A 49,370-nucleotide genomic window follows, 5' to 3' on the forward strand; every position below is an offset into this window, starting at 1 on the left:
TGTGGAAGGGGTGCATCAGAATGTTGTGCTCAGCCTGGAACACCAGCATGAAGTTGAAGGTGCCCGAGATGCCCAGAGGCATGCCGTCAGAGAAGGAGCCCTGACCCAGGGGATAGATCAAAAATACGGCGGTAGCCGCAGACAGAGGAGCGCTGTAGGCAACGCAGATCCAGGGGCGCATGCCCAGGCGGTAGCTCAGCTCCCACTGACGACCCATGTAGGCAAAAATGCCGATCAGGAAGTGGAAAATCACCAGCTGGTAAGGGCCACCGTTGTACAGCCACTCATCGAGGGAAGCGGCTTCCCAGATGGGGTAGAAGTGCAGGCCAATGGCGTTAGAGGAAGGCACAACCGCACCAGAGATAATGTTGTTGCCGTACATCAGGGAGCCAGCGACGGGCTCACGGATGCCGTCGATATCCACCGCCGGGGCGGCGATAAAGGCGATAATGAAGCAGATGGTGGCGGTTAGCAGAGTGGGAATCATCAGTACGCCAAACCAGCCCACATAGAGGCGATTTTCGGTGCTGGTAACCCACTGACAAAACCGCTCCCAAGCTCCCACGTTATCGCGGGCGCGAAGAGAAGTAGTCATAGTAAGAGTGCCAATGAATAACAACGAAAAATGAATAATGGATGAATAGAGTTCATTGCTCTATTCATCCATATGCAGTGTAAAGTTTCTCTTTTCTACAGAAAACTGTGAGAAAAGAAAGTTTATTTCGTTGTACAAAAGTAAATGGCTTAGCCCGGTGGCCAATCTAGACTGCGTCCCCCCAGCAGGTGCAGGTGCAGGTGAAAAACCGTCTGTCCGCCGTCGGTGCCAGTATTGATCACTACTCGATAACCGTTTTCAGTTAAGCCTGCCTGGTCGGCAACTTGCTTAACGGTTAGCAACAAATGGCCCAGCAGTTCTTTGTCGTCAGAGGTCGCATCCGACAGTTTGGGGATCGGCTGCTTGGGAATGACTAAAATGTGGGTCGGAGCCTGGGGGTTGACGTCGGTAAAGGCTAGGCAGAGATCATCCTCGTAAATAATGTTGGCCGGAATCTCTTTGCGGATGATTTTGCCAAAAATAGTGTCGCCACTCATGGAAAACGCTGGGCTAGAAGACGCCGCTATTGTCGCATGGGCCTGATCAATCACATACTTTTTGCTTTAACGGCTTCACCGCAGGCCCGTGAAGGATCTTGCCTTCACAGCTAAAGCGGGAACCGTGGCAGGGGCAATCCCAGCTTTTTTCGGCCTGGTTCCAGGCGACAATACAGCCCAGGTGAGGGCACATGGCAGACACGGTGTGGAGTTCACCGCTGTCGCTGCGGTAGGCTGCGACCTTGCTGCCCTTATGGGTGACGAGTTTACCTTCGCCTGGGGCAACGCTGTCGGTGGAGTCAAACAGACCTTTGAAGCGATCGCCCACCCAGTGGGTACCTACTTCCAGATTATTTTGAATTGAGGTGGGGGTGACAAAAGGCGTAGCTCGGGTTGATTCATACAGTTCGGCCCAAGGGTTCTCGATGCCGAGGATGCGATCGCACAGCACCATCGCTGAGATCACCGACTTGGTCATGCCCCACAGGCTAAAACCGGTGGCCACGTAGGTGTGCTGGTGGGCCGAGGTCAGGGGGCCGATGTAGGGCAGTTTGTCGAAGGAGACAAAGTCTTGGCTTGACCAGCGGTACTGAGGAGTGACCTTAAACGTATCTTGCAAATAGTTTTCTAAACGCTGGAAGCGCTCGTCGGTAGCGTCGTCGCTGCCAACTTTGTGGCCCTCGCCACCGACGATCAGCAGCGTACCGCCGTCGTCTGTAGGGGTGGTGCGAATCGAGCGGTAGCTGTCGCCTACGCCAATATACATACCCTGGGGAGCGCGATCGCGCTCAATCTGGCCTGCCACTAGGTATGACCGCTGGGGATAGGTCTTGGCAAAATAGAGGCCCAGATCGAGGATGGGCAGATTAGTAGTGACCACCACGTCCTGGGCGATGACGGTGGGGCCAGTCTCGGTGATGACGCGGCAGGGGCCTTCGCTCTCAACGGTTTTAACACGGGTTTGCTCGAAGACGTGGCTGCCGTTGCCGGGTAGGGTGGCGGCGATCGCCAGCACAAACTTGCGCGGGTGAAACTGCGCCTCGTTGGGAAACATCACTGCCCCGGTGACGCTAAGAGGCAAATCTATACTTTCTACAAAGCTACCGGGCAGGCCCAAGCGCTGGGTGGCTTCGACCTCATCCTTAACCTTGCTAAGGCCGTCTTCGTCGGTAGCAAAGGTGTAGTTGGCCTTGCGCTCAAAGTCGCAGTCGATGTTGTGGGTGGCGATGAGGTCGGCCAGACGGGCGATCGCCGCCAAATTTGACTCCCCATAGAGCCGGGCCTTAGTTTCACCATGATTGTCGATTAGCTCTGCGTAAATCAGCTGGTGTAGCGCCGAAACCTTGGCGGTGGTGTGGCCCGAGACACCGGCACCAACGCGATCGGCCTCGATCAGCGCCACGGTCTTGCCCGCATCCTTAAGCAACTTGGCGGTGACGACTCCGGCCAGTCCGGCTCCTACCACAGCCACATCTACGGTGACATCCTCAGTTAAGGGCGGATAGCTAGAGGGCAGCGTCGAGTCGATCCAGTAGGAGATGTGGCGTCCGGTGGGGAGCATAGCAAAACTTTGCGGTGAGAACAGCTTCATTCTCGTCAACTTGACGCTGCCCCTCCTCTTCCCCTGGCCAGAACTTGGCTAGTGCTGACCATCTGTCGATAGAAAGAAAGATGTGATAGGCCAGACGACCCAGCCCTCCCAGGGCACCAACACCAGCGCCACCGTCTGGTTCGGCCAGTAGATCAACACCCTCTCCTAGGGCAGATCCCAGATTCTAGGGGTCTAGCGGCGGCTGAGCTAGCATCCTGGGCCGCTACCCAAGCCTCCTAGGAACGCCTATTTGCTCTAGGCCTCAGGGCCAAAGTAGTGGGGCACAAAGCTACCGTGCAGGCCGTAGGGCACATGGTGGGGCAGCTTGAGTCGGGCGATCGCCCCTGCCTCAATATCCTTGCCATCCAAAATCACCAGGTCAGAGCACTGCCGCTCGGCGTTGTACATCAGCACCAGCACCCAGCCGTCGTCGGTGTCGGTGGCACCGGGGCAGGGCACAAACAGCGGCTCGCCCATAAACCCGCGCGGCGCGGCGCTCCACAGCTGGGTTGCACCCGTGGCGGTATCCAGCTTCAGCAGGGCTTGCAGGGGGGCGTTGCCCTCGGCGGCGTGGGTGGTGCCGATATATAGATGGCGGTAGGGCCGCCCCTGGCAGTCGGGGTGCAGGGTAGGAAACTCCACACAGCGGGCGATCAGTGTGCTCACTTCGGCCTGGCCAGCGGCTAGATCCACCTGGAACCGCCAGAGTTGCCCGGCGGGCACCGCATCAAAGTCCACCTCGCGGAAATCGCTGACGTCTTCCAGGGCGGGGAAGCTGTCGTAGCAGACCGAATCCACCACGATTTTTCCGTCCTGTTCAAAGGCATTGGCGTGGTGGAAGACAAAGCACGGGGCTGTCTCCACCATCTGCATGGGGTCGCCGTTGCGGGGAATCACCAGAATCTTCGTCGGCTGTTTGGGGTTGTAGCTAATGCATTCTGCTGCGCCCTTGAGGCCCAGCAAAAAGGGCAGCGGGCTAAAGCTCACCGGGTTCTGGAAAAAGATGGCGTAGTTGGGGGTCAGGGCAAAGTCGTGGATGAAGGCAAAGCCGGGGATGGTGTGGCTGTGCTGGCTGAGGGCGTTGCCCTGGGCGTCGAGTTCGTAGAGGGTGATGGTGCTAGAAAACCCAGCTTTGACCGAGAAGCCCATCAGTCGCTGGTCGCCGTGGTGACCGGGGTCAATACGGGGGTGAGCGGTGAACGCGCCGCCGGGGGCAATCAGCCCATTGAGGTAATCGAGCCCCAGGGTCTCAAGGGTTTCAGGATCCAGCCGATGGGGCTCGGCAGCTTCCCACAGGGCCAGCAGCTTGTCGGCCCAGTAGACGATGTGGGTGTTGGCAATATTCTTTAGCTTCAGGTCAAAGGCGTTGGCAAGGGGGCCACCGGGCTTTTGGGTGCCAAACACGCCGCGAAACAACGGCTTTTTAGCCTGCTGCTCGGCCACGTAGCCTGCCGTGCGTACGAAGCGGTTGCGAAAGTAGGCCCGCCCCTCGCGGATGGCGATGCTGCTAACCATGCCGTCGCCGTCGAAGGGGTGTTTGACCGGATGGCCGTGAATATCCGTCAGGCCGGGGCCGTTGCGATATAGAGTGCCCTCTAGCTCTGGGGGAATGGTGCCCTCGATATCCTCGATCCAGTAGGCATATTCGTTGGGTTGGGAGCGATAGCCACTGGCCCAGTCGTCGCGGGAGTAGGCGGTGGCGGCAGGGCGGGGTTGGGTAGCGGTCATGGTATGGAGTTGGGGTAGTGGATGGGTAAGGGAGATGGAGAGGGTGTGGGAGATAGGGAAGAACTGGAGGGTGCATCCGCGCAGCGATACACCATTCCTACTCCCGCTGGGCAAAGCGTTCTGGCCCGGCATCGCCCACGGCCACCGGGTGCTCGGTGGCGTGGGGTGAAAACAGGCTGGTAGAGGCTAGGGGTGTATCGGCGGGGGGTAGACTTTCGCCGTGGCTCTCACTGTGACTGTCACCGCTATTGCCTACGCCTTGGGAGGAAGAATTGGGCAGCAAAAACAGCAGCGGCAGCGGTAGCAGGGTGGTGAGGTTGGTGATCAGCACCAGCTCCCACAGGTTGTCGAAGTTTGTCTCGGTGACGCTCAGCCAGTGAGTGAGCACTGCCCCTAGCTCGTGGGAGAGCAGGCCCGCCAGATTTACGACCGACATCAGCAGGGCAAACAGAGTGGCCTCGACGCCGGGGGGGCAGAGGCGAGCCGAGAGCACCAGCACTGGCATAAAGGCGATCTCGCCCATGACGGTGAGCACCAGGCTGTCGCCCAGGCTAAACCATTCGTCGCCAATGCCCAGGCTGCGGTTGGCGTGGGTGACTAGCAGCAGCATGCTCATGCCCAGCAGGCTAGAGAGCACCGTAGACCAGGCAAATATGGTGCGAAAGGGCACGGTGCGCAAAAAACGCTGGAACACCCAAATGCCCAGCAGCGCTGCCAGGCTGGTGACCAGCCGCACTCGACCCAAAAACTCAGGCTGAAAGCCCAGATCGTTGGTGGTGAAGAAAAAGAAGGCAGCGTCGGCGGTAGGGGTGGCCTGCCACAGAAACAGAAACAGGGCGGGCATCCAGATGGCGCGCTGGCGCACAGCCTGCCACAGCTGCTTGACCTGGTTGGTGACAACCCCCCAGCTCGGGGCATCCACCGGGTCTTCGGCAATCATCCAGGCGACCAAAGAGACAACCAGCGGGAAGGTGGCGGTGATGCCGAAGACGGCGCGGGTGCCGATGTGCTGAAGCAGTGCCCCACCTAGGTAGGCGGTAAGAATGCCGCCCACGGCAGAGGTACCCCAGGCCAGAGATTGCAGGGTGCCCGCATGGCTCAGGGATTCGCCCCGGGCGCGCTCAACCACTAAAGAATCGACAATCACATCGCTGACGGCGACGGAGAGGGAGCTGAGAGTAATGGCCGCGATCGCTCCCCAGCCCGTCTGCACCACCGTGGCTAGCGCCAGCCAGGCCCCCGCCCCCAGTAGCCCAGAAAGAATTAGATAGGGCCGCCGCCGATAGCCAAAGATGGGCAGCCCGTCAGACAGCAGGCCAAACACAGGCTTGATCGTCCAGGGCAGGGTGGCAATGCCGGAAAGGGCGGCGACCTCGGCGGGGCTGAGGCCCAGATCATCTTTTAAGAAAAAGCTCACCGCCAGGCGGGCTAGGCCCAAAATGCCCTGCACAAAATACACCAGCAAAATCGCTGCGAGTTCTGAGGTCAGAGGCTGGCCGAGGAGAATGCGTTTTTCCACAAAGCCTTGAATGCCGCTGGAGGTGGAGGAAGAAGCCGTCATAAAGCAAAGAAGTCTTATGGGGCGGTGAATCTAGAATTTGTTAAGAAATGTCAATGACTTCACTCATCATAACTCGCTGGGCAAAGGTGGGTCGCCAGAGGAAGTTTTGGGAGGTTTTTGGATCCATGTTGAGGGTTATTTGCTGCCGAATAGCCATGCCTAGGGCTCGCTGGGCGATCTTGGCGGTGGAGTTGGGTGGTGAGCAAATTTACTTATTGAGGTTCCCAATGCCGTTCTGGGCTGGACTGGGTAAAAGTGCCAATTTTTGAGAAATCTGGGGATTTAAGGGTTGCTATTGTCTCTGCTTGTCGCTGGCATTTTCCCATTGACTCCCCTGGCGAATGCTGCAATAGTTGAGCGTAATTCTTGAGTACGCACCAAATCTGGGGCAATCGATGGGTTTTGCGCGATCGCATGCTCGTCCCTGGCCTGCTGACTTGGTATGGTTGCCTAGCCTGTAGTTCTTTGCCCCCTCGCCAAACGATGCAGTATTCAGTCAAGCTTCTTGTTGCCGCGCTGTTGGCCCTTGGTCCTGTGGCTCACCCTGACCTGAGGGAGTTGGCCCTAGCGCAGGTGACCCCCCAGATCTTTGAACTGCCAGCGACCGTGCCTGCAGGCACGACGCTGTCAATTCAGAGTTCCCCAAACTTGGGGGTGGCGGCCCAGGCTCTAAAGCAGGAGTTTGAGACGACCTATGCCGGTACTGAGGTGGGGGTTGAGATTACCAGCAGCGACGATGCGATCGCATCCCTAGTCAACAACACCATTGAGCTGGCGGCTATCGGTCGGCCGCTGACAGATGCTGAAAGAGCCGAGGGACTCGCCACCGTAGACCTAGAGCGGGCCAAGATTGCCATTATCATCGGCCCCAACAATCCTTTTGACGGTGACCTTACCTTTGCTCAGTTTGCCGCTATGTTTCGTGGCGAGATCACCGACTGGTCAGAGGTCGGTGGTGAGCCAGGCCCCATCCGTTTTGTCGATCGCCCCGAGATTAGCGACACCCGCCGCTCTCTCAGTCAGTACGAGGTCTTTCGTGACGCCCCCTTCGAGACTGGGGCTACCGCCGATCTGGTGGCCGAAGATGACACCGCCGCAGTAATTCAGGCGCTGGGGAATGATGGGATCAGCTATGCGATCGCTCCCCACGTGCTCGACCAGCCGGGGGTGAAGATTGTGCCCATGCACCAGACCTTGCCCGACGACCCCCGCTATCCCTATTCTCAGCCTCGCTACTTTGTCTACAAGGGTGAGCCGAGCCCGGCAGTGGCGGCGTTCTTGGGCTATGCGACGGCTCCGGTCGGCTTAGCGGCGATCGCCGCAGCCCAAGGTGCTGAAATTGAAGACATTGCTGAAGCGGTAGCGACCACCGCCCCCGCCGCTGAAGAAGCCCCTGCCGCCGCCCCCGCTGCTGAAGAAACTCCTGCTGCTGCGCCTGGTTCTGCCGAACCTGCCCTTACCGAACCTGACCCCGCCGAAACAGCTCCGGCTGCCCAGGGCGATCGCGGTGGCTTTGCCTGGTGGTGGCTACTGCCCCTGGCGGCGCTAGCGGCGCTATTGGGTGGTCTGGCCTGGCTGCTTGGTCGGGGTCGCGGTGCTGCCCCTGGGGCCGAGGCTCCCGCAGTTATCCCGCCCCCACCGGTAGAGCCGCCCCCGGTAGTTCCGCCGGTGCTAGGGGTGCCCCCGGTGGGAGATGAGCCTGTCGCCGCCGCTCTTTCTGAGCCGGTGCTGGCCCCTCCGGCCCCCGAGCCTGAAATTGTCACGGTCAATGAGGTGCCACCTGCTCCAAATCCAGTGGTTACGGTCCCAGCACCTACACCAGCGGCAATTCCGCCGGAGATTCCTGCCGCCCTTGGGGTGGCGGGTTTGGCTGCCGGGGCGGCGGCCTCTCTGGCCAGCACCGAAGACCAGTCGGCGATAGAAGCCAAAAAGTACGATGTGGTAGGCCACCCCACCGATGGCAGCCTAGATCTCTCCACCATTGACGACGGCCTGCCGCCTCTGCCCGACGGCTACGGCGAGAGCCGCATTGTGCTGATGCCCCGCGACCCCCAGTGGGCCTACGCCTACTGGGATACCCCCCACACCCACAAAGAACAACTGCGCCGCCAGGGCGGCGAGCACTTGGCCCTGCGGCTCTACGACGTGACCGGCATCAACCTTGATGATCAAGCTCCCCACAGCCTGCAGCAGTTTGGCTGCGACGAGATTGCTCGCGAGTGGTACATGCAGATTCCGGTGAGCGATCGCGACTACCAGGTCGAGATCGGCTACCTGGCGGGCGATGGCCGCTGGCTGGTGCTGGCCCGCTCCAACAGCATCCGTATTCCCCCCGTCTATCCCTCCGATTGGACAGAAGAGCACTTCCTCACCGTCACCTGGGACGAGAACCTGCGCGGCAGGACCATGATGACCCTGGTAGACCCCCGCACTGCCACAGCCGATGCCGGGCTGCACGAACAGCTCTATGCCCTGGCCCACCCTGGCGAGGCGCTGCGGGTCGATGGCTCACTCTTTGGCTCCATGCAGCATGTAGCTGGGTCGGTTCCCTCGCCGGTTAGCTCCTACGTTTTCCCCTCTGGCGCAGGACTGGGAGCTGCGGCGCTGACCATGTCTGGGTTGTCAGGCTTTACGGCGTCAGGCTTCCCAGGGCCAGCTGCGGCCGCCTTCCCCGGTGTGACAATGTCGGGCATCTCAGGCCTCACCCTCTCGGGCGCTGGAGTGGCGGGGCTCACAACCTCCGGCATTGGAGCCTTTACGATGTCGGGCTTTTCGGGCCTTACCATGTCTGGGGTCGGCATGGGCGCGCCGATTCGGCCACGGAAGTTTTGGCTGGTGGCCGATGCTGAGCTGATTGTGTACGGGGCCACCGAGCCCAATGCCTCTGTCACCGTGGCAGGCGTTCCTATCGAACTTTCTGAGGATGGCACCTTCCGGTTTCACCAGTCGTTCCAGGATGGCACCGTTGACTACCCGATCATGGCGGTGGCAGCGGATGGTGAGCAGAGCCGTAATGTGCATTTGACCTTTGAGCGGCGTACCCTCGATCGCAATACCAACACCCCAGACGAAGCTCAGGAAGAATGGCCGAACGCTTAGGCCATGGGCTTGCCTAACTGCCCTGGCTGAGGTTGTAGAGCTGGTAGCGCTCTTCGATCAGGCGATCGACATCGGCGGCGGCCAGGCGTTTGACGTAGTTGAGCTTGATTTCTTCGAGAAAATCAACCACTAGAGCCTCTATCTCTTCAACATTCTCATTTTCTTTCAGCTGAACCTTGAAGGTATCGCTGAATTTTTGGATCAAGTCCTGCGTCAGACCACTGCCGGCTTCGTTTTCGAGCGATCCTTTGAGCGCCTCATAGAGGTTGGCTGACAGCTGAGCTACCACCCGCTGGGCTACCTGGTCAGGCAAATCGCCGATGCCGGGCAGCTGCCGAAACCCCTGGTAGCCGGGGGTGCTGTCAAAGGCCTTGGTAACGGTGTGCTTGAGTAGGGCATCGATTTCCGGCTTTACATGGGGTAGCACGTCGTACACGGTCAGGTTAGCCAGCCGTTGGGCGATGACTTCTAGCTCATTGACACCGCCAACCTCGATATAGCGACGCCCAGCACTAGGGTCGAGCAGGGCTTGACTGACGCTACCGTCACGCACCAGCGACTGCATCTGATCGATGATACGCAGCACTACTATTTCGGTAATTTCAACCGCTACCTGGCTGATCACAAACCGGCTGATGCTGTTTTGAATGGGGTCGAGATTGATCAGATTAGATTGGTTGATGCGAATGGTGACCGGAATCAGGCGCAATAGAGCCAGCCAGGGCATGCGCAGGCCACTGAAGGGAAAAAGCAGCAGCAGGTCATACCAGCGCCAGAGCACGGCGTCGCGCATGGTGAAGTTTTTGTAGCGGCGATCGAGGTAGATGCTGCGGGCCAGTAGCTCTAGGCCAAAAATCAGGTTGAACCAAATGTCGATACGCCAAAACCTGTCGACAAAGCCGCCGTGAACAGCGGTGTTGCGAAAGAAGTTGGTGTTGATCAGGGGGCGAATGTCGTTGTTAAAAAAGGCAATCTCGCTGGGAAAGCCTGACTGACTGAGGTGGTCAAAGCTCCAAAATTCTTCAAAAGAATCGGTGGCAGACTCGTTGTCCATGCGATCGCGCAGGCTGTTCTTAATCCGCTCTAGGTTGCCTGAGCGATTGGCCAGCTGAAAGGGGTTCTCGTTGATCATCGCCCGGCTCTGCTGCTGGAGGTCGAGCAAAATTGTCTGGGCCTGGGGGGAAGTCAGCCCGGTCTGGGCCACCTGCTCCTCCAGGGCATCGACCGTTTCGAGGTAGCTGACGGTAAACCGGTGGGGCTCAATCCCTTTGAAGGTCTCGCCGTACCAGGTGGTGATCTGGGGCAAAACCCTCAGATACTGGTCGCGCAAAGGGATATAGCTCAAATCGCCAATGACCAAGGCCAGGTTGGTCAATGCCACCAGAGCCATCAGCTTTTCAAACCACAGTGACTTGGCCCGCCTGGCATCGTACTTAGAAAATTCGCGGCGGTTAGCTGATTTGCGGGGGCGAGATAGGGCGGCCATGGCAGCGAGCTGAAGTGCATTCCTCTGCAACAATGCCTGGTATTCGGTGTTTTGTCATCTCTACTGGGTAGGTTGCGCCGGATTCGCTACCATCGTAGTTAATATTCGTTTACAAAGCTGCTGCGCGATCGCCCTATGACTGTCTCCGTCCAAACTGCCCAACCCCACACCTACTGGCCCTGGCGCGGTCAGGCCATTCACTACGTGGTGGCGGGAGCAACACAGGGCGCTGGCGAAGCCTCTCCCGAGGAGAGTCGCCCGCCCCTGCTGCTGGTGCACGGCTTTGGTGCTTCTACAGACCACTGGCGCAAAAATATCGAGGGTTTGCAGCAAGATTTCCAAGTATGGGCGATCGACCTGCTGGGCTTTGGGCGATCGGCCAAACCCGACTGGCAGTACAGCGGCGACCTGTGGCAGGCCCAGCTCCACGAGTTCATCACCGAGGTGATCGGTCGCCCGGTGGTGCTGGCGGGCAACTCCCTAGGGGGCTATGCCTCGCTGTGCGTCGCCGCCAACCATCCTGAAGCCTCTGCTGGACTGGTGTTGCTCAACAGCGCCGGGCCGTTTTCGACCCCGGCCCAAACGCCCCCTCCCACGCCCAACCCGATCGCCAAGGCCATTCAATCGCTCATGCTTCAGCCGCTACCCAGCTGGCTGCTGTTCCAGTACGTGCGCCAGCCCGCTACCATTCGCCGCACCCTCCAGCAGGTGTATCTCGATAAAACCGCCATCACCGATCAACTGGTAGAAGACATTCGCCGCCCCGCCCTTGACCCCGGTGCTCCCAAGGTGTTTGCCTCAGTATTTAAATCGCGTCAGGGCGAAAAGGTAGATGAGCTGCTGCAAAAGCTCTCCTGTCCTTTACTGATGCTCTGGGGCGAAGGCGACCCCTGGATGAACTGCCGCCAGAAGGGGGCTCAGTTCCGCGCGCACTATCCCGCGCTGACGGAGCACTACCTACAGGCGGGTCACTGCCCCCACGATGAGGTGCCCGACCAGGTCAATAGGCTGCTGAAGGATTGGGTCTTAGGTCAGGTGAGCGGGTGAGTAGGCAGTGAATACCTTGGATGCCTTGTAGCCCATACTTTTGAATCGAAAAATTACGCGCCATCGGTTGGTTGTAATTCGATGCTTGTAAATGATGCAAAGTAGTTGTACGGTGGCGGTTCTGATTTGAACGGGGGGTGTCCTGTGAAAATCTAAGCTCTCCAGGTTTTTACAGCCCTGGTTCACTCGGCAACTGCCTGCTTAAATTGACCGAGAATAAGAGGGCAGGGAAATCCCTTTATATCTATCGCACCTGCATTGAGAATTGCCCTATGCCTATACGTCCGCGTTACATCGTTGCCGCCTTAGGAGTTTTTCTCCTAGGGCTGCTGACTTTGGTCATGTCTCAAGCTAGCTTTGCTCAGAGCCCCGGCCCTGGCCAAAATTCTCAAGGGTCGGCCATCCTTTTTCAAAATGTGCAAATCTTTGATGGCGTCTCTGACACCCTAACGGCACCGTCAAACGTACTGGTAATCGGCAATACCATTCAGGCGATCGATACCCGACCGTTGCCGGTGCCAGCCGATATCGGCGTCGTTCGGATCAACGGTGGGGGACGGGTGTTGATGCCGGGCCTGATTGACGCCCACACTCACCTGTTTATGGAAACCAGCACCCAGGAAGATCTGATCGCGGCTACCGCCGGGCCGGAGCGCCTTTTTCAGAAGGCTCAAGAGAATGCCACCGCCATGCTGATGCGCGGGTTTACCAGTGCGCGAGATCTGGCAGGGCCAGTGTTTGAGCTGAAACGATCGATCGATCGAGGGGCCGTTGTAGGGCCGCGCATTTGGCCGTCGGGGGCGATGATTTCCCAGACCAGCGGCCATGGCGATTTCCGTGAGTTGAGCGAACTGCCCCGCACGCCAACCTCAGAGCTGAGTCTGGCAGAACAGTTTGGGGTAGGGGCGATCGCCGATGGTGTAGATGAAGTGCTGCGCCGCACCCGTGAGCAACTGATGCTAGGGGCCAGCCAAATCAAGCTGGCGGCTGGGGGTGGGGTGGCCTCTGACCACGACCCCCTCGATGTTAGCCAGTACACCGAAGCTGAACTCAGGGCAGCGGTAGAAGCCGCCGCAGACTGGAACACCTATGTCGCGGTTCACGCCTACACCCCTCGCTCCATTCAAAAAGCAATTCGGGCGGGGGTGAAGAGCATTGAGCACGGCCAGTTGCTCGACGAAGAAACCGCGCGGCTAATCGCCGAGAACGATGTCTGGCTGAGTATGCAACCATTTCTTGACGATGAAGATGCTAACCCCTACCCAGAGGGGTCTGAGAACCGGGCTAACCAGCTGCTTGTGGCCGCAGGTACTGACAACGCCTACAACCTGGCAAAAAAGTACAACGTTAAAACCGCCTGGGGCACCGACACCCTCTTCAACCCCGAAGGTGCCACCCGGCGCGGGGCTAAGCTAGCCAAAATGGTTCGCTGGTATAGTCCGGCGGAGGTGCTGCGCATGGTGACGAGCACCAATGCGACTCTGCTTGCCCTGTCTGGGCCGCGCAACCCCTACCCTGGCAAACTGGGCGTAGTGGCAGAGGGGGCTCTGGCAGATTTGCTGCTGGTGACAGGCAACCCACTGGAGAATATTCGGCTGATTGAAGACCCTGAAACCAACTTTTTAGTAATCGTAAAAGATGGGGTGATTTATAAAAATCTGCTTGGATAATTCGCCCCCGCGCCCACGGTCGATTTCCTTCTAAACTGGGGGAAACCAAGCCTATGCGAAAGCCTATTTTCCTAAAACTATTTTCTAGAAGGGCGACTTCTAGAAAATAGTTTTCCCTGAAGTTGGGATCCGCATAGTTTAGGTTTCGCTTTGCTGAACGATCACCAGGTGCGATTTGCCACCCGTTTGACCAGGGGGGCAAAGATCTCTGTCCACTCTGGCTGGGCCACTAGCAGGGTTGGATAGGGTCGGCGGCTATAGTTTTGACCAACTGCCAAGGGAAATGGATCTCCGTCATCCAGAGAGACCCAGGTGGCTCCAGCCGCCTGGGTAATGGCCCACACTGCCGCAATATCCCAAATTTTGGGGGTAGCTTCTACCGCGCCGATCGCCCAACCGGCCCCCACCATCAGCAGGTTGTAGGCGGCAGACCCCAGCATACGAATCTTGCAGGGAAAGGGGTTGGCGAGCACCGCCGTGCTGCGGGCGCAGAGGCTAAAGAACTGGTTTTTGTTCGGTTCTGCCTCGCTGGTGTGGATGGGGCGACCGTTGCAAAAGGCACCCCTGGGCATCTCCAGCCCGCTCCCCCCCGGCCAGTAGCCGTATAACGACTGGTTTAGGGGCGGCATGGCCACATAGCCAAACACCGGAGTGCCTCGGTACAGCAGGCCCAGGGAGATACCCCAGACCGGAATACCCCTAGTAAAGTTGGTAGTGCCGTCAATGGGGTCGATGATCCAGCACCAATCGGCGGCGGGGAAAATGTGCTCGACCTCTTCGCTGAGTACGCCGTGGTTGGGGAATGTCTCGCGAATGGCGGCGCGCAGGGTGTTGTCAGCCCAGCGATCGCACCTTGTCACCAAACTCCCGTCGGCCTTGGTGTCAGCCTGTACCTGGCCAAAATCTGCCAGCAGCTGGTGTCCCACGGTTTTGGTTGTCGCTTCGGCAAAGGCCAGCACCTGATCCCAAAAAACATCCATCGCTAGTCCATATCACTTTCTAGGGCTGCGGTGATCGCCGCCTTAGCATTGGCCTGAAATTCTTGAATGTTGACCCGGCGCAGCAGCACCACCGCTACCACCATGCCCACCGCCTGCACCATAAACACCAGCCCGTAGGCCAAAAATACCGCAGTGGTGGGCACCTCCCCCGTGTAGAAAAGACCCAGAATACCTCGGCCCAGGTCAAGCACTCCGCCGCCCAGCACCGTCGCGCTACCTCGGGCGATCGCCTGAGCCAGCCCCCAGGCTCCAATAAACGTACCCGCCGTCTCCGCCACCGTCAGATCCAGCATCAGCACGATCGCCCCCAGGGTGAGCACCCCCGAGGCAATGCCAAAGCAAAACACCGCCCCCAGCAGCACCGGGGGGGCTCCGGTCAGCCCCGAGAGGGTAATGCCCAGCAGGCTCAGCGCCGCCCAGCCGCAGCCAATGACAACCGTGCGCTTTTTGCCAATCCGGGGCACTACCAGCAGCCCGGTGACAATGATCCCCAGCAACGTGCCCAAGCCAAAGGCGGCATTGAGCTGGGTGGTTTCGGCAATGGTCATGCCAAAGACTTCGCCGCCGTAGGGTTCGAGAATTGCATCTTGCATAAACAGGCTGAGGCTGAGCACCAGCAAAAAACCAAAGAACAGCCGGGTCTGGGGGCTGGCGGTGAGAATGCCAAGGGCCTGGGGTAGGGTGATACTGTCTTCGCGGCCAGCGATCATGGAGCGCTGCGATCGCCGCGAGTATTTGCGCTCGATGCCCACCGTGCTAAACACCGACAGGGCAATCACCACCGCCGGGGCAATCACAAACAGCCGATTCACCGAGCGCCGCAGCTGCTCAATGGGCGCATCGAGCTCAATGGGCTTAAGTACGATCGAGACAATAATCACCCCGGTGATGATGCCCACCATCAGCATGGCCCAGCCGATACCCACCAGGCGCGATCGCGAGTCTTCGTCCGACACATCCACCAGCAGGGCGGTAAACGGGGTCGAGGTGGCGCTCAGGGCCAGCCCATAGATCGCAAACAGCAGCGCCAGCAGCCCCACCCAGGGGTACACCGCTGGCCCCCAGCCCGAGGTCGCCATGGCCTCTCCCAGCCGCCACACCACCTGCACGGCAAAAAACGACGTCATCGCCACCACCGAGATGCCAATCCAGATATAGCCGCTGCGGTGGTAGCCCAGCAGGGGTTTAGAGTCAGACATCTGGCCAAACCACACCCGCGCCGGAGCCATAAACTGGTGCACCGCAATGGTGCCCGCCGCGATCAGCGCCGGCACCTGCAATTCTTCGATCATGACTCGGTTGAGCACACCGAGGGTGAGCAGCGACATGATGCCCAGGCCCATGTTAAACACCCCCAGGCGCAGCATGGTCACGGTGCTGAGGCTGGGCTTGACGGTGGCCGAAGCGCCCCCTGTCGAGGGCGAGACATCTGGACTAGCCATAGTTAGGTGAAAACGTAGGTAAAAATCTTTGAAGATAGTAATACCTTAGACCTTAATTGGCGGGCCGCAACTCTGGATGGCCCTAGAGCGTATGCCTAAAAAAAGAACCCAGGACTGGCCTGGGTTGTCGACTGTAAGACGTTTGCTTTTTTGAAATCGCCCAGGCATTGATCGAGGCCCAGTTCTGCCCACAAAAATGCCGAAGATTTTTGTGGGCAGAACTGGGCGCAGTCTCTACAAATCTCCTTAGGCAATGTTTCCGATAACGTTCTCAAGTCTTGGGCCTAGCCGAAGCGACCCGACACATAGTCGCGGGTAAACTGCTCCTGAGGGTTATTGAAAATGTTCTCTGTTCTGTCGAACTCCACCAGATAGCCTACCTTGCCACCTTTGGGGGTGGGCTCTGCATTGTAGAAAGCAGTGCGATCAGACACCCGCGAGGCCTGCTGCATGTTGTGGGTCACAATGATGATGGTGTAGTCTTCCTTGAGCTGCTTCATGGTTTCCTCGATCTTAATAGTCGAGATTGGGTCCAGCGCAGAGCAGGGCTCATCCATCAGTACTACATCGGGCTGAATGGCGATCGCCCGAGCGATGCAGAGACGCTGCTGCTGACCACCGGAGAGAGAGAGGCCGCTCTGCTTGAGCTTGTCTTTAACCTCGTCCCAAACAGCGGCCTTGCGGAGAGAGGTTTCTACCAGCTCGTCCATATCGCCCTTGTAGCCATTGATGCGCGCCCCCCAGGCAACATTTTCATAGATTGACTTGGGAAAGGGGTTTGGCTTTTGGAACACCATGCCGACCTTGCGCCGCAGCTCTACGGCATCGACCTTGTCGGCGTAGATGTTGTCACCATGAAACGTAATCTTGCCCTCGACTCGACAGGATGAAATGAGGTCGTTCATACGGTTGAAGCAGCGGAGAACGGTGCTCTTACCGCAGCCAGAGGGGCCGATAAACGCCACAATCTCATTCCTGGGCACATCTAGGTTGACGTCGCGCACGGCCAAACTTGACCCATAGTAGACGCTGAGCTTTTCGGCCCTGAGGGCAACATCTGTCGAGGGAGGCGCATAGGTGTTAGGCATTGTGGCACCGGGGTGGGCTACGGCTCTAAAAGGCTTACATAATTAATACTTGCAGGCTATGGCAGTTTTCGGGTTAAGGATAGGCTAAGGGACAGCTCTGGGTAGTGCTTCCAGGATTAGACCTCAAAATCAAGGGGGAATTGTTTCAGATCACCGCGATCGCTCGACCTCGGTCAATAAATCACTGCTACAGATCACGGGCAAGCCCGCCTGTACTGCCTAGTATGGGCTTGTAGCGATCGCCCTGAGCTGTTCTGGTTGAGGACGGTAAACACTTTATCCAAGGCAGTTCTGGGCACCTTATTTTGAGAAGGTAGGTAGGGTGTTTTGCTTCACTTAATTTTGCCGATCGAGCCAGTGCCAAAACTCCCTTTTTACCGCTTTTACCGTCTCCTGAGTCAGCTACTCAGGCCGTTTTCGCTGAGAGTGGTGTTGAGGGCTGTCTTTGCCTTACAGATGGTCTGTATCGTTGGGTTGCTGGGAACGTTGACCCTCTATTTGGGCACTTGGCCAGTAGCGCTGCTGAGTCTCGGGGTCATTGGCACCTCCCTAGTGGTGGGTCTGGCTGTTATCAATCGTATCTTGCAGCCCATTGCCCAGTTACATCGGGCCATTCAAGCGACAGCTGAGGGCGATTGGCAAACCCCTTTGCCCATCGAAAATCGGGACGAACTAGGGCAGCTGGCATGGGCGTTTAACGCGATGGCGGAAAAGCTCCAAGACTCGTTTTCGGAGTTGGAGCATCTCAACGCGGAGCTACAGCGCAGCGAACGGCGATGGCGACAGTTTTTAGATGGTATTCCCCTTGGCATTGCCGTGTACAGTCGCAACGGCGATATGGTGTTTGCCAGTCAGCAAGCCCGCATTTTACTCTGCCTTGAAGATATGCCTTCGGTGCCCTCCCTAGGTCTAGATGACACCTTTATTGCCTATCAATTGGGCACCGACCGGCGCTATCCACTGACGGCTCTGCCCATTGCTCAGGCACTGCGGGGGCAGCCCAGCTGGGCCGATGACATTGAGCTGCGCCCAGGCAATCAACCGGTACCCATTGAAATGGCGACGACGCCAATTTTTGATCAGACGGGGCGGGTCGAGTTTGCGATCGCCGCCTTTCAAGACATCACCACTCGTCAGCAGGCCCAAACCCTGCTGGCCGACTACAGCCAAACCCTAGAGCGCCAGGTGGCCGATCGCACCGCTGCCCTGCGCCAGGCGGAGGCGACCCAGCGGATTATTCTAGAGGCCATTCCTGACCTACTGGCGAGGTTTTCGGGAGATGGCGTTTGTTTAGACGTAATGAATGCCGGGGCGGTAGATCTGATCGCCGAGCCCAGTACCCAGATCGGTAAGCCCATGAGCGAGGTGCTGCCGTCGGAAATGGCTGCTGAGCGCATGCACTACATTCGCCTAGCCCTGGAGACGGGGCAGCCTCAGATCTATGAATATCAGTTCCAAGGCTCTACGGGCTGGCGTTACGAAGAGGCGCGCATTGTGGCCAGTGGGCCAGACGAAGTATTGGCGATCGTGCGCGACATTACCGATCGCAAGCAGGCCGAGGCTGAAATTGCCGGACAGCGCCAGTTTTTGCAAAACGTCATCGACAGTATTTCCAGCATTATTGTGGTCAAAGATCGGCAAAACCGAGTGCAAATGGCCAACCGAGCCAGTGTAGCGCTGCAGGGCATTACCCCGACGGCAATGGCGGGCAAAGGGGACATGGAGCTAATTCCTAGCCTCTCAGTGTTTGACGCCGACCAGCACAGCCCCATCTACCAGCAGGTGATTGACACCCAGGTGCCCTACCAGGGAGAGCAGGAAGTTATCGATCGCTTCGGCCACCGCCGTTGCTACCAGGTCGAGATCAGCCCTTTTCGAGATGCTCATAGCACGGTTACCGGGGTGATTGTCAACTGCATCGACATTACCGATCGCAAGCAGATGGAGACAGCGCTAAAGGCCGCAAACGAAAAGCTAGAGCGTTTAGCTACCCTCGACGGGCTGACTCACATTCCCAACCGGCGTCGGTTTGATGAGTACCTGGCCCAAGAATGGCAGCGCCTGGTCAGAGAGCAGCAGCCTCTATCGCTGATTATGTTTGACGTTGACTTCTTTAAACCCTATAACGACAGCCTGGGGCACCAGCAGGGAGACGAGGCCTTGATTGCCATCTCTGCGGTGGTCAACCGGGCCGTCAAGCGGTCTGGAGATCTGCTCGCCCGCTATGGCGGCGAAGAGTTTGCGGTGGTGCTGCCCAACACCCGCCGGGTGGGTGCCGAAAACGTGGCTAAGGCGATTCAGCGAGAGGTGGCGGCATTACAGATCGCCCACCCCCAGTCACCCGTGAGTGAGTACATGACCGTAAGCATTGGCATCGCCAGTGTGGTGCCTACGGCAGAGCAAGCGCCAGAAGACTTAATCGCGGCGGCCGACGCGGCTCTGTATCAGGCCAAGAGACGAGGGCGCGATCGCTACTGGATTCGCCTGATTTAGCTCTGAGAGATTTCGGCCTGCTAGCGAATGCGCTGTAGACTGCTCACAATGCCCAAACCAAAGCAGGCCAAAATCAGCACCCAAATTACAGCCCCAGGTATGAAGCCCAGCACTGATAGACCGCGTAAAATCCATACCACTGCGGTCAGGCCCAGGGCGGCTAGAAAGATCTTGGTCAGGGGTTGTAGAGGGTAACGACGACGGGCCATGGCGAGTCTGGCTGTATTTATAAAGCTTTCACTAGGGTAGGCGAGAATACGGAAACCTGGGGTGAAAGCACCGTAATGATAGTACAGCTCCAGATGCCTTCCCTAGGAGTTGGGCTTTAAATAGAGAAAGCCTAGCGGATAGGGCTGCTGTAATCTTAGGTTACTTGCCCCCTTGCCGCTGGGTCTGTGGGCGCCCTCAGGGAGCAAGGCTGATCTCCTGGGGGCAAGTTAACCCTGAAAGGGCCACCCGGTTACGTTGTTAGGAGGAGTAGAGCAGTGGTTGTTAGCAAAATGCCGGTTCTTGAGGCCAATCTACGCAGCGAGTTTTTAGCTCAGTTTTCACCCCATGACCAAATTGCGCTACTGCGGGGCGATATTTTACTCAATACTCAGCCTAGCCCAGACGGCGGAGCCGTCATTGCTCATATGTATGTGCCTTTGAGCCGTCCCCAGGTTTGGCCCCAGGTGACTAACTACACCAACTGGACCCAGTATTTTCCCAACATCACCCACAGCGAGGTGCTAGAGACGGTCAAGACCGCGACCCAGCGCTATCGTCGTCTCTATCAGGTGGGGCGCAAGGGCTTTATGATGCTTACCGCCCAGGTTGAGATCTACCTCAAGGTAGTCGAAACTGCCTGTGAGGGCATTCAGTTTCGTCTCGAGCAGGGCACGTTTTCGCATTTTGCCGCCGACCTCCATCTGCAAGACTTTAACCAGGGCACCCTAGTTAGCTACTCGGTGCAGGCCGCCCCCACCATCCCAGTGCCGACCTTTCTCATTGAGCAGGCAATGCGCAACGACCTGCCGGGCAATATGCGCCAAATGCGCCAGGTGCTGTGCGATCGCTACGGCGCGTAGTACGTCCCTAGCGTCTCCTCGTTTCATACTGATGGGCCAGAGTGATGGATAGGTTATACCGAGTCCTACCTGGCTACCCCCGATTGATAGGGGCGTAGCATGCTACGCCCCCTACGGGGTTCCTGTTTATGAATCGGGATTTACCAAATCAAATTTCGTATTAGAAGGCCTCTCAGCCGTGCCATCTAAGCCACAAACTTTGCCGGGTCTTGATCGCGACGATGGTGGGTGGGCAGCGGGTCGGGCTGAGTGTCTCCAGCGAGGGCAGCGGTGGCCTCTAGGGCTTCGCGGAGCCGCTTAGCGGCATAGATCGACATATCGCGGGGCACATTGATGCGATCGCGCAGATACCGTAGCCCTAGCTCACTTCCCGCTGGCGGCTGACAAATGTCTCCTGTGATCAGGTAAGTCAACGCACAGCGCAGAGCCAAGTCCATCACCTCCTGAGCAGCAGGGTTGACCGCGATAATGTTGTCCCGATGCTTCAGCGTGCGGGCTAGCGCCTCAACGCGGGAGTTCTCTGGCTCTGGGTAGGCTACATCGGGCAGGCCCAGCCAGGGACCACGATCTACCTGAGCCTGGTTGCGTCGGGTCTGGGGCAGATCATTCTCGTAGCAGCCGCCCATCTGCGGCGGCAGATCGTGCACATGGGTATGAAAGTCGCTCTGGGTACCACGATAGGTAGAACGGCTCTCTAGCCCGTTAAACCAATCATTCAGCCGAGGGCTGGCCTCCCGCAGCGAGTAACCCTTGTAGTAGTAGAGGCTGGCATTCATGCGCTCGACGTAGGGCACAAACACCACATCGGCAGTGCTAAACTCTGGCAAAAAGAAAGGGCCAGCCGTGTTGGCCAGCGCCTGCTCGACTCGCCGCACCACGCCTACAAACTGCTCTCCGGCCCGTTGGTCGGCAGTGGCAGACCGAGGTGGCTGACATAGCCACATACACCAAGCCCGAAACAGCAACCGCTCCAGCTGTCGCAGGGGCACCACCTGGGGGTCTTTCATACCCCAGACCAGAGGGCCAAAGGCGATCTCCAGGGCTAGCAGAATATTGTCGCTCTCGGTGATCATGCGCCCGTCTAGCTCCAGAGCGGGCAGCATGCCCGACGGCACCTTGCGCTTGTACCAGGCTTCTTTCTCTCCGTAGCAAAACATGGTGACCTTTTCGACCCGGTAAGGCACCTGCTTTTCTTCTAGCCACAGCCACACTTTTTGGCAGTACGGGCACCAGGCGTGATTGTCGCGGTAGAGGGTCACCCGCACCGCAGATTCAGGCTGGCCAAATAGGCGCAGCCGAGACTGAGCATTGGTCGGCCCGTTCACATAGTCAACAGCAAAATCGGCGATCGCTTCTAGGGCCGACCAACTCAATGGAACAGAGGTCATAGGGGCGGAGTATTAACAGTTCAGGCCTTATTGTTCTCGATCGCCCAGCGGGCCAGCTCGGTACGATTGTTGAGGCCAGTTTTGCCCAGCATGTTGCTGACGTGGCTCTCAATGGTGCGCTGGCTTACCTGCAGCTCGTTGGCAATCTCACGGTTAGCCATGCCCCGAGCCACATACTGCACAACTCGCAGCTCGGTAGGGGTCAGCTCAACGTCAAAGGGCACCTGAATCGCCGGGCTACTGCTGCCTTTGATCTGCTGCTTGATCAAGCGAGAAGCCTGCTTGAGGGAAGACTCAACCTGGGCCACCAGTTCCTCGGGTTCAAAGGGTTTGACCATATACACATCGGCCCCGGTATTGAGACCTTTGACCCGGTCTTGACTCTGGCCCTTGGCCGAGAGAAAGAGAATAGGAATCCATTCTGTAGTGGGATTTTCGCGCACATGGCGAACAAAGGCGTGGCCGTCCATCTCAGGCATCATCACATCGCAGATGATCATATCTGGGATGGTGTGGTCTAGTAGCTCCAGCGCCTCGCGACCATTGCCCGCAGTTTTGACCTCGTAGCCGCGAAACTCTAAATAATCTTTAACTAACAAGATTAAGTTAGGGTCGTCATCGATCAGCAAAAGCTGCTTTTGGTCGCCGGGGGTAGAATCCTTCATGCTTTGTTGGTCACTGCGTTGAGCTCGTATCCTTGTCTCTCAAGTATGCCCCTGAGTTGTGGTGCAATCCCATGCCCTGGCACGGGTAAGGTTACACCCAAAGGCCATCTGGTGTAGGGGTATTGGCCTAACCCTTACTGCTGATGATACTTCAACAAGTTGGAATCAGCGCTGGACTTGGTATAACCCGCAGGATTGCCCTCAACCGAGGGCAATCCTGCGGGTTCGTCATACTACAGGGTTGATTTTGTGAAATTGATGGAGCGCTACCTGCTGCGTTGATCTACCAGTAGCGCTTACCCACCTGTAACGTCTGCTACATGGGTAGCAGCACCGAGTCAATCACGTGGATGACGCCATTGCTGGCTTCGATATCGGCAGCTACTACGTTGGCTTCATTGATGGTCACGGATTCTTCACCCACCATTACCGAGAAGGGGGCACCAGCCAAGGTTTCTACTTCCCCAGAAACTAAATCGGCAGCTCGCACCTCGCCATCCACCACGTGGTAAGTCAGCAGTTGGGTGAGTTGGTCGCGATTCTCGGGCAGCAGCAGCGCTTCTAGGGCACCCTCGGGTAGTGCCTCAAAAGCTTCATCGGTGGGGGCAAATACGGTCACCGACAGGTCGCCGTTGCTGAGGGTTTCAGTTAAACCCGCGGCCTCAATGGCGGCGGTGAGGATTTCAAAGTCCTCATTGCCGGCAGCAATTTCAGCAATAGACAGGCTAGCTTCAGCCTGCTCTTCCATCTGGGGCTTATGGGTGTCAGAGAAAGCCTGCTGAGGAAAAGCTGCAATGGCGGCAGGGGCAGCGCCAAACAGCAGCAGACCAAGAGCGATGCGAAGGGTGTTCGGAGTCATGCAGATTACGTCCTAACAGGGTTGTAGAAATGACCAGCTAAGAAAATGTTACGTTTCTTAACCAGCGCTTACATGTTGTAGCATTCTGCCCCTGAGGCTTCACTCTATCGCTAGACAGAGTTCAGAAGTTCCGCGATCGCAGCTATCAGCGCCGTTGTTGCGGCTCTGGTACCCCGATCAGGTCGAAATGATTCATGATCTTGACAATGCCAAAGGCTGTGATGCCACCGATCAATAGCCCCGTTGCGAGCAGCGTCAAAAAAGCCCGGCGCATGGCTCGACGTGTCTCCGGAGAAACTTGCTGCTGGAGGGGATCATTCATTGCGCTGTAGGTCTAGCTGCTCTCGCCCAGGCACAGACTCCATGGCAGCTAGCACAGCCTGCCGGGCAGCCAAGATATCGCGCTCTTCGCCCCCCAGGTACAGACGCCCAAAGCTGCCCACCGAACTAATTTGCAGGATGTTGATCAGGGCGGCCTTCTCAGCTTCGTTGGCGGCCAGAGAAGCGTAGGCGGCGGGCTCTACCTCAAAGACGTAGAGGGTTTGGCCTGCCACGATCATGTTGCCCCTGCGACTGCGGTTAATCAACTGTACGTGGTGGGGGTCGAGATTGCGGATTACCTGGCTAGAGATGATGCGGGGTTTGAGCCGTTCACGGTAGCTGACGCCGAGAGCCTCAAGCATGGCCCCTCCTGCTGCGTGCACTTCTCCCTGGTTGCTGGCATGGATCTCTAACAATCCGTAGAGGCGCTCTACGATCAACGTGCCGGGGCGCACCACTGCTGCTTTCAGCCCAATGTCGAGAATGCGGTTAATCTCAATACCAGGCGAGATCTCTATCCACAGGGAAGCGTCGCCCGGCAGCGGTAAAAACCCCAGCGACACAGTGCCCATATAGGCAGCGTGCTGGGGTTGAAGATTATCAATGTAGACATAGCTGCGAAGATCGACGCCCAAGGCTTGGTATCCCACTTTCCTTCCTTGGTAGTATACCGGTCTGGCGTGAGAACTTTTTGCTCCGAGTACTTGCAGACTAGGTAATATCGGGGCTAAAATTTTGACCCAAAACCAATTGAGGTCGTGCCCATGGCGTCGTAGACGGTTAGCCCCAGGGGAAGCCTGAGTTCTCCAGATTCGTCGAGCAGATCGTTGATTAGGGGTATGTCCAACGACTGCGTCAAGTCTTGATTGTTGCTACTGTCCTGTCGACCTACCTGGCGCTCGAGCTCCCGAGCTAGACGGTTGAGCCGATCTTGGCTGTGTTGTTCGCCCCCTAGGACGTCTGCCATAGTGACAGGTGTAGTCTGCAAATCTTTGGGTGAGGCCATGGCTTGCAGGGGCAGGCCACAGATCCCTAGGGTTAAAACCGCTGTCAACCAGGGTAAGTATTGCATGGGTGGGTTGTGTGAGGGTGATCAAAGATTGACGACGAGGAACTCAAACCCTTAGCCGCCAATAGCAATGGCCATTTTCCGCAGGGCTTCGTGTGTAGAACCGATCTGGGATAGCGTAATGACCCACCACCCTCATTTCAGAACTATGCAGAATATCCTGACGGCGCTGGCAACGACTATATCTGGACAGTGAGCTTACCTAGGTATAACCTGGTCGGCCAGATTGTCAAAGCAAACTTATTTTGAGTTCATAAAACCGCAACTAACGGTTGCAGTGTCATCTACCTGCCCCTAATGTAGCCAAACGGCGAGGGACCCGAGATCGCCCCTCAGAGAGAGTTGTGCCAATCTGATTGGGGGGCTAGACGCTGACATCTCTATCTACAGGTCTAGGTTAGGAGGCGCAGCTTTCGCTCCTCTTTACTTCTTAGGATGGGGTTTCAGGAGTGGAGCTGAGGGACTGGGCCAGGCGATCGTAGGCAGCGGCGGCGGCGGCTTGTTCAGCTTGTTTCTTGGTGGGGCCATGGCCAGTGCCCCAGCAGGCTGATTGAAACCACACCGCTGCCTCAAACCGCTGGGGGTCGCCATCCACCGGCTTTTGCTCAAGAGTGCGGTACTGGGGCACAGCCTTGCAGTGGGCCTGGGTGAGTTCTTGCAGGGCCAGTTTGGGGTTTTGCCGACTAGGGTCTTGGCGTATGGTGGCGATTAGCTGTTGCAGCGGTTTGTCTAGCCAGCGATGGATGAGCTTAAGGGTGTGAGTCTCTAGATATAGGGCGGCTACCAACGCTTCTAGGGCGTCGGCAAGGTGGGTGGGGCCAACGCCCATGCCTTTAGCTACGGATAGGTAGGGGGGTAAGCCCAATTGTTGGGCGAGCTGGCCTAGGGTGCGATCGCTGATTAGCTGCGATCGCACCGCCGATATCTCTCCCACCGAGGCCTCTGGATACATCCGTTGCAAACATTCCGTCGCCATCAGCCGCAGCACCGCATCCCCTAGCAGCTCGAGCTGCTCATAGTTGTAGGCGATATCAACGGATTTGTGGGTTAGCGCCTGATCTAGGCGCACCCAGTTAAAGGTAGGACTGACCGGTAACTCCAGGTCTTGAGCACATTGCTTCAGCTGCCGCAGTCGATGGGACGGCAGATCGGTTGTGGACATAGAGCTGTGGCCATTGTCGCGGTCGGTCACGGTTTTCGGCAAAGTCAGAAGAGAGAGGGAAGGAGGTAGACATAAGCCGGGTTCTGTTCCCCCGTCGCCGGAGGGGCGGTTATCTATCTGGGACGTCTGTTACCAAACGCCTCTTGCGGTACTTACAGCGGGGCCGGTAAAAGACCAACCTAGCCCCTCGACCTTGCTCCCGACCGGGGTTTACCGAGCCAGCACCTCTCGATGCTGCTGGTGCGCTCTTACCGCACCCTTGCACCCTTACCTGTGCCCTTGGATAAGTTTCCTGAAGGCCATCGGCGGTATGTTTCTGTGGCACTCTCCTCACGGTCGCCCGCACTGGGCGTTACCCAGCAAGTCTGGTCTTTCGGGAGCCCGGACTTTCCTCAGGTTGGCAATCGCCAACCCGCAACCACCTGCGCTACCTCCCTCTTCTACCTAGTCTAAGCCCAAGCGGAAGATACAGAATGTTTTAGCCACACTGGCGATTGTTTAAGGCCTCTGGTAGGGCTGTCGCCCTATAGACCTAGACTAGCGATGCAAACCCACACCTAAAAAAATCCCCCCAGCTACTCTAGCTAGGGGGAAATACTCAACGCTCTAGATGGCGATTAGAGAGTGTCGGTATGATCGTCAATTAGCAGATCATCGTCGTCGTCGAGACCGACCCCATTGCTCGGTGCCGGGAAGTCGCCGTTGCCTCGCGCTGGACCTTCATCCAGCGACATGCCGCCGATCATTTCGTCATCATTGAGCATACTGAGGTTGCCCTCTAGGTCATAGCTGCGGGCGGTGAAGTCATCAAGCACCACGTCTTGCAGCACCATATCGTCGTCCAGAATGGCTGATTCATAGGCAGAGTCTAGCTCTGGAGCAGGAGACTCTTCATAGGCGTTATAGCCCGTCCCCGCTGGAATCAACCGCCCGATGATGACGTTTTCCTTCAGACCCCGCAGCCAGTCTGACTTGCCCTCGATCGCAGCCTCGGTCAGCACCCGGGTGGTTTCCTGGAAACTGGCCGCGGAGATGAAGCTGTCGGTGTTGAGGGATGCCTTGGTGATACCCAGCAGCACTGGTGTATATTCTGCGGGGGCTCCACCGGTAATGGCCATGGCCTCGTTTACCTGCTCCACCTGGTAGATTTCAACCAGCTCACCGGGCAGCATGGTGGTGTCGCCGCCGTCATCAATGCGGCACTTTGACGACATCTGCCGCACAATCACCTCAGTGTGCTTGTCGGAGATATCAATGCCCTGGGACTGGTACACCGACTGTACCTCATTCACCAGGAACGACTGTACCTTTTGCAGCGCCCCCAGGGCAGCATCGTGAATGCCCTGCCCCAGACTGAGGTTGTACTTAAAGAACACCTCTAGGATCTGGTGAGGGTTGGGTGGGCCATCGGTGAGGTGCTCGGCAGCACTCACCCGCTGGCCGTCTGCCACAATTACGTTTTGACCGGGGTTGATCGGATACTCAGCCACAACACCATCGTCTTCAACGATCTTGACCTCGACGGTTTCATCGTCGCTATAGACTACCTGGGCGGTGCCGGGGCGCTCAGACAGCACGCAGGCCTCCTTAGGTTTGCGCGCCTCCAGTAGTTCCTCAATGCGAGGAAGACCCTGGATGATGTCGCCGGTCTTAGCTCGCTCAAACACCAGCAGCACTAGGTTGTCACCCCGCTGCACCAAGTCACCATCTTCGATGTGCAGCACGGCTCCAGTCGACACCCGGTAGGGACGGGCAAGACGCAGGGAAATTTGACCATCTTGAATGGCTGTCACTACCCCAGACTCTTCGTGGGTAAGCTCCGGTGCCAGCTCGGTGTCAGCTACCACCAGATCGCCCACGCTAACGGTGGGAGTTTTGCCCTGAAGATCGACCTTCATGCGGTCAGACTCACGCACCACCAGCACTCGGCGAATGGCCTCTTGTCCGTCGCGAATACCCCGAACTTCTCCCGCTTCTTTACAGCGAATCTCAGTGCGGGCCACTACGGCACCGGGTTCAATCTGCTGGCCTTCTTCTACCAGCAGACGAGTGACCGTACTGCCTTGGGTTTGGTCAGCCACCACATCCCGGCGAATCACCTGAGTCTCAAGTACTACCATCTGTAGACGCATGAGGTCGGCGTCGGTGTCGTCTGGCACCAGCTCAATGTCGGCCACCACGTGGGGCGACTCATCTTCAATGTCAAGCACCAGCTGGGTGCGCAGAAGCTCAACCCCATCTACTGACTTGACCCGCTCCCCATCTTTGAAGGGAATGCGCTGAATCGCACGGAGCTTAATCGACCCGGTGGCATCGGCAGCGCTGTCTTGACTGGGCACAGCGGGCTCGTTAGGCACCACGTACTCCTCGACGGGCCGCAGCAGCAGTGCCGGACCATCGGGGGTCTCGACGTATTCCACATAGCGCAGCGCGGTAGCGGTGAGGCCGGGCATGACATCTTCCCCGGCGTTGACTAGGGTGCCGTCACGGTCCATGACATCTTCAGGGGCATCCACCATGTGAATGTCGCCGGGCTTGACGACGATTTCCCGCAGAATGTCGTTTTTCTGAGTGACCTCAACCACGCCGCTATTCTGGCAAAAGATATCTTTGACTACTTCGGTACCAGCCTCAATGTACTGGCCGTCTTCGACCATCAGTAGGGAGATGTCTTTGTTGACCTCGTGGGCCTCCTCAGGAATCCACAGCAGAGTCCCGCCCTGGACAACTTCGTAGCCTTGCTTACCCTTACCTTTTTTGGCCACGTCTACGCCAGAAAACTTGACTATACCGCCGGTTTGGGTGTGGTAGCGATCGTCTTCAAGCTCGGCGATGACCTGGCCGCTGGTGACCTTGGCTCCCGGCGTGGCAATCAGCGAGAACCGCTGACCATGAGCAGTTTCAATGAAGTAATGCTCACGCCCTTGGCCTTGCTCTTTGCGCACCTGAGCTTGATCGAGCATCACTGAGGCGGTGATGATTTCTACCTCACGGGTACCCTTTTCGTGGTCGGCCTCGGGAAGCCGCACCAGACCGCCTCGCTCGGTAGTGAGTTTGGTTTCAGCCAGGGTGTCGTTGGCGTTGACATAGTCGCCGTTGCGCACCACCGGCTCGGCGCTAGGGGGTAGGTTGTACACGTCCCCAGCCAGCACCCACAACAGACCACCCCGTTGGGCTAGACGAGTGGTGTTGCCCTGGCGGTCGGTTTTTTCTTCCTGCACTAGGCCGGCAAATCTCACTTCTCCGGCTAGGTCAGAGGTCACGTCTTTAGTGGCTTTTTCGGTGACCTTGCGGGTGCGGCCGGCGGAAGGTAGCTCCGCCAGTAGCTGTTCTTTTTTCACGATTTCGCCGTCGTTGACGAACAGAATCGTGCCCTGGGGTAGAGATTCGGATTTGTTCTTACCGCTGCCTTCAATCACGATGTCGGCGTTTGACTCGATCATCAGGGCATCTTCACCGTAGCGAGTGCGGAAGACGCGAGTCTTAAGGTTTTTGGGCAGCTTAACAGTGCCGTCTTTGGTGGCTTTGATACGGGGGGCGACTTCGCCCGTGAAGGTACCGCCGGTGTGAAAGGTACGCATGGTCATCTGGGTACCCGGCTCACCAATGGACTGGGCAGCAATGATGCCTACTGCTTCGCCCAGATCAACCATTTCAGAGTGGGCCAGGCTCCAGCCGTAGCAGAGGCGGCAGACAGAGCGGGTGGCTTCGCAGGTCAGGGGCGATCGCACCACGACCCCCTCAACGCCAGCTTCCGCCAGCATTTCCGCGATCTCTGGAGAAACCGGCTGATCTTTCTCTAGCAGCACCTCACCAGTTTTAGGGTGCACCACATCTTCCGCTACAACCCGGCCTAGCAGACGATTTTCGAGAGGGATCAACACCCGCTCACCGTCGGTCATACTCTGCAGCGGAATACCCCGAGTGGTGCCACAGTCGTGCTCGCGAATGATCACATCCTGAGAGACATCTACTAGGCGGCGGGTGAGATAGCCCGAGTCTGCCGTACGCAGGGCGGTGTCAACCAGACCTTTGCGCGCCCCGTAGGAGGAGATCACGTACTCGGTAACGGTCAGTCCTTCTCGAAAGTTGGTCTTAATCGGTAGGTCAATGATTTCCCCCTGGGGGTTGGCCATCAGACCCCGCATGCCCACCAGCTGGCGCACCTGGGAGATATTCCCCCGCGCCCCCGAGAAGGCCATCATGTATACCGAGTTGAGGGGATTATTTTCTTTGAAGTTTTTGACCACCTGGTCTTTCAACTCTTCGCTGGTGTCGTTCCAGGTGTCGATTACTTTGGTCAGACGCTCTACCTCAGTGATTTCACCTCGGGTGTAGCGTTCTTCAGTAATGCGAATGTCTTCTTCGGCAGCGGCCAGCATGCCTTTTTTCTCTTGCGGTACCTGAAGATCTTCTACGCTAATAGAGACCCCAGCCCGAGTGGCGTACTTAAAGCCCAGCTCCTTGATGCGATCGGCCATCTGGGAGGTACGGGCGGTGCCGTGGTGGGTAAACGACCAAGAGATGAGCTTTTTGAGCTGCTTTTTGTCGATGATGCGGTTGCGAAAAACCGGAGGATTTTGAGGTGCCCCTTGCTCAGCCATAGGTTCTGCCTTTTAGTGATGTGCCTGTGATGTGTGCGGTTGATGGCCCTAGCTTGCGATCGCGTCTAGTACTGCTTTGTTATAGATAATTCGGCCTGGCGTAGTCTTGACATATTGAGAGATCAAGTTGCCCTCGCGGTCTAAACGCACGCGGCGATCGGTATAGACTTCGGTGATCGTGCCGTCCTCAGACTCCATACGCTCTGGGGCCGTATCCCTTGGCTGGTCGGACTCGACCTCACCATCAAAGCGCAGCCACACCTTGGCGTGGAGATCCACAAGTCCCTGCTCAAAGGCCATGATGGCGTCTTCCATGCCGGCAAAGTAGTGACCTTCCCCCTTGGTGGCGTCGGGGTTCTCCGCTGTCAGGTAGTAGCAGCCCAACACCATATCCTGGGACGGGGTAATAATCGGCTGACCGGTGGCAGGCGATAGCACATTATTAGATGCCAGCATCAGCAACCGCGCTTCAGACTGAGCCTCCAAGGAAAGAGGCACGTGTACTGCCATCTGGTCACCGTCAAAGTCAGCGTTAAAGGCCGGGCACACCAGCGGGTGCAGCTGAATGGCCCGCCCTTCCACCAAAATTGGCTCAAAGGCTTGAATGCCAAGACGGTGCAGGGTCGGCGCCCGGTTAAGCATCACCGGGTGGCTTTCAATCACCTCCTCCAGCACATCCCACACGCTGGGGTCATTGTGCTGAATTAACTTCTTCGCCGCCTTAATGTTATTCACCAAGCCCTGACGAATCAGCCGGTGAATAACAAAGGGCTGAAACAGCTCAATTGCCATTTCCCTAGGCAGCCCGCACTGGTGAATTTGTAGATTTGGGCCAACCACAATGACCGAACGGCCGGAGTAGTCAACCCGCTTACCCAGTAGGTTCTGGCGGAAGCGACCCTGCTTACCTTCAATAATGTCGGAGAGTGACTTTAGCGGCCGGTTATTAGCCCCGACCACCGTGCGACCCCGGCGACCGTTGTCAATCAATGCATCTACCGCCTCCTGTAACATCCGCTTTTCGTTGCGAACGATGATCTCGGGTGCCAGAATTTCCTGGAGACGAGCCAGTCGGTTATTGCGGTTGATCACCCGACGGTAGAGATCATTCAGGTCAGAGGTGGCAAAGCGGCCGCCATCGAGCTGCACCATGGGTCTCAGGTCAGGGGGAATCACCGGAATCACATCTAACACCATCCACTCGGTCTTAGAACCGGTGGCGATGAAATTGTCGATCACCCGTAGGCGTTTGATCAGTTTGGCCCGCTTTTGGCCCTTAGAGTTGGCAATTTCCTCCCGCAGTTTCTCGGCGGTGCTTTCCAGCTCCAGATCCTCTAGAAGCTGCTGCAGAGCCTCAGCTCCAATACCGACCTCAACTCCAGCCAGCTCGGTCTCTTCGTCGTAGAGCTGGTCTTCAATTTCAATCCACTGATCTTCAGTGAGCAGCTGCTTATAGCTGAGGTTTTCAGCGTTGCCAGCATCTAGCACCACGTAAGCATTGAAGTAAACGATTTGCTCCACATCCCGCAGCGGCATATCCAACAGGATGGCGATGTAGCTGGGGATGCCCTTCAGATACCACACGTGGGCTACTGGAGCAGCCAGCTTGATATAGCCCATGCGGTGGCGGCGCACCCGCGACTCGGTGACCTCTACACCGCAGCGCTCACAGACAATGCCCCGATGACGCACTCGCTTATACTTACCACAGTGGCATTCCCAGTCCTTGGCAGGGCCAAAGATACGCTCACAGAACAGCCCGTCCATCTCGGGCTTGAGAGTGCGATAGTTAATTGTCTCAGGCTTGGTAACTTCGCCGACGACTTGCCCGTTGGGCAAGGTGCGCTCTCCCCACTGGCGAATGCGTTCTGGGGAGGCGATGCCGATTTTGACGTAGTCAAATCGCTGTTCTAGCTTGGCCATGCTGGATGTATTCCTTGTAAGCGCTCTCAGTCTGGTTAAAGGGAATCGGCTGACCCTGAAGAGATTGATGTAGCCCCTCCAGGGTCGATAGTTGGAAGAGCTAGGACTCTACTCCTCAACTTCCTCTAGCTCTTCGTCCCGGGCAATGGACTCGTAGGTGGGACGAGAGGGAGTACGACGGCTGTTGACGTCGGCCATCAGATCTACCTCGGTATCACGACTGGTGCCATCTTCGCGAGTTTCCACCTTATGCACCGCGATATCTAAACAGAGGGATTGCAGCTCTCGCATCAGCACCTTAAAGGATTCAGGAGTGCCGGGACGGGGAATGGATTTACCCTTGACGATCGCATTGAGGGCCTCATTGCGCCCCTGCATATCGTCGGACTTCACCGTTAGCAGCTCCTGCAGGGTGTAGGCTGCCCCAAAGGCCTCTAGAGCCCACACCTCCATCTCGCCAAAACGCTGACCGCCCTGCTGTGCCTTGCCGCCCAGGGGCTGCTGGGTCACCAGCGAGTAGGGACCAGTAGACCGAGCATGGATCTTGTCATCGACCAGGTGCACCAGCTTCAGCATGTAGGCGCGACCCACGGTCACCGCCTTATCAAAGGGCTCGCCAGTACGACCGTCCCGCAGTCTGATTTTGCCTGGATCCTCAGGGTTAAAGATCCAGTCTTTGCCGGTGGTCTCCCGGGCCTCCATCAGCTTGCCGTGGGTGGAGTTGCGAGAGGCCTCTTCGCCGTACATTTCGTCGAAGGGAATCACCTTAAACCGAGCGTCAAGATTGTCGGCAGCCCAACCCAGCAGACACTCAAACACCTGTCCCACATTCATCCGGGAGGGTACCCCCAGGGGGTTGAGGGCGATGTCGATGGGGGTGCCATCAGGCAAATAAGGCATGTCTTCAATGGGCAAAATGCGAGAAATAATGCCCTTGTTACCGTGGCGACCAGCCATCTTGTCGCCCACCTGAATCTTACGTTTTAGCGCTACGTAGACCCGTACCACCATGTTGGCTCCAGGGGGTAGCTCATCGCCCTGCTCCCGAGTGAACACCCGCACGTCGACCACGCGGCCCTTTTCGCCATTGGGCACCCGCAGGGAGTTGTCCCGCACATCTCGCGCCTTTTCGCCAAAAATGGCCCGCAGCAGCTTTTCTTCTGGAGGCTGGTCAGACTCGCCCTTAGGCGTCACCTTACCCACCAGAATGTCACCGGAATCAACCCAGGCACCAATGCGGATGATGCCGGTCTCATCGAGCTGGCGCAGAGAATCTTCTCCCACGTTGGGGATTTCTCGAGTGATTTCTTCGGGGCCGAGCTTAGTTTGCCGCGCCTCAATCTCAAATTTTTCGATGTGAATTGAGGTATAGACGTCGTCATATACCAAGCGCTCACTGAGCAAAACCGCGTCTTCGTAGTTGTATCCTTCCCAAGGCATGTAGGCGACCAGCACATTTTGCCCCAGGGCCAGCTCACCACCCTCGGTGGCAGAGCCATCGGCCAGCACTTGACCAGACAATACCTGCTCACCGGGAAACACAATGGGACGCTGGTTAAGACAGGTATCCTGATTAGATCGCTGGTATTTTTGCAGCTCGTAGGCGTGGATATTGCCCTCAGGATCGCGCACTTTAATCAAGTCGGCGTCCAGATAGACCACCTCACCATCGGTCTGGCTGATGATCACCATACCTGAGTCGCGGGCAGCCTGGGCCTCTAGACCGGTGCCCACCAAGGGCCGCTCGGGCTGAAGCAAAGGCACGGCCTGACGCTGCATATTTGAGCCCATCAGGGCGCGGTTGGCGTCGTCGTGCTCTAGAAAGGGAATCAGCGACGTGGCCACAGAGATAATCTGTACCGGCGACACCGCCACGTAGTCTACCTCGGTGGAGTCGGTGGTGGTGAAATCTTGGCGGTAGCGCACCGGGATAATGTCGCCAATAATGTAGCCATTCTCATCGGTAGCGATGTCTCCAGGAGCTACCCGCAGATCGTCTTCTTCGTCAGCGGTCATGTAAATCGGCTCGACATCTTTGAAGACGCGACCATTTTCTGCCTTGAAGAAGGGGGTCTCAATGAAGCCGAACTCGTTCACTCGAGCGTGGGTGGCCAGAGAGCCAATCAGACCGGCGTTGGGGCCTTCTGGGGTCTCAATGGGGCAGATACGACCGTAGTGGGAAGGGTGAATGTCACGCACGGCGAAGCCCGCCCGCTCGCGAGTCAGACCACCGGGGCCGAGAGCGCTGATGCGGCGCTTGTGGGTCAGCTCCGCTAGGGGGTTGGTCTGATCCATAAACTGGGAGAGCTGGCTGGAGCCAAAGAACTCTTTGATCGCTGCCACTAGGGGCTTGGGGTTCACTAGAGAAGCTGGGGTGAGGGAGTCGGAGTCGGAGACGGTCATGCGCTCACGAATAATCCGCTCTAGGCGATTAAGGCCGACCCGCACCTGGTTTTGTAGTAGCTCGCCCACGGAACGCACCCGGCGGTTGCCCAGGTGGTCAATATCGTCGACACTACCGACATCAAACTCGAGGTTGATGAGGTAGTCGATCGCCGACAAGATGTCAGTAGGAGTCAGCACCCGAGTAGCATCGGGCACATTGAGGCGTAACTTGCGGTTGATCTTGTAGCGACCTACCCGACCCAGGTCATAGCGCTTGGGATCTGAGAAACGGGAGTGCAGCAGCTGCTCACCGCCCGCCACAGTAGGCGGTTCACCGGGACGCAGCTTGCGGTACAGCTCTAAGAGAGCTTCTTCTTCGCTAAACTGCCCTTCTTTCTCGATAGTTTTTTGGAAGTATTCGGGGTTGCGCAGAGAGTCAAAAATCTCGTTGTCGGTGAGCCCGAGAGCTTTGAGCAGCACCTGGGCTGAGAGCTTCCGGGTTTTGTCGATGCGCACCCACACTAGGTCGTTTTTGTCGGTCTCAAACTTGAGCCAGGCGCCCCGGTTGGGAATTAGGTTGGCGTTGTAGGTACGACGACCGTTTTTGTCGGTCTCAGACTTGTAGTAGACCCCAGGGCTGCGGACGATCTGGTTGACGATCACCCGCTCAGCACCGTTAATGATAAAGGTGCCGCGATCGGTCATCAAGGGCAGATCGCCAATAAAGACCTCCTGCTCCTTGATTTCACCGGTTTCTTTGTTGATCAGACGAGTGGGCACATACATCTGCACGGCGTAGGTGGCGTCCCGCCGCTTGGCTTCATCAACGTCGTACTTGGGGCTCTTGAGCTTGTACTGTTTACCGAGGAAGTGCAGCTCCAGCTTCCCCGTATAGTCGGTAATGGGCGAAAAGCTTTCGAGTTCCTCAATCAAGCCCTCTTCTAGGAACCAGCGAAAGCTAGACCGCTGAATCTCTACCAGGTCAGGTAGCACAAAGTTGGGGGGAGCTTGGTAAACGGTGGTTTCAGTCATGGGTCTCCTAGTGCAGGCTGGCCAAGTGCAGATTGGCCAAGATCAACAACGCGTCTGGAACAGGGGGAAAGGTGGTCTCAGCGATAGTGGAACGATGGGAAGCGCTCTGGAGGAATAGGACTCTTGGGGTTTGTTGACAAAACTAGAAACCCTCAAGCAACCCTAGCAGCCCGCCAGAGTGGTCATAGACAAGGCATTGGGCTGGGAGGTAGACAGCGGAATCAGGCTGGGTAGGTTGAACAAGGTCATAGCGTTATGGGTGGTGGTCTCAGCTAGGGTGCTGAACTCAACCTGGCGTAGCTGGGCTAGGTAAGCCGCCACATAGTAGACAAAGGCGGGTTGATTACGTCGCTCCTTACGCATGGGCTCTGGAGAGAGAAATGGACAGTCGGTTTCGATGAGGAGGCGATCGCTTGGCACCATTTGAGCCGAGGCTTTAACTTGGTGGGCATTTTTAAAGGTGACAATGCCACTGAAGCTGATGTAAAACCCCAGATCTAAAAACCACTGGGTCTCTTCAGCTGTGCCTGCCCAACAGTGCATTACCCCAGCGATCGGGCCGACGGTGCGCTGAAAGCTAGCAATCGTCTCTGCCGTAGCCCTAGCAGCATCTCGACAGTGGACGATCACAGGCAAGCCCAGTCGACTGGCGATCGCCAGCTGCTGCCAAAAGGCCTCGCGCTGGACTGCCTCATCGTCTGCCTTAAAGAAGTCAAGGCCAGTCTCGCCGATGGCGACCACCCTGGGGTCAGAGGCGGCCAGTCTCGCTATCTGAACGGCAACATCTGACGTCCATTTGTCCATGTCGAGGGGGTGCAGGCCCACGGACAAATAGAGCTCAGGAAAGCGATCGGCGATCGCCTGCATTGCGCCAAACTCCTCTGGCTCGACACAGGAATGAACCAAAGCCGAAACCCCGGCCTGTCGCCAGGCCCGGGCTACTTCGTCAAGATCCCCAGCAAACGTATCAAAATTGAGGTGTACGTGGGTATCGACCAGAGGCATAAGCAAGTGCAGTGACAAAAAACGGCAGGCAGGCCAACATATCTACATCTTAGAGATGGCCCTAGGATGCCGCCCCTGTCGCTTCTGTCGCCTTGAGCACTCGCGCTAGACGGGCCTTCTTGCGAGCCCCGGTATTGGGGTGCAGCACACCGCGCTTGACGGCTTTGTCGATTTTGCTGTAAGCCGCAGCCATGGTGACCTCTACCTGCTGCTTAGTCTCTGCGCCAGGAGTGGCCTGATGGGCTTCAACGGCAGCCAGATAGGATTTTGTCAGAGTTTTGACCGCTGACTTATAGGATCGGTTTTCGAGCCGATTGCGCTCGGCAATTTCAATTCGTTTCAGTGCAGACTTAATGTTTGCCACAACTCGCCCTAGCTTAAACAAGATTACATTGACTGGATAAATCATGTTAGCACCAATTGGCAGAATTGAATGCTTTGTCGCCAGATTGACCTTTGGATCGATTAGGATGATGGGGCGCTGGTATCGATCGCTGATCTGAGATGGCTCACCGTCTTGAAGGGGTGACCCTGGCGCTCTTCTGCTTGCTGGCTTATCTGGATTCTTGGCTGTAATGCTCCGCATCACCCATCAGCTAACCGAGGCGAAAACAGAGCTGCAACGCATCTGTGCTCGTACCCACGACGACCAGGTCGTCCACAAAGAAGCAACGGTGCGAGAGATCCTCCACAATGTTCGTCGCCAGGGAAATCAGGCTTTGGTGCAGTACACCGCAGACTTTGATGAACTGACGCTGGAGCCCAGTGCTTTGCGGTTCTCAGGGGCTGAGCTAGATGCTGCCTACCAGCAGGTTAGCAAGGGCCTGCTGGATGCAATTCGCTTAGCCTGCAAAAACGTAGAGTCGTTTCACCGACAGCGGTTACCTCAGAGCTGGGTGCAGTTTGAGGACAATGGCGTGGTGCTGGGCAAGCGCTATACGCCTGTTGATCGCGCTGGCATCTATGTTCCCGGTGGGCGGGCCTCCTATCCCAGTACGGTGATTATGAATGCGGTGCCGGCGCGGGTGGCAGGGGTTGGTCGGATTGTGATGATGACGCCGACTCCCAAGGGAATTGTTAACCCGGCGGTGCTGGTGGCAGCCCAGGAGGCGGGGGTTGCGGAAATTTATCGGGTGGGCGGTGCTCAGGCGATCGCTGCTTTGGCCTACGGCACCGAGACCATTCCTGCCGTAGATGTGATCACTGGCCCCGGCAATATCTATGTCACCCTGGCGAAAAAGCTGGTGTTTGGCACCGTGGGCATTGATTCTCTGGCAGGGCCATCAGAGGTGCTGGTGATTGCCGACCATACTGCCAACCCCGCCCATGTGGCCGCTGATCTATTGGCTCAGGCGGAGCATGATCCGATGGCGGCAGCAATTTTGATTACTCCCAGTGAGACCTTGGCGGAACGTGTGGCCGTGGAGGTCGATCGCCAACTCAGCGGCCACCCCCGCCAGACGCTGACTGAGAAATCTATTGCCAACTACGGACTAGCTGTGGTGGTCGACAATCTAGAGCAGGCGGCTGATCTTTCTAATGACTTTGCCCCTGAGCATTTGCAGCTAGAAGTGGCTGCCCCCTGGGATTTACTGGAGCGCATTCGTCACGCTGGGGCTATCTTTCTCGGCCACTCGACCCCTGAGGCCGTGGGCGACTATTTGGCTGGCCCCAACCACACCTTGCCCACTTCTGGGGCAGCCCGCTATGCCTCGCCGCTGTCGACAGAGACGTTTATGAAGCATTCCAGCCTGATTCAGTATTCACCGGAGGCCTTGCAGGGAGTGGCCGGAGCGATCGCCGTGCTGACTGAAACTGAGGGACTGCCCTCCCACGGCGACTCGGTACAGCGTCGGGTACAGTCGGATTTGGGGCAGGATTGATTGGATCGTGTCTAGTCCTCGGTTGCAGAGACAGTATCCTGCTCAGGTCTCGTCTAGGACGGTAGTTGGCTCTAGAGTCCTCAATATGTCGCCGGTCAGGCGGGTGTCGTAGCCACCCAGAGTAGCCAGTTGAGACAGCACGGGGCGATGGCCCAGGGTGCTGAGGAGCTGCTGCACCGGGGCTTCGTCGAGGTAGGGTTTGAGCGTGACCAGGTCATAGCGGGCGCGGTGCAGGGAAATAAACCCAAGGCCAGAGGCTGCTGCCACCGATGCTGTGCTGACGCCTGCGGTGGCTCGGCCTGTGGCGATCGCCTGGGCAACCTCCAGATGTCCCCCCACGATCTGGTCAAACCCCTTCACTGCCGAGGGTAGAATTTGGGCCTGCTGGAGCGATCGCTCCAGCAGCTGGCGGCTGCCCGACCCCAGTTCTCGGTTGATGAGAGTAACGTCGGGCCGGGCTAAGTCTGCAACGGTTTGTACGCCCAGGGGGTTGCCCGCCGCTACCAGCAACCCCTCATCCCAGGTGCCCAGGTTGATCAACACCGCTGGGGTATTTTGCAGGGCTGCCTGCACAAAGGGCACATTGTGGGCCTGGGTGATGGGGTCGTAGAGGTGCATGCCCGCTAGGTGCACCTCCCCCCGCAGCAGCCGCTGTAGGGCGTTCATGCTGTTGTCGAAGATCGAGTGGACACGCAGTTGGGGGTGCCAGCGTTCGGCGGCCCTCGCCCAGAGAGAAAGGGCCGGGGTGCACCCTGCTATCACCACGGTGTGGCGCAGGTTGTCTAGGTGATCCAGCAGTTTGATCGCCAGGGTGGAGGCTCCGGCTTGGTAAGTACCTTCGCCATCGGCGGGCACCATCTCCAATCGAAAGGCGTCTCGGCCCATCAGGGGGTGGGCCACCCAGCGCCCCCCTACCTGGGCCACGGTCCACCGCCGGGCTTGGCTAAGGGAGGCGGTTTGGGCGGGGGTGGCCTCCAGGTCAGCGGTGTTGGCCTCCAGCCAAAACAGATCTTCGATGGGGCACCCCAGCGCCTGGGCCAGCCGCAGGGCAACGGTAGTAGAGGGGGCGTACTGGCCCGATTCCACACCGCTGATGCTCTGGCGAGATACCCCGGCGATCGCGGCCAGATCTTGCTGACTCAGGCCCAGGCGCAGCCGAATTTGCTTCAGGTTGTTGCAGAGGTCGCGGTCTTGCTTCATGGGGGAGTACCAAATTTGGAATGCGCTATGTTGGCGGCGGCAGAGGCGATGCTGGGGCTCTTGGGCTGACGTTATCTTTGGCTCAGCAGTAGGAGTCTTTGGGGGGCGAGGCCCACGGGCCAAGGCTGCGGACGTTGATTAATCGCTGTCCATTGGTCTTTGAATACTTCTGCGCGCAGATGGTAGTCGTCGGCATCGGCGGGAGTTGCCCCCAGCTTGAGAAATACGGTCATGCGGTGGGGGGTTTCGCTGGTGTGGGCCACCCAGGCGGGAATGGCGTTAAGGGCATCGGGGCTATCTGGAAAGGTGATTTGATGGGCACGAATGCCCACGTGAGTGTGGTGGGATGCCACCACATCCTGGGTTTCGAGGGTGCAGTTCCAGGAGAGGGCGCGAACCTTGTGGGGAGCGAGGGAGTGGATAGGCGAGTAGTTTTTGCACCCTGTGAGCTGGGCCACGGCCAGGGTGCCGGGGTGGTCGAAGATGGCCTGCTTGGGGCCAAAGGCAGCCATGGACCCGGCGGAGAGCACCAGCAGAGGTTGGCAGACCCGGTAGACTTCTTCGAGGTTGTGGCTGACAAAAAGAGTGAGCCCCCCATAGCTGGCGAGGGTTTGAATCAGCTGCTGCTCTAGCTCGCTGCGCAGGTGGGTGTCGAGGGCCGAAAAGGGCTCATCTAGCAGCAACAGGTCAGGGGCGGGGGCCAGGGCTCTAGCCAGGGCCACCCGCTGCTGCTGGCCCCCCGAGAGCTGGTGGGGGTAGCGATCGCCCATCCCCGCCAATTTCACCAGGTCTAGCTGCTCCGCCACCTGTCGCTGCCGCGCCAGTTTTCCTGGCCCTCGCAGCCCGTAGGCGATGTTTTGAGCCACGGTGAGGTGGGGAAACAGGGCATAGTGCTGGAACAGGTAGCCGACGCGGCGATCGCGGCTGGGCAGGTCAATGCCACGGCGAGAGTCAAAGAGGATGCGATCGTTGAGCACGATGGTGCCCTGGGTGGGGGTTTCGATGCCGGCGATGCAGCGCAGGGTCATGCTCTTGCCCGAGCCCGAGCTGCCCAGCAGCCCCAGGGTCTCTCCCGTTAGCTCAAAGGCCACAGCGAGGGTGTAGCTGGGGAGTTGCTTTTGAATATCGACGATCAGCCGCATGGGCCTGTCCTAGCGTGTCGGTTCTACTGGATGGGTCTGTTCCCCCTGGCCGTACTCCTGCCGTCGCTCTAGCCATCGCACCCACCCCAGCAGCCCAAAGGCCAGGGTGGTCATAATCAGCACCATGACGTTGGCGAGGCCGTAGCGCTGGGCCTGCACAGCGTCGTAGATCGCCAGGGGCAGGGTCTGGGTACGACCGGGAATGCTGCCTGCCACCATCAGCGTGGCCCCAAACTCTCCCAGGGCCCTGGCCACGCTGAGACCAAAGCCCGCCAAGATGCCCCGGTAGGCCAGGGGCAGGGTGATGTGCCACAGCACCTCGGCTTCGGTGGAGCCCAGGGTGCGGGCGGCGGCCTCTAGCTCTGAGTTGACCCCGGCGATCGCCCCCCGAGTCGATTCCACCATCAGCGGCAGGGCGACTACGGCGGCGGCGATCGCCGCCCCCTGCCAGGTAAACAGCAGATCAACCCCTAGCCATTCCCTTACCGGGCTGCCTCGCCCCAGGCCCACCAGCAGAAAATAGCCCACTACGCTGGGGGGCAGCACCAGGGGCAAATTCAGCAGGGTAGACAGCAAAATTTGCCCCGGAAAGTGCTGTCTAGCCAGCAAAACCCCCAGACCCAGACCCACCACCACAATCAGGCCACTGGCCACGGCGGTGACCTGAATCGATAGCACCAGGGGCGGCCAGAGCAGCCGATCCAGGTCGTTCATCCGCCTTGCCCCTCAGCATCAGGGGCCTCCCCCGGCAGCAAAAAACCGTACTGCCGCATCAGCGGTCGGCCCTTTTCGCCGTTGATGAAGGCTGCAAACTGCTTTGCCTCATCGGGATGGGGGGCCTCTTTGGGCACCGCGAGCATTTGCTCTAGGGGGCTGTGCAATGCCTCGGGCACCAGCACCCAGTTGCCGGGCCGCTCGACGCTGGTGGCCAGGGCCGTGATGGCCACATCCACATTCCCCGTCTCGGCATACTGCTGGGTCTGCTGAATGTCGGCACCCAAAATGAGCTTGGGCTGAATCGCCTCCCACAGCCCCGCTGCTTGCAGGGCCTCGCGCGCAGCGACACCGTAGGGGGCATGGTCGGGGTTGGCGATCGCCACTCGTTGTACCTCCGGCTGCACCAAGTCCTCCAGGGTTTGGATGTCGAGGTTTCCCCCCTCCCGCTGCCAAAGGGTCAGCCGCCCCACCCCGTAGAGCGTCTTGGTGTCTGAGAGTATCAAGCCCTTGGCGTCTAGGTCTTCGATGAATTGTCGATTGGCCGCCGCAAACAGATCTACGGGTGCGCCCTGCTCGATCTGTTGGGCCAGTTGCCCACTAGAGCCCAGGTTAAAGGTCACGCGATGGCCCGTTTCCTGCTCCCACAGTTCACCGATGGCAGGAAAGACACGATTCAAACTCGCTGCCGCAGAAACGGTGAGCGTAACGGGGGCTGCGGGTGGGGTAGACTCATCCCCCGCCCCTGAAGTCGTTGACCTCAGGGCTGAGCCACCACAGGCCGTCAGCAAACCAACCAGGGCAACGGCCCAAAACCAGCCTCTCAGTCGCATCCTTTTCAAAGTCTAAGGCCCTTAGCGGTGAAGGAATGCAAGTATTATTATCACAATGCCAATATTCTTGCGCCTCGGCAAAGTCTATCGAGCTGCCCGCTCTCGTCACTGCCCCGGCCCTTGGCGACGGTGGTTGGCCCCGCTAGGCTGGTTATCCCTGTGGCACAATTGACAGGTTAATGTGCCTGGGGATGGGCTAAGCGGCTATGACGAAATTTGTGTTTGTAACCGGCGGGGTGGTGTCGAGTATTGGCAAGGGCATCGTGGCCGCTAGCCTGGGGCGACTGCTCAAGTCGCGCGACTACTCGGTGTCGATTCTCAAGCTCGACCCCTACCTCAACGTTGACCCCGGCACCATGAGCCCCTTTCAGCATGGGGAGGTGTTTGTCACTGAAGATGGGGCTGAGACGGACCTCGACCTAGGGCACTACGAGCGCTTCACCGACACGGCCATGTCGCGGCTCAACAGCGTCACCACCGGATCGATCTATCAGGCGGTGATCAACAAAGAGCGCCGGGGCGACTACCATGGGGGCACCGTGCAGGTGATTCCCCATATCACCAATGAGATTAAAGAGCGGGTGCATCGGGTGGCCCGCAACACCAACCCCGACGTGGTGATTACCGAAATTGGCGGCACCGTGGGCGATATTGAGTCGCTGCCGTTTTTAGAAGCCATTCGCCAGTTTCGCAAAGATGTGGGCCGTCAGGATGTGCTCTATATGCACGTCACCTTAGTGCCCTTCATAACCTCGGCGGGAGAGCTGAAGACCAAGCCCACTCAGCACTCGGTGAAGGAGCTGCGCTCCATCGGCATTCAGCCCGATATTTTGGTGTGCCGCTGCGAATGCCTGCTGCCCGAACCGATGAAGGAGAAGATTGCTGAGTTTTGTGATGTGCTGCCTGAGTCGGTGATTACCTGTCAGGATGCCAGCAGCATCTATGAAGTGCCGCTGAAGCTGGAAAAAGAGGGGCTGGCCCACCAGGCGCTGAAAATTTTGGCGATGGATCAGCGGCAGCCCCACTTGCACCAGTGGGAATCCCTGGTGGAGGGGCTCTACAGTTCTAGTCGCCCTTTGGACATCGCCATTGTGGGCAAGTACGTCAGCCTCAATGACGCCTACCTATCGGTAGTGGAGGCGCTCAGGCATGCGGCGATCGCCCATCGAGCTGCCCTCAACGTGCGCTGGGTAAATTCTGAAGACATTGAAGACAATGGCCCCGACGTTCACCTCAGCGGCGTCAACGGCATTTTGGTACCCGGCGGGTTTGGCTCGCGTGGCATTGGTGGCAAGGTGCAGGCGATTCAGTACGCTCGGGAGCGAGGCATTCCCTTTTTGGGGTTGTGCCTGGGCATGCAGTGCTCGGTGGTAGAGTGGGCCCGCCACGTAGCGCACCTAGATGGAGCCGACAGCTCCGAGTTTGCCCCCGACACCCCTAACCCCGTGATCAGCCTGCTGCCCGAACAGCAGGACGTGGTCGATCTGGGTGGCACTATGCGCCTGGGCCTCTACCCCTGCCGATTGACGCCCGACACCCTGGCCAGTCGCCTTTACGGCAAAGAGGTGGTCTACGAGCGCCATCGCCATCGCTACGAATTTAATAACGCCTATCGCAACTTGTTTATAGAATCGGGCTACAGGGTCAGCGGTACTTCTCCTGACGGGCGGCTGGTAGAAATCATCGAGCTGCCAGGGCACCCGTTTTTCATCGCCAGTCAGTTTCACCCCGAGTTTCAGTCGCGGCCCAGCGCTCCTCACCCACTGTTTATGGGGCTAGTCTATGCGGCGCTGGGAGACGCTGCGCCCCTGGTCTCTGCCCCCGTAGAGTTGGAGGCGATCGCTGAGGCCTAGCTGAGCGACAACGTTTACCCTCTTGGTGCCTGGCGGTCGAGTTGAAGCGCTCCCAGGACTTCCATAGCTGTTATGGAGTGAACTAGATCTATGGCTTCCCTAGAACGTAGCATCACAGCAGCTGGCTCGGTGGTGCCGACAGCAGCACAACTCCAGCAGACACGGCAGCGCCTTGATGCCCATATTCAAGCCATTGCCAGCAGCCCCGATCGCCGGGATGGCGCATTTCCTTACTACCTGTTCCACGAGGCTAACGCCCCGGTCAAGGGAACGGTGTTGATGTTCCATGGGTTTAGCGCCCAGCCCCACCAGATGGCCCGCCTGGCCGACTATCTGTTTCGCAACGGCTTCAATGTCTACCAGGCTACCCTGGCGGGCCATGCCTACCGCATACCTGACCAGTACTGGCCCCAGGTCGATCTCAAGCCTGAGATCTTGATGCCGCTGCGGGAAAAGGTAGCCGCTGACCCGGTGCTGCAACATTACCTAGCTAATCTGGCGGCGACCGCTGGCAATGTCACCCCATCGCCAGTGCAGATGGCGGGGCTGGTGGCCCGCCTGCGCCAGCTAGAGCCGCGCCTGCTCGACATTGTTGCGGCGATCGAGAGCAATAACAATCCCAACTTCGATCGCTACTTTGTATCGTCTCACCTCAACTATCTGACCGATGCCCAGGCCCGCCTGGCGGAGCTAGAGGCGCTGCCGGGGCCAGTGTACACCGTAGGGCTCTCGGTGGGCGGAGCCGTGGCCCTGGCTCTGGCGGCCCAAAACCCTCAGCGCGTGACCAAAGTGGTGGCCTTTGCGCCGCTGCTAGAAATCCACGACGTCAACCGCCGCCGCTACGTCAACCTGGCGGGACCGCTGGATATTCGGGAGGTGGGCTGGGATGATTTGCAGTTTCCCCTGGGCTGCTTTACCGGAGCTAATCGGTTTGGCTCATTTGTGCGCCGCAGCGAAAATCTGGCAGCCCTGCGCCCCAAATCGACCCTGATCATCTTGACTGAAAATGAAGATGCGGCTGACCTGCAAACCAATCAGAGTTTTGCCCGTTCCCTTGAGCGGGCGTCGATCTTCAAGCGCTACGACAACCACTTCTGCTATACCTTTCCCAGCGATGCGCTGGTGCCACATCCCATGGTTGACCCGCTGGAGGTCAGCCAAAATATGAGTAATGCCTACTGGAAACCGATGTACCAGGAGACTTTCCGATTTTTGACCACCACTGAGTTTAGGGCCAGTAGTTTGACCCAAATCAATGAGATTGCCGATCTCCCTGCGGTGCCACCGCTTTAGAGAACGGGAGTAGCTATTCGGTGAGCCCTGCCCCTGTTTAGCCAAGCGCATGAGCCAGAACGAGCACAGTCAGAACTGCCTTATCTCTCTAGGCGCAATTTAGAGAAACATGGGATGCTTACCGAGTAGGCCTCTGGCACCACCGGATAAATTCTATGACTCATTTTGGGTTACTGTGCCCGGCTGGGGTTGGGCATCTCAACTGCATGACCAGCCTTGGCTACGAGCTTAAGCAGCGCGGTCATGATGTCACCATGGTAGGTACGCTAGACGGCCAGGCCATTACCCTGGCCGCTGGTTTGGGGTTTCAGGCCGTGGGTGAGGATGTGTCTCCGGTGGGGACAATGGCCAGCGCGCTGGCTGAACTGGGTCAGCTGAGTGGTCTAGCGGCATTTCGCTACACCGTGGAGCTGTTTAAAAACGAGACGGTGCTGTTTTTTGAGGAGGCTCCGGCGGCGATCGCCCAGGCGGGTATCGAGGCACTGCTGATTGATCAGACCTCCTTTAGCGGCAGCACCATTGCTCAGCACTTGGGGCTGCCGTTTGTGAGTGTCGGCTGTGCCCTGTTGATCAACCGCGACCCCTGGGCACCGCCGTTCAACACCACCTGGGGTTATAGCCAGAGTCCGCTGGCAACCCTGCGCAACCAGCTGGGCTACGCGCTGCTGACTCGGGCTGCTCAGCCGATCACCACCGTGGTGCAACAGCAGCGGCAGGCCTGGGGGCTGTCGGCCTTCGCTCATCCAGAGGATCGATTTTCGAGCCTGGCTCAAATTTGTCAGCAGCCGCCAGCGTTTGAGTTTCCTCGAAAAGAGTTGCCCCAGTACGTACATTTTACCGGCCCCTATGGCAACCCGTTGAGCCGCGAACAGGTGCCCTTCCCCTGGGAAAAGCTGACCGGGCAGCCGCTGGTCTATGCGTCTCTGGGGACGGTGCAGAACCGCCTGGGGTACGTCTTTGGGGCGATCGCCGCCGCTTGCCAAGACCTCGATGTTCAGCTGGTGATGGCCCTGGGCGGCGGCATGGCAGCGGCGGATTTGGGTGATCTACCCGGCAACCCGCTGGTAGTAGGCTATGCCCCCCAGCTAGAACTCTTGCAGCGGGCCAGTTTAACCATTACCCATGCGGGGTTAAACACCACCTTAGAGTCTCTCAGCTACGGCGTGCCCATGGTGGCCATCCCGATCGCCAATGACCAGCCAGGGGTCGCCGCCCGCATCGCCTGGACGGGGACCGGGGAGGTGGTGCCGCTGAAAGGCATCGACAGCCGCAAACTTCGGGCCGCCATTGAAACCGTTTTGGGCAACCCATCCTATAGGAACAGTGCCCAGCAGCTACAAGCCTCGATGCACCAGGCGGGCGGGGCAGCCAAGGCAGCAGATATTGTGGAGCAGGCGATCGCCACTGGCCACCCGGTTTTGGCCGATGCCACCACCCGCCTCGCCGCCTTACCAGCGCCTAGAAAATAGAGGAAAGGGTCTGCTGGGGGTGGGCCAGGGTCGCGGCCCCCGGCCCCTGGGGAGCCTAGATCACACCCTTGGAGCTGGGGATCAGATGGGCCCGGCGAGAGTCCACTTCGGTGGCCATGCGCAGGGCGCGGGCAAAGGCTTTAAATGTGGCCTCAATAATGTGGTGGGAGTTGATGCCGTCAAGCTGGCGAATGTGTAGGGTCATTTGGCTGTGGTTGACCACGGCCACAAAAAACTCGCGCACCAGCTGGGTGTCGTAGGTGCCCACCCGCTGGGTGGGAATTTCTAGGCCGTAGCTGAGGTGGGGCCGACCTGAAAAATCGAGGGCCACCTGCACCAGCGACTCATCGAGGGGGGCGACGAAGTGGCCAAAACGGGTAATGCCTTTGCGATCGCCCAGGGCCTGGTGCAGCGCCATACCCAGGGTAATGCCCACATCTTCATTGGTGTGGTGGTCGTCAATCTCAATGTCGCCCGTGGCCCGCACCACCAAGTCGATCAGCCCGTGGGAGGCAATCTGGTGCAGCATGTGGTCAAGGAATGGAATGCCCGTGTCGGCCTCGCACTGGCCAGTGCCATCTAGACTCAAACTCACCTGCACATCAGTTTCGCCCGTGGTGCGGCTGACGGTGGCTTGGCGACTGGGAGCGGTGAGGCTAGGGGCCGGGGCCGAACGCGGACGATCTTGGATTTGCATGGCAAGTTCTTGACGGATAATGCTCTATTTTAATGGAGTCTGGCCGTTCTCGGGGTTAGCGATGGCCACTCCGCAGGCAGCGGGTGATGTGTCCTATCCCCACCAGAATGACCGGTCAGGATGAGACAATAGGACTACGGCTTGAGTTAATGTAATTGCCATCTCTTTTATAGATAGGGGAAGAGGATGGCTCCGGACGCAGGCCAGTGACCCATTCTTTACGGATCGCTATGGAGTTTAGAACCCCTGGACAGAAAACGGTATACCACCGCATTCTGCCCTGGATGCACGAGTTGTTTGGCGAATCACTGGTCGTCTTTGAGGATGAACCCCTGTTCATTGTCAATCTAGGGTCGGCGGTGGCCTCGACTCGCGTAGTGCCCTGGCACAAAGACGAAACCCTGATTACCAGCCGAGCTTACGTGGTCACCGACATTGACCTGACCCCTGAGCTCAGCTACTACCTACTCCGGGAAAACAACGGTATCTACTTTGGCCGATTTGCCTACGATGCCGAAGATGACATTGTGTTTGAGCATAGCCTGGTAGGCGAAAGCTGCGATCGCCTGGAGCTAAATCATTCTGTCACCACCGTAATTCGCATCGCCGACAGCTACGACGATGAGATTGTCGCCCGCTGGGGCGGCAAACGCGCCCTCGATCGCTGGGCGTCATGACCAATTTCACCAAAGCTTGACCTGTCATTTCGCCCATTTCGCGCTACAAAGTAACCTGACAGCGCATTAATGACGCACAGGAGAGGTTGCCGTGGCACGTCGCTGGATTTTAGCTGGCTTGGGGGGAATGTTGGTGCTGCTGCTGGGGCTAGGCATGAGCCCCGCTCAGGCGTCGGGGCCGCTCCAGCCTCGGCTGACGGTGACCGGTCTACCGCCGATACAAACCGTCGATAGCCCAAAAATTCAAAGCCTTAAGGCGATGCAGCCCGGCCCTACAGATTTTGCGGTGCCCGAGAGTACCCTGGCCCAAGCGGCTCCACCACGCCAGGTAACGGCGTTGGCACACCCGAGTAACTACGGCGATCGCTTTGCCACTGACATTGAGGGCCGAGTCCTGCAAAACGACTTCATTGCGGTGCTGCACGAAACCGTAGGGTCGGCCCAGAGCGCGCTCAATCTGTTTCGCACCAACCACCCCCGCGACGCCGATCAGGTCAGCTACCATACCCTGATTGGCCGCGATGGCACCGTTTACTACATCGTGCCCCCAGAGAAACGAGCCTTTGGGGCGGGTAACTCAGTGTTCAACGGCTCCAATGGCCCTGAAACTGTACGCACCAACCCGGCCTTTCCGCCGTCAGTGAACAATTTCGCTTACCACATTTCCCTAGAGACCCCAGGGGACGGCTTCAATAACCGCCGCAGCCATAGCGGCTACACCCAAGCCCAGTACAGATCTCTCGCTTGGTTGCTGGCCCAGACCACGATTCCGGACGGTCGCATCACCACTCACCAGGCGGTCGATCGCTCCGGCAACCGTATGGATCC

36 protein-coding genes, 1 other RNA gene and 1 pseudogene are annotated in these 49,370 nt (G+C 58.1%); 11 read left to right on the top strand and 27 right to left on the bottom strand.

What is annotated here, in order from left to right:
* The 5 genes from AC0QKW_RS06875 to AC0QKW_RS06895 all read right to left on the bottom strand — a co-directional run.
* Window positions 1-595, bottom strand: a 595-nt coding sequence (locus AC0QKW_RS06875) for a photosynthetic reaction center family protein (RefSeq protein ID WP_473150322.1), incomplete at its 3' end; no start/stop codon positions are given.
* Window positions 596-744: 149 nt separating this feature from the next.
* The gene (locus tag AC0QKW_RS06880) at window positions 745-1,092 is read right to left on the bottom strand and encodes a histidine triad nucleotide-binding protein (protein ID WP_473150323.1); all 348 of its coding nucleotides are present in this window, start codon (window positions 1,090-1,092) and stop codon (window positions 745-747) included.
* Window positions 1,093-1,138: 46 nt separating this feature from the next.
* On the bottom strand, window positions 1,139-2,653 hold the full coding sequence (locus AC0QKW_RS06885; protein WP_473150324.1) for an FAD-dependent oxidoreductase: 1,515 nt from the start codon (window positions 2,651-2,653) through the stop codon (window positions 1,139-1,141).
* A gap of 285 nt (window positions 2,654-2,938) precedes the next feature.
* Window positions 2,939-4,411, bottom strand: a complete 1,473-nt coding sequence (locus tag AC0QKW_RS06890) for a carotenoid oxygenase family protein (protein ID WP_473150325.1) — start codon at window positions 4,409-4,411, stop codon at window positions 2,939-2,941.
* A 97-nt stretch (window positions 4,412-4,508) separates the two neighbouring features.
* Window positions 4,509-5,972 carry a folate/biopterin family MFS transporter gene (locus AC0QKW_RS06895; RefSeq protein ID WP_473150326.1) on the bottom strand — a complete coding sequence of 488 codons (1,464 nt, stop codon included), beginning with the start codon at window positions 5,970-5,972 and terminating at the stop codon, window positions 4,509-4,511.
* A 534-nt stretch (window positions 5,973-6,506) separates the two neighbouring features.
* Between AC0QKW_RS06895 and AC0QKW_RS06900 the strand changes: the two genes are divergently transcribed.
* The gene (locus tag AC0QKW_RS06900; RefSeq protein WP_473150327.1) at window positions 6,507-9,071 is read left to right on the top strand and encodes a DUF4912 domain-containing protein; all 2,565 of its coding nucleotides are present in this window, start codon (window positions 6,507-6,509) and stop codon (window positions 9,069-9,071) included.
* A 13-nt stretch (window positions 9,072-9,084) separates the two neighbouring features.
* On the opposite strand, the gene AC0QKW_RS06905 is transcribed toward AC0QKW_RS06900, so the two are convergent.
* Window positions 9,085-10,557: a hypothetical protein gene (locus AC0QKW_RS06905; protein WP_473150328.1), complete on the bottom strand. Its 1,473-nt coding sequence runs from the start codon at window positions 10,555-10,557 to the stop codon at window positions 9,085-9,087.
* 135 nt (window positions 10,558-10,692) lie between these two features.
* Between AC0QKW_RS06905 and AC0QKW_RS06910 the strand changes: the two genes are divergently transcribed.
* Together AC0QKW_RS06910 and AC0QKW_RS06915 are read left to right on the top strand one after the other, a co-directional pair.
* Complete coding sequence (locus AC0QKW_RS06910; protein WP_473150329.1) at window positions 10,693-11,604, top strand: alpha/beta fold hydrolase; 912 nt, start codon at window positions 10,693-10,695, stop codon at window positions 11,602-11,604.
* Between the two features lie 272 nt (window positions 11,605-11,876).
* A complete protein-coding gene (locus AC0QKW_RS06915; RefSeq protein WP_473150330.1) occupies window positions 11,877-13,274 on the top strand; it encodes a metal-dependent hydrolase family protein in 1,398 nt (465 codons plus the stop codon).
* 161 nt (window positions 13,275-13,435) lie between these two features.
* On the opposite strand, the gene AC0QKW_RS06920 is transcribed toward AC0QKW_RS06915, so the two are convergent.
* From AC0QKW_RS06920 to pstB, 3 genes are all read right to left on the bottom strand, one after another.
* The gene (locus AC0QKW_RS06920; RefSeq protein ID WP_473150331.1) at window positions 13,436-14,254 is read right to left on the bottom strand and encodes an inositol monophosphatase family protein; all 819 of its coding nucleotides are present in this window, start codon (window positions 14,252-14,254) and stop codon (window positions 13,436-13,438) included.
* A gap of 2 nt (window positions 14,255-14,256) precedes the next feature.
* On the bottom strand, window positions 14,257-15,717 hold the full coding sequence (locus AC0QKW_RS06925) for a BCD family MFS transporter (RefSeq protein WP_473150332.1): 1,461 nt from the start codon (window positions 15,715-15,717) through the stop codon (window positions 14,257-14,259).
* Window positions 15,718-16,001: 284 nt separating this feature from the next.
* Complete coding sequence (pstB, locus tag AC0QKW_RS06930; RefSeq protein WP_473150333.1) at window positions 16,002-16,805, bottom strand: phosphate ABC transporter ATP-binding protein PstB; 804 nt, start codon at window positions 16,803-16,805, stop codon at window positions 16,002-16,004.
* A gap of 327 nt (window positions 16,806-17,132) precedes the next feature.
* On the opposite strand from pstB, the gene AC0QKW_RS06935 reads away from it, so the two are divergent.
* Complete coding sequence (locus tag AC0QKW_RS06935; RefSeq protein WP_473150334.1) at window positions 17,133-19,298, top strand: diguanylate cyclase domain-containing protein; 2,166 nt, start codon at window positions 17,133-17,135, stop codon at window positions 19,296-19,298.
* Between the two features lie 20 nt (window positions 19,299-19,318).
* On the opposite strand, the gene AC0QKW_RS06940 is transcribed toward AC0QKW_RS06935, so the two are convergent.
* Window positions 19,319-19,507, bottom strand: a complete 189-nt coding sequence (locus tag AC0QKW_RS06940; protein WP_473150335.1) for a hypothetical protein — start codon at window positions 19,505-19,507, stop codon at window positions 19,319-19,321.
* A 276-nt stretch (window positions 19,508-19,783) separates the two neighbouring features.
* On the opposite strand from AC0QKW_RS06940, the gene AC0QKW_RS06945 reads away from it, so the two are divergent.
* Window positions 19,784-20,368 carry an SRPBCC family protein gene (locus AC0QKW_RS06945; RefSeq protein ID WP_473150336.1) on the top strand — a complete coding sequence of 195 codons (585 nt, stop codon included), beginning with the start codon at window positions 19,784-19,786 and terminating at the stop codon, window positions 20,366-20,368.
* Window positions 20,369-20,553: 185 nt separating this feature from the next.
* Here the strand turns inward: AC0QKW_RS06945 and AC0QKW_RS06950 are convergent, their stop codons facing one another.
* The 12 genes and pseudogenes from AC0QKW_RS06950 to rpsT form a co-directional block, all read right to left on the bottom strand.
* Window positions 20,554-21,756, bottom strand: a complete 1,203-nt coding sequence (locus AC0QKW_RS06950) for a glutathione S-transferase family protein (RefSeq protein ID WP_473150337.1) — start codon at window positions 21,754-21,756, stop codon at window positions 20,554-20,556.
* A gap of 20 nt (window positions 21,757-21,776) precedes the next feature.
* Window positions 21,777-22,421, bottom strand: coding sequence for a response regulator transcription factor (locus AC0QKW_RS06955; RefSeq protein ID WP_473150338.1), 645 nt, complete (start codon window positions 22,419-22,421; stop codon window positions 21,777-21,779).
* Window positions 22,422-22,737: 316 nt separating this feature from the next.
* A complete protein-coding gene (locus AC0QKW_RS06960) occupies window positions 22,738-23,280 on the bottom strand; it encodes a fasciclin domain-containing protein (protein ID WP_473150339.1) in 543 nt (180 codons plus the stop codon).
* Between the two features lie 145 nt (window positions 23,281-23,425).
* Entirely contained in the window at window positions 23,426-23,602 is a 177-nt protein-coding gene (locus tag AC0QKW_RS06965) for a hypothetical protein (protein WP_473150340.1), read from the bottom strand.
* Window positions 23,595-24,236 carry a hypothetical protein gene (locus tag AC0QKW_RS06970; protein ID WP_473150341.1) on the bottom strand — a complete coding sequence of 214 codons (642 nt, stop codon included), beginning with the start codon at window positions 24,234-24,236 and terminating at the stop codon, window positions 23,595-23,597. The genes AC0QKW_RS06965 and AC0QKW_RS06970 overlap by 8 nt, the downstream gene beginning before the upstream one ends.
* Before the next feature lie 92 nt (window positions 24,237-24,328).
* On the bottom strand, window positions 24,329-24,673 hold the full coding sequence (locus AC0QKW_RS06975; protein WP_473150342.1) for a hypothetical protein: 345 nt from the start codon (window positions 24,671-24,673) through the stop codon (window positions 24,329-24,331).
* A 427-nt stretch (window positions 24,674-25,100) separates the two neighbouring features.
* Window positions 25,101-25,832, bottom strand: coding sequence for a ribonuclease III (rnc, locus tag AC0QKW_RS06980; RefSeq protein WP_473150343.1), 732 nt, complete (start codon window positions 25,830-25,832; stop codon window positions 25,101-25,103).
* Between the two features lie 57 nt (window positions 25,833-25,889).
* Window positions 25,890-26,267: RNase P RNA component class A (rnpB, locus tag AC0QKW_RS06985), an RNA gene on the bottom strand.
* A 182-nt stretch (window positions 26,268-26,449) separates the two neighbouring features.
* Window positions 26,450-32,359 (bottom strand): annotated as a pseudogene (locus AC0QKW_RS06990) (DNA-directed RNA polymerase subunit beta').
* A gap of 108 nt (window positions 32,360-32,467) precedes the next feature.
* Window positions 32,468-35,776, bottom strand: coding sequence for a DNA-directed RNA polymerase subunit beta (gene rpoB / locus AC0QKW_RS06995; RefSeq protein ID WP_473150344.1), 3,309 nt, complete (start codon window positions 35,774-35,776; stop codon window positions 32,468-32,470).
* 162 nt (window positions 35,777-35,938) lie between these two features.
* Window positions 35,939-36,781 carry a TatD family hydrolase gene (locus AC0QKW_RS07000; RefSeq protein WP_473150345.1) on the bottom strand — a complete coding sequence of 281 codons (843 nt, stop codon included), beginning with the start codon at window positions 36,779-36,781 and terminating at the stop codon, window positions 35,939-35,941.
* Between the two features lie 61 nt (window positions 36,782-36,842).
* Window positions 36,843-37,145 carry a 30S ribosomal protein S20 gene (gene rpsT, locus AC0QKW_RS07005; RefSeq protein WP_473150346.1) on the bottom strand — a complete coding sequence of 101 codons (303 nt, stop codon included), beginning with the start codon at window positions 37,143-37,145 and terminating at the stop codon, window positions 36,843-36,845.
* 211 nt (window positions 37,146-37,356) lie between these two features.
* Between rpsT and hisD the strand changes: the two genes are divergently transcribed.
* Complete coding sequence (gene hisD, locus AC0QKW_RS07010; RefSeq protein ID WP_473150347.1) at window positions 37,357-38,664, top strand: histidinol dehydrogenase; 1,308 nt, start codon at window positions 37,357-37,359, stop codon at window positions 38,662-38,664.
* A gap of 42 nt (window positions 38,665-38,706) precedes the next feature.
* Here hisD and AC0QKW_RS07015 read toward each other — a convergent pair whose 3' ends face one another.
* The 4 genes from AC0QKW_RS07015 to modA all read right to left on the bottom strand — a co-directional run bounded on the left by AC0QKW_RS07015 (window position 38,707) and on the right by modA (window position 42,553).
* Entirely contained in the window at window positions 38,707-39,864 is a 1,158-nt protein-coding gene (locus AC0QKW_RS07015; protein WP_473150348.1) for a substrate-binding domain-containing protein, read from the bottom strand.
* Between the two features lie 71 nt (window positions 39,865-39,935).
* Window positions 39,936-41,006 (bottom strand): sulfate/molybdate ABC transporter ATP-binding protein, encoded by a 1,071-nt coding sequence (locus AC0QKW_RS07020; protein WP_473150349.1) that lies wholly within the window; start codon window positions 41,004-41,006, stop codon window positions 39,936-39,938.
* A gap of 9 nt (window positions 41,007-41,015) precedes the next feature.
* Window positions 41,016-41,720 carry a molybdate ABC transporter permease subunit gene (gene modB, locus AC0QKW_RS07025; RefSeq protein WP_473150350.1) on the bottom strand — a complete coding sequence of 235 codons (705 nt, stop codon included), beginning with the start codon at window positions 41,718-41,720 and terminating at the stop codon, window positions 41,016-41,018.
* The gene (modA, locus tag AC0QKW_RS07030; protein WP_473150351.1) at window positions 41,717-42,553 is read right to left on the bottom strand and encodes a molybdate ABC transporter substrate-binding protein; all 837 of its coding nucleotides are present in this window, start codon (window positions 42,551-42,553) and stop codon (window positions 41,717-41,719) included. Before modA ends, modB begins: the two co-directional genes overlap by 4 nt.
* Window positions 42,554-42,759: 206 nt before the next feature.
* Here modA and AC0QKW_RS07035 point away from each other — a divergent pair, with 206 nt between their 5' ends.
* The 3 genes from AC0QKW_RS07035 to AC0QKW_RS07045 all read left to right on the top strand — a co-directional run bounded on the left by AC0QKW_RS07035 (window position 42,760) and on the right by AC0QKW_RS07045 (window position 47,168).
* Entirely contained in the window at window positions 42,760-44,406 is a 1,647-nt protein-coding gene (locus tag AC0QKW_RS07035; protein ID WP_473150352.1) for a CTP synthase, read from the top strand.
* 90 nt (window positions 44,407-44,496) lie between these two features.
* Window positions 44,497-45,699, top strand: a complete 1,203-nt coding sequence (locus tag AC0QKW_RS07040; protein WP_473150353.1) for an alpha/beta fold hydrolase — start codon at window positions 44,497-44,499, stop codon at window positions 45,697-45,699.
* Window positions 45,700-45,854: 155 nt separating this feature from the next.
* Window positions 45,855-47,168, top strand: a complete 1,314-nt coding sequence (locus tag AC0QKW_RS07045; protein WP_473150354.1) for a glycosyltransferase — start codon at window positions 45,855-45,857, stop codon at window positions 47,166-47,168.
* A 55-nt stretch (window positions 47,169-47,223) separates the two neighbouring features.
* On the opposite strand, the gene hisB is transcribed toward AC0QKW_RS07045, so the two are convergent.
* Window positions 47,224-47,865 carry an imidazoleglycerol-phosphate dehydratase HisB gene (gene hisB / locus AC0QKW_RS07050; protein ID WP_473150355.1) on the bottom strand — a complete coding sequence of 214 codons (642 nt, stop codon included), beginning with the start codon at window positions 47,863-47,865 and terminating at the stop codon, window positions 47,224-47,226.
* 206 nt (window positions 47,866-48,071) lie between these two features.
* On the opposite strand from hisB, the gene AC0QKW_RS07055 reads away from it, so the two are divergent.
* Window positions 48,072-48,542, top strand: coding sequence for a T3SS (YopN, CesT) and YbjN peptide-binding chaperone 1 (locus tag AC0QKW_RS07055; protein ID WP_473150356.1), 471 nt, complete (start codon window positions 48,072-48,074; stop codon window positions 48,540-48,542).
* 91 nt (window positions 48,543-48,633) lie between these two features.
* The coding region (locus tag AC0QKW_RS07060) for a peptidoglycan recognition protein family protein (protein WP_473150357.1) at window positions 48,634-49,370 on the top strand (737 nt) is incomplete at its 3' end.

The organism is Pseudanabaena sp. PCC 9330 (assembly GCF_055795045.1).

Coding starts and splice junctions, on each gene's coding strand:
- AC0QKW_RS06880 (WP_473150323.1), bottom strand. CDS start 1,092: ATGAGTGGCGACACTATTTTTGGCAAAATCATCCGCAAAGAGATTCCG.
- AC0QKW_RS06960 (WP_473150339.1), bottom strand. CDS start 23,280: ATGACTCCGAACACCCTTCGCATCGCTCTTGGTCTGCTGCTGTTTGGC.
- rpoB (WP_473150344.1), bottom strand. CDS start 35,776: ATGACTGAAACCACCGTTTACCAAGCTCCCCCCAACTTTGTGCTACCT.
- AC0QKW_RS07040 (WP_473150353.1), top strand. CDS start 44,497: ATGGCTTCCCTAGAACGTAGCATCACAGCAGCTGGCTCGGTGGTGCCG.
- AC0QKW_RS07045 (WP_473150354.1), top strand. CDS start 45,855: ATGACTCATTTTGGGTTACTGTGCCCGGCTGGGGTTGGGCATCTCAAC.
- AC0QKW_RS06940 (WP_473150335.1), bottom strand. CDS start 19,507: ATGGCCCGTCGTCGTTACCCTCTACAACCCCTGACCAAGATCTTTCTA.
- AC0QKW_RS06910 (WP_473150329.1), top strand. CDS start 10,693: ATGACTGTCTCCGTCCAAACTGCCCAACCCCACACCTACTGGCCCTGG.
- pstB (WP_473150333.1), bottom strand. CDS start 16,805: ATGCCTAACACCTATGCGCCTCCCTCGACAGATGTTGCCCTCAGGGCC.
- AC0QKW_RS07020 (WP_473150349.1), bottom strand. CDS start 41,006: ATGCGGCTGATCGTCGATATTCAAAAGCAACTCCCCAGCTACACCCTC.
- hisD (WP_473150347.1), top strand. CDS start 37,357: ATGCTCCGCATCACCCATCAGCTAACCGAGGCGAAAACAGAGCTGCAA.
- AC0QKW_RS06955 (WP_473150338.1), bottom strand. CDS start 22,421: ATGAAGGATTCTACCCCCGGCGACCAAAAGCAGCTTTTGCTGATCGAT.
- AC0QKW_RS06890 (WP_473150325.1), bottom strand. CDS start 4,411: ATGACCGCTACCCAACCCCGCCCTGCCGCCACCGCCTACTCCCGCGAC.
- modA (WP_473150351.1), bottom strand. CDS start 42,553: ATGCGACTGAGAGGCTGGTTTTGGGCCGTTGCCCTGGTTGGTTTGCTG.
- AC0QKW_RS06965 (WP_473150340.1), bottom strand. CDS start 23,602: ATGAATGATCCCCTCCAGCAGCAAGTTTCTCCGGAGACACGTCGAGCC.
- AC0QKW_RS06950 (WP_473150337.1), bottom strand. CDS start 21,756: ATGACCTCTGTTCCATTGAGTTGGTCGGCCCTAGAAGCGATCGCCGAT.
- AC0QKW_RS06905 (WP_473150328.1), bottom strand. CDS start 10,557: ATGGCCGCCCTATCTCGCCCCCGCAAATCAGCTAACCGCCGCGAATTT.
- AC0QKW_RS07000 (WP_473150345.1), bottom strand. CDS start 36,781: ATGCCTCTGGTCGATACCCACGTACACCTCAATTTTGATACGTTTGCT.
- AC0QKW_RS07035 (WP_473150352.1), top strand. CDS start 42,760: ATGACGAAATTTGTGTTTGTAACCGGCGGGGTGGTGTCGAGTATTGGC.
- AC0QKW_RS07015 (WP_473150348.1), bottom strand. CDS start 39,864: ATGAAGCAAGACCGCGACCTCTGCAACAACCTGAAGCAAATTCGGCTG.
- modB (WP_473150350.1), bottom strand. CDS start 41,720: ATGAACGACCTGGATCGGCTGCTCTGGCCGCCCCTGGTGCTATCGATT.
- AC0QKW_RS06975 (WP_473150342.1), bottom strand. CDS start 24,673: ATGCAATACTTACCCTGGTTGACAGCGGTTTTAACCCTAGGGATCTGT.
- AC0QKW_RS06895 (WP_473150326.1), bottom strand. CDS start 5,972: ATGACGGCTTCTTCCTCCACCTCCAGCGGCATTCAAGGCTTTGTGGAA.
- AC0QKW_RS06920 (WP_473150331.1), bottom strand. CDS start 14,254: ATGGATGTTTTTTGGGATCAGGTGCTGGCCTTTGCCGAAGCGACAACC.
- AC0QKW_RS06885 (WP_473150324.1), bottom strand. CDS start 2,653: ATGCTCCCCACCGGACGCCACATCTCCTACTGGATCGACTCGACGCTG.
- AC0QKW_RS06915 (WP_473150330.1), top strand. CDS start 11,877: ATGCCTATACGTCCGCGTTACATCGTTGCCGCCTTAGGAGTTTTTCTC.
- hisB (WP_473150355.1), bottom strand. CDS start 47,865: ATGCAAATCCAAGATCGTCCGCGTTCGGCCCCGGCCCCTAGCCTCACC.
- AC0QKW_RS06925 (WP_473150332.1), bottom strand. CDS start 15,717: ATGGCTAGTCCAGATGTCTCGCCCTCGACAGGGGGCGCTTCGGCCACC.
- rnc (WP_473150343.1), bottom strand. CDS start 25,832: ATGTCCACAACCGATCTGCCGTCCCATCGACTGCGGCAGCTGAAGCAA.